Source organism: Pectinatus cerevisiiphilus, assembly GCF_004341685.1.
Taxonomy (GTDB): domain Bacteria; phylum Bacillota; class Negativicutes; order Selenomonadales; family Selenomonadaceae; genus Pectinatus; species Pectinatus cerevisiiphilus.
Window position 1 is genome coordinate 57,672 of sequence record NZ_SMAA01000008.1, and the last position, 51,792, is coordinate 109,463.

Genomic DNA, 51,792 nt, shown 5'->3' on the forward strand with positions numbered 1-51,792 from the left:
GGGCTGCATGGCGTTATTCAGCATGTCGATGCGGATGTTCTGCGTGATATGGGGAAGATCGTGGCTAAAGGGATTCCCAGTTTTAAGATATATATGACATATGATTTTGCGCTTACTGATGCCGAAATTTTACGTGTCTTAAAAAGGGGCAGAGAACTTCATGCAGTGGTTGCGGTGCATTGCGAAAACGATTCAATCATAAATTATTTGCGCAGTAAATTTGTTGCAGAAAATAAGAAAACTCCATATTACCATGCTTTAAGCAGACCTGCCGAATGTGAAGCAGAAGCTGTTGCCCGTGTATTACGTCTTGCCCATATGGCAGGTGATGCGCCTATTTATATAGTGCATTTATCTACTGCCAGAGGATTGGCTGCGGTTAGAGCTGCACGGGCAGAAGGACAAAAGAATATTTATGCGGAAACTTGTCCGCAATATCTGCTTTTAGATGAGAAGTGTTATAACAAAAATGATGGCATAAAATACATTATGTCACCACCCTTGCGCAGCGCAGCAGATCAGACAGCTTTGTGGGCAGGGTTAGCTGACGGCAGCATCAATACTGTGGCAACGGATCATTGCCCATTTAGTACGGCTGATAAACTGCATGGCAAAGATGATTTTTCTCAATGTCCTAATGGTGCACCAGGTATTGAAGAAAGAGTTATGGCTATGTTTTCGGCTGGTGTTGTAGAAAAGAAAATGACATTAAACAAATTTGTAGAAACGTTATGCACAAGCCCAGCCTGCATTTATGGGTTATATCCGCGCAAAGGGGTACTGTTGCCTGGCAGTGATGCCGATATAATGATTATTGATGGAGCAGGCGAAGAATACTTTCATATAGATAATTTACATGGGTTGGCCGATTATTCCCTTTATGAAGGAAAAAAGGTAAAGGGCAGGATGGATACTGTCATAAGACGCGGTGAAATAGTATATACAGACGGTAAGTTTCTGGGACGGAAGGGAACAGGGTTATTTATTGAAAGAAGGATAGGCCTATGATAACGATATTGACAAATCTCAAAATTTTCGATGGCAGTGGTACAAAGCCATTTTATGGAAATATTCTTATAGAAAATGATAAGATAGAAAAAGTAGGCAGCTTTCTTGCCAAAAATGCTGATGAAGTAATAGATGGGACGGGTTTATGTGCTGCTCCTGGTTTTATAGATACGCATAGCCATAGTGATTTAAACGTGCTGACAAAGCCGCAGTTGCTGCCTAAAATAATGCAGGGGATAACAACCGAAGTGTTGGGACAGGACGGTGTATCCATGGCGCCTTTACCACTAAAATACATAGATCCATGGCGAAAAAACCTGGCAGGACTTGATGGTGACAGCAATGAAGTAGACTGGCAGTATGAAACCACGGCAAATTATTTAAAGATGATAGAAAAAGCCCAACCTTCTATTAATGAATGTTATCTTGTACCACATGGCAATGTGCGCATGGAAGCGATGGGGCTTGTCAATAAAGCTGCTGACGCTGAAGAAATGCAAAAGATGAAAAGTGTTTTACGGCGTGAACTTGAAGCCGGTGCGTATGGTATGTCTACTGGTTTGATTTATATGCCGTGTGCTTATGCACCAACTGAAGAATTGATTGAGCTTTGTAAGGTAGTCGCCGAATATGACGGTGTTTTTGTCGTCCATCAGCGAAGTGAAGCAGATACTATCATAGATTCAATGAAAGAAATAATAGAAGTAGGCAGAAAGTCTAAGGTAAAAGTCCATTTTTCCCATTTTAAGGTATGTGGCAAGAAAAACTGGCATTATATAGATGCGATGGTGGATTTGTTGGATAAAGCAGAAGCCGAAGGCATAAGAGTTTCTTTTGACCAGTATCCGTATGTAGCCGGAAGTACTATGCTGGGAGTTATTTTGCCACCGTGGGTACATGACGGTGGGACAAATAAAGTGTTGGAACGTTTGCAGGATAAGTCGGCACGGCAGAGAATGATTCATGATATAGAAAAAGGTATAGATGGTTGGGATAATTTCGTTGATTTTGCTGGCATGGATAATATCTATATTACAAGTGTCAAATCAGATAAAAATAAAGATGCTGTAGGACTATCTTTGACTAAGTTAGCAAAATTGCGGCATAAAAATGTTTATGATGCGGTTTTTGATCTTTTATATGAAGAAGAAAATGCTGTCGGTATGGTAGATTTTTATGGTACAGAAGATCATGTAAAATTGTTTATGCAGCGGCCTGAAATGAATGTGTGCACTGATGGTCTCTTAGGTGGTAAACCGCATCCACGGGTATTTGGCGCTTTTCCGCGCGTGTTGGGAAAATATGCGCGCGAAGAAAAAGTTTTATCAATGGAGCAGGCAGTATATAAAATGACAAAAAAACCGGCTGCTGCTTTGGGCATAAAAAACAGGGGCGAACTTAAAGGCGGCTTTTTTGCCGATATTGTTATCTTCGATGAAGACCATATTATTGATAAGGGGACATTTATCGAACCTGCACAATACCCGGCAGGTATCAAATATGTCTTTGTAAACGGACAAAAAATGCTCGAAAAAGGGAAATACATCATGGAACAGGAACGCTGCGGCAAAGTATTGTATAAGTAATCTATACCTGTTTGGTGTGTTATGGTGAGGCTTATGAAATATCATAAATATATAGAAAAAGGACCCATGCCTTCACGTCAGTCAATGCGTGAATTATTGCGAAAGGCAGTCAGCTTTAACTGCTCAATAGAAGAAGTAGATTTACTGGATTCGTTGGACAGGGTTACTGCACAAGACATAAAGACTAAACGGGAATTGCCGAACCTGCCAACGGGGAAAATGGACGGGATAGGCGTCAAGGCAAAAGATTTTGCAGCAGGTATACCTGATACCCATTCATGGCGGGAAGGCTGCGAATATGTCTTTGTTAATACAGGTTGTAGCATCATACCACCATATGATACCTTGATAATGATTGAAGATGTTGACTTTTCTAAAGGTCATTTGATTATAAAAAAATTGCCGAAGGCTGGACAGCTGGTAGACCTTCCGGGCAGTACCATTCGACGGGATGAGATACTGCTGCCGCGTTGTACACGCATAACACCGCCCTTGATGGGGCTTTTGGCTGCCGGCGGTATAAAAAAAATACCAGTGTTTGTTAAGCCTAAGGTCGCCTTTATACCTACCGGAGATGAGTTGTCTCCATGGCAGGAGGAGACGCTGCCGCCTGGTAAAAATGCTGAATCAAACAGTGTAATGGTATATGGATTTTTACAGAAATATCAAGCAAAGCCGTTAATACTGCCGATCGTTTCTGATGATAGGGAAGCTTTAAAAAAAGCTTTGCAGACAGCGGCGCAGAAAGCTGATATTATTATTATTAATGCGGGTTCATCAAAGGGAACAAAAGATTTTACGCTGGAAATTTTGGAAGATGAAGGCAATATACTTGTTTATGAATTGGGTTGCCGTCCCGGTAAGCATTCCAGTTTTTCTTTTTTTCGGGGAAAACCAGTTTTAGGTATGGCTGGGCCGCCTAATGGCGCTGAACTTGCTGCAAGGTTTTATCTGAGTGAATTAATTGACATCTACTATGGACAGAAAGAAAAAATTGTAGCAAGTATCACGGTCAATGCTGATTTTTCTTTTCAGCCGACAGGAAAGGCCGATTTTTGTATACAGGCGCATGTCTATAAAAAAAATAATGAGTATTATGCTGAATTGCTAAATGCCAAAACAGTAACACGTCCGTATTTGTTGCAGAAGTGCAATTCTTTTATATATTTACCGGCAGGGCAAAGAATAGACGCAGGTGAAAAAGTAGAGGCTGAATTGTTGGAGGGCAGAGAAACAATTGACTGGCGATGACTTTTGGTAAAGGATGTTTTATATGCTGGATAAATGGGGACGCAGTATAGATTATCTGCGTGTTTCCTTAACAAATAAATGTAATATGCGCTGCCTGTATTGCCGACCGGCAAGTGGGGATAAAACAGTATTGCAGACAGCAAAGCCCGAGGAGCTTTTGTACCTGCTTTCCATTTTTATCGAAGCTGGCATAAAAAAAATTAGACTGACAGGCGGAGAACCGCTCCTTTTTCCTGGAATAATTGATTTCATAAAACATATCGCTATTTTGCCGAAGCTTGAAAAGATTGCCATGACGACAAACGGTATTTTATTGCAGCAATATAGTGAATCCCTTATAAAAAGTGGTTTGGGTAGTATCAATGTGAGTATAGATGCGCTGACGCCAAGTGTTTTTGCAGCAATAACACGCGGTGCTGATATTAATAAAGTCATTGCGGGAATTAATTCCGTATGTAAATACATTCCTGTAAAAGTAAATAGTGTTATCATAAAAGGACTTAATGAACAGGAAATAATTCCGTTGGTTGACTTTTCGCGTGAATATAATATAGCAGTGCGTTTTATTGAATTGATGCCATTTTCCCAGACAAAAACTTATGAGGGGATTTCTGAAGCGCAGATAAAGGCAGTCATATCATCCAAATATGGTAAGCTGTATGCTGAAAAAGATGATGCAAGTACAGCCCATTACTATAGTTTTGCCGATAAGCGTGGTAAAGTCGGTTTTATATCAGCGATGTCGCATAAATTTTGCAGCAGTTGCAACCGTATTCGCCTTATGGCAGACGGAAGTCTGCGGCCGTGCCTATATTCTGATGCAGAATATAATTTAAAAGATATGCTGGAAAAAAATTATCCTAGAGAGAAAATAGCGGCAGCAGTTAAAGAAATTATTTACGAAAAACCTGCGCAGCATGCAATGCAAAAGAAAATCTTTTTTAATGTTAAACATAAATTTATGTCGGAAATTGGCGGCTAACAGGGGTGTTTTTAGTAAAAGGGAAATTTCCCTGTGGTTGGCGGTTTAGGAGGGCGTTGAATAAATTTTGTGTGTAATTTATTTTACAGATTGACAATTGTCTCAAAATGAGCTATGATATGTCTCATAATATATAAAAAATAGGCAATGGAGCCTGCGGACAGCTTTATTTAAGCTTGTCTGCAGGCTCTTTTTGTTTGAGTTTGAGAATTATTTGGTCTATGCATTAATTTGGAGGGAATAGAAATGGAAAAATCTTTACATCCTGTGGATCAGAAACTACCGTTAGGACAAACTTTTTTGTACGGTTTGCAGCATGTTTTGGCAATGTATGCAGGGGCAGTAGCAGTGCCGCTGATTCTTGCCAGCGCTTTAGGACTTGATACAGAACATCTCATATATTTGATAAATGCGGATTTATTTACTTGCGGAATAGCAACGCTGATTCAGACGTTAGGCCCGTGTAAAATAGGCAGCAAACTGCCTATCATCCAAGGTGTTACTTTTGCGGCTGTGACGCCGATGATCATGATTGGCAAAAACGGCGGTTTGACAGATATATATGGAGCCGTAATAGTTTCTGGTTTGGTAGTATTTTTAATCGCACCATATTTCAGTAATTTAATAAGATTTTTTCCTCCTGTTGTGACAGGATCAGTTATCACCATTATTGGTATATCATTGCTGCCTGTAGCAGTTAGATGGGCGGGCGGTGGTAATCCTGCCGCTACTGATTTTGGTAATATACCGTCACTCCTTTTGGCATTGTTGGTATTGGCGATAGTAATAGTTTTTTACCGCTGCTTCACAGGTTTTTGGCGCAATATATCCGTATTATTGGGACTGGTTGCGGGAACGATTATTGCAGCATTTTTAGGACAAACTGATTTTTCGGCGATTGGTAACGCAGCATTAATTGGTATTACAACACCGTTTTCTTTTGGGCTGCCGACCTTTGATGCCTCGGCTATAGCTGCCATGATTTTAGTAATGCTGGTTGTTATGACAGAAACAACGGGTGATTTTATAGCTGTTGGAGAAATAGTGGGCAAAGAGATAGATAAGCAAACGCTGACACGTGGTCTTAGGGCAGATGGTTTTTCTACTTTTCTTGGCGGTATATTTAATGCCTTCCCTTATACGGCATTTGCGCAAAATATAGGATTGATCAGTTTGACCAATGTAAAAAGCCGTTTCGTTGTCGCCGCCTCAGGTGTGATTTTGATTGCGCTGGGACTTTTTCCTAAATTGGCGGCATTGATCGCTTCGATACCGGCACCGGTGCTTGGTGGAGCAGGACTCGCCATGTTTGGGATGGTAGCGGCTAATGGCATAAAGACTTTGAGTAAGGTTGATTTTAACGGCAATTATAATGTATTGATAATAGGCGTAAGTTTGGCAATGGGATTGATTCCTATGGCAATGCCTAATATTTATTCACATCTTACAGGAACTATGCAGGTTATTTTCGACAGCGGTATTACTGTGGGAAGTTTAACAGCGATAATATTGAACGCTATTTTAAATAAAGGCATAGAGAAAGAACCAATGCAGGAAAAGATAGGGCAGACCGATAGGATATAAAAGAAGATGAAGGATGGAAAAATGTTTATTATAGGAAACGGCACCGTGATAACACATGACGAAAATGATACGGTTTTACAAGACGGTGCTGTTGTGACGGCGGGAGATTCTATTCTTGATTATGGAACCCTCGATAAAATGCGTGACATATATAGTGATGCCTCCTTTATCAATGCTGAAGGAGGTTTAATTTTACCCGGTTTTATTGATGCGCATGAACATATATACAGTATGATGGCTCGTGGTATGGCGGTCGATTTACCCAAACATGCTGATTTGAATATGATATTGCAGAATTTGTGGTGGAAATTGGACGCGGCGCTTACCAATGAATTGGTTTATGAAAGCGCAATGGCAGCATATATGGAATTGGTCAAGAACGGGGTGACTACAGTTATTGACCATCATGCCGCTTATGGTGAAATAGCTGATAGCCTGTCCGCTGTTGCCAGTGCGGCTAAGGTGTTTTCTGTAAAGTCCTGTCTTTGCTATGAAGTATCTGACCGTGCCGGTAAAGCTAAAATGCAGCAAGCTGTTCTGGAAAATGAGCGTTTCATAAAGGAAACGGCAGAGTCAAAACTTCTGGCAGGTCTTATGGGTTTGCATGCTTCATTTACATTGTCTGATGAAACATTACAATACTGTGCTGAACATTGTGCAGGCGCAGGTTATCATGTGCATGTTGCCGAGGGGACTGTTGACCAAGAAGACTGTCTTAATAAATATGGTCTGCGTGTTGTTGAACGGTTTAAGAAATTTGGCATATTGGGAGAAAAGACAATAGCGGCACATTGTATTCATATCAATGACGCTGAAATGCAGTTGCTGCAAAGCACTAATACAGCAGTAATCCATAATGCCCAGTCTAATATGAACAATGCGGCAGGCTGCCCACGAGTGTTAGAAATGCTGAAAAAAGGTGTATTGGTCGGTCTCGGTACAGATGGATATACACACGATATGTTGGCATCATGGAAAACAGCGGTGCTTTTGCATAAACATGTTTTGCAGGATGCTACCGCTGGGGATGGGGAATTGTACCAAGCAATGTTTTTTAATAACAGGAAGATTGCCCAGCGTTATTTTGCGCGGGAAATGGGAATAATTAAAAAAGGGGCGGTGGCAGATATTGTAGTTGCCGATTATAGACCGCCTACACCGCTAAATGCCCAAAATGTCAGTGGACATCTTCTTTTTGGCGTCAGTGGCAAGGACATTTCCTTTACGATGGCGCAAGGTAAAATCGTGATGCAGGACAGGCATTTAGCAACATTGGATGAAGAAAAAATAATTGAAAACTGTAGACAGGGAGCAGCGAAGCTTTGGCAAAAACTTCGCTGAGAGAAATATGGGCGACAAAATGATACCAGTGGATTTTACTGTGCTGCTGCAAAATATCAGGGCAGAATACAAAGACAAAAGAACTGTTTATGGTGTACCAGTAAAATTTATTGACAAAAAGAAATCATATAAAAATGAATATATGGATATTGAATTGCCTTTTGGGCCGGCAGCAGGGCCGCATACGCAGATGGCGCAAAACATAGCAGCAGCCTATGCGGGCGGAGCGCGTTTTTTTGAGTTGAAAACAGTACAGATACTCGACGGAGAATCAATGCATATAAATAAACCGTGCATTAGTGTACCTGATGAATGCTACAATATCGAATGGTCTACTGAACTTACAATAGAACAGGCTTTTGCCGAATATGTAAAAGCGTATTTCCTTTTGAAATTTATGGCTGTTGAATTTGGGATGGGACGTATTGACGGCTTTAGTTTTAATATGAGCGTAGGGTACGATTTGCAGGGAATAAAAAGTGATAAAGTAAACAGATTCATTGACAATATGAAAGATGCTGGACGGACTGAAACTTATAAATATTGTTATGCGCAGTTAAAAAATGAATTAAGCACTTGCGAGTTGTTTTCTGCTGCTAATTTAGCTGATATAGATACTAATATAGCTGATTCCATAACTGTATCCACCATGCATGGCTGTCCTGCCGGAGAGATAGAGAAGATAGCAGGTTATTTACTGACAGAAAAAGAATTGCCCGTTTATATAAAGCTGAATCCAACCTTGAATGGATTGGCTGAAACACAAAAATTACTTACTAATAAAGGCTATGGTTATATAAAACTTATTGAAGGTAATTTTAGGGACGATTTAAAATTGCCTGAAGCTGTGGATATGCTGGCAAATTTATTGGCACAAGCAGAAAAATTAGGCCGTTTTTTCGGGGTAAAGCTGACTAATACATTACCGGTATTGGTAGACAGAAAACAACTGCCGGATGAGCAGATGTATCTTTCAGGCAAACCACTCTTCTTGCTTTCTTTAGCTGTGGCAGATAAATTGGCAAATATATTCGGGGAAAGGCTGCCAATATCATTTTCTGGAGGCTTGGACGGGCACAATATTGCACCTATGTTGGAAGCAGGAATTTATCCACTGACCATGGCAACCGTTTTATTGCAAGGAAAAGGTTATGGTTACTTTACCGAGTATGCTGACATAATAGGCAAGGTACAGAAAAATGCCAATAGGCCGCAAAAAAATAAAATAAATATTTTATTAAAGAATTCACTGGCTGATACCTATTATGAGAAAAAACGCAGCGGGCATAAAAAAAATGATATAGGTCTGCCGATGCTCAACTGCAAAAACTGCCAGCTTTGCATAAAGGTTTGTCCAAATAGAGCAAATATTATGCTGGAAGCAGGAGAAAAGCGGCAGATTATCCATATTGATGCTTTTTGCAATGAATGTGGTAATTGTGCGACATTTTGCCCTTATGCTGGTAAGCCATACCGTGCAAAATTTACGATATACAATTCTCCAGCAGCATTTGCAACAAGTGAAAACAGCGGCATGGTATGGCTGAATGGTGAATGTAAAATAAGATTGAATACGACAATCAGGCATGAGGATGACATTGCTTACAAAAATTTACTTGCAGCGGTGCAGGCTAAATACATGGCTGTAAAGGTCTATGAGTAGGGATTAATAATAAGGCAGGATTATCTGTCTTATGGTTATAAATATTTAAGGAAGGTCGTTTTTTTATGATAGCTTGTGATATTGGTAAACCTGTCAGAAAGGTCGACAATGACATAAAATTATCAGGGCAGGCACAGTATATTGCTGATTTTCATGTTGATGGTATACTTTATGCAAAAACCATCAGGTCATCTTGTCCGCGCGGCAAAATAAAGAAAATAGATATGCCTGTTTTACCAAATGGTTATTTTGCTGTCACGGCTGATGATATTCCAGGGAAAAACAGTATAAAATTTTTAATTGATGATTGGCCGTTTTTGGCGAAAGATAAAGTGAATTACTTTGGTGAGGCCATTCTTCTGCTGGTCGGGCCGGATCGCGCAAAATTATTGGAACTGGCTGATAAAGTACACATAGGATATGAGAAAATACCAGCGATCTTAACTATTGAGGATGCTTTGAGCGGTAATTTTGTACCAATATTCGGACAGAATAATAAATTTGCTGTTTATGATTATGAAAAAGGCAATGTGGATGAGGCTTTTTCTAAAGCAGTAAAAATTATCAGGGAAAAATATGCTACAGGATACCAAAAACAGGCTTATTTGGAAAATCAGGGCATGATAGCTGTACCAGAAAAAGATGGAAAAGTTTCTGTTTATGGTTCAATGCAGTGTCCCTATTATATAAAAAATGCTCTGGTACAGGCTCTTGCTGTTGATGAAAAAAAAGTTCGTATAGTACAGGCCTTTACCGGTGGGGGATTCGGTGGCAAAGAAGATTATCCGTCTTTATTGGCTGGGCATGCGGCTTTTGCTGCCTTAAAAACACAACATCCTGTAGCTGTGCTTTATGAACGGGAAGAAGACACGGCTTATACAACACGGCGCCATCCCGCAGAGATAACGTTGGAAACGGCACTGGATGGTGAAGGTAGAATATTGGGGATGAAAGCTGATATAAACTTGAACGGTGGAGCTTACGCAGGAATATCAGAAGTCGTTTTGCAACGCAGTATTTATAATATATGCGGAGTCTATAATATTAAAAATCTGCGGGTGACAGGGGCGGCAGTGGCTACCAATACTGTACCCAATGGTGCTTTTCGTGGTTTTGGGGCTCCGCAGGTTATTTTCGCCATTGAAATGCATATGGAAAGTCTGGCAAAAGCTTTTTCCATTGATGTGCTCACTTATAAAAAGATGCATATAGTTAAGCAGGGAGACAGAACGGCAACAAATGGAATATTTTATGATGAAGTTAAGCTGCCGGCAATGATAGAAAAAGCACAGCGTATGTCTGGTTATACGGCTAAGCGAAAGACTTATCAGGCCAAACCAAAATTGCATAAGGGAATAGGCATGTCCCTTTTTCTGCATGGCTGTGGTTTTACCGGCAGCGGTGAAAGAGATATAATCAAAGCCCAATTAAAGTTGTGCAAACAGAAAAATTCGTCAAAAGTGGAAATTTTTGCGGCAAATGTCGATATGGGACAGGGATTGCAAACTTCTTTTCGTAAAATAGCAGCAAAGGCATTGGAAATACCTATTACAGATGTGCTTTTCGCATATCCAGATACAGAACGAGTGCCGGATTCAGGCCCGACAGTGGCTTCGCGCTCAATAATGATAGTAGGAAAACTGTTACAAAAAGCTGCTGAAAAGTTAAAGAAAAGATGGCAGGAAGATAATGATATAGAAATAATACAGAACTATGAGGCACCGCAGCGGATAAAATGGATGGGAGAAAAATCTGAGGGGGATGCTTATCCTGCCTATTCGTGGGGCGTTAATGTAGTGGAAGTAAAGGTTGACCCTTTGACCTATGAGGTATCCGTGCTGGGGACATGGTCTGTTTTTGATGTCGGCCAGGCTATTGATGAAAGAATCGTGGAAGGGCAGGCACAGGGCGGAATATTTCAAGGATTGGGTTATGCTGCGATGGAAGTTATGACAAATGACGACAATGGGAGATCACGGCAAAATAATCTGACCAATTATACGATACCAACGTCTATGGATTTTGCGCCGGTAGAGAATCATTTGTTAAAAACGTATTATGAAGATGGACCTTTCGGCGCTAAAGGTGTAGGTGAGCTCACTTTACTGGGAGCGGCTCCAGCATACGCTTCTGCTGTTGCGCAGGCCATGAATATCCATGTGGCAAAATTACCTGTGACTCCCGAGTATATAATGAGGGAGGCAGAACAAAATGAGTAAAATAAAATTTATTTTAAATGGCAATGCGGTAGAACTCGACGTTGTGCCGACGATGCGCCTGCTGGATGTTTTGCGCAATAATCTCGGCTTGACCGGACCCAAGGAAGGGTGTGGAGAGGGAGAATGCGGGGCATGTTCAGTGCTTGTTGACCATCAATTAGTAAATAGCTGTATAATGCCGGCAGGAAATGTGGCAGGCCATGAAGTAATAACTATTGAGGGTTTTAACAAACAAAGTCGTTATAAAAAACTGGCGGATACTTTTGCCAGAGCTGGTGCTGTCCAATGCGGTTTTTGTACACCAGGTATGATTTTAGCTGCTGAGGCCTTATTGAATGAGGTACCACATCCAGATGAACAGCAGATACGGCAGGCGATATCCGGTAATTTATGCCGTTGTACAGGTTATAGTATGATTGTAAAAGCAATAAAAATGGCAGCAGAAGAAGGTGGGGGATTATGGTAAAATCATTTTTCCCTGTAAATTTGGCAGAAGCCATGGCTTTTTGCAAACAAAAAAATATTTGCCCTATTGCTGGCGGGACGGATCTTATGGTGCGCAACCACCGGGGTACAGGTATTTTACCGGCTTTTTCCGCAAATATGCTTTTTACAAAAAATATAGCTGAAATGAATGTCCTGCGCAGAGAAGATACGCAGTTATTTATAGGGGCAAATACTACTTTGGCGCAACTGATAAAGTGGCAATACACACCGCGGCTTTTGCGCATGGCGTTATTGGAAATGGCTGCTCCGGCAGTACGGAATGTAGGTACGCTTGCCGGTAATATTTGCAATGCTTCTCCAGCGGGTGATACTTTACCGCCTTTATATGCAATGGATGCAGTTGTTTGCTTACAGGCACCGGCGGGAAAACGTGAATTACCAATTAAGGATTTTATTACAGGGCCGGGAAAGACAGTATTGCATGAAGATGAATTGTTGGTAGGTGTTAAGCTGCCGTTTTTGGTGCTTGACAATGAACTGGTGTTTTATAAAAAAGTCGCTATGCGCAAGGCAGCAGCAATAAGCAAGGTATCACTGGCGATGCGCGCCATCAAAAAGAACGGATATATTGAATCGGTAGCTGTGGCTATAGGTGCTGTAGGGCCTGTTATTGTCAGGCTACCAGCAGTTGAAGTCTTGGCAGCGGGAAAGAAAGCGTTGACACAGGAACTGTTGAAAAATATTTACAGTGAATATGATAAGGCTATCCGGCCGATAGATGATGTCAGATCTACAGCAGCTTACCGTAAGCGTGTAGCCATGAATTTATTACAGCACGTGTATGAGCACTGTATAAAATAGGGTAAAAGGAGAATATGATGTTTTCTCTAAGGGTTAATGGAAATAATGAAACATGTAAATACGATAAAAAGCTTATAGATTTTTTGCGCGATGATCTGCATATAACTTCTGTAAAAAATGGTTGTGGGTCAGGTATATGCGGAACATGTACTGTTTTAGTAAATGGTAAAAAAATAAAATCATGTGTTTTAAAGCTTTCGCAGTTGAAAGATGCGGATATAGTGACTGTTGAGGGATTAACACAGCGTGAGAAAGAGATATATGCTTACTCTTTTGCGCAATGTGGTGCAGTGCAGTGTGGTTTCTGCATTCCCGGAATGGTCATATCGGCAAAAAGCTTACTTGATAAAAATTTAACGCCTACGGTGACAGAAATTAAAAAGGCGATTAACGGTAATTTATGTAGGTGTACCGGTTACATAAAAATTGAAAAGGCAATAATGCTGGCTGCTGAATTTTTTCGCGAAAAAAAACAATTGCCGGCACCGCAAAAAGAAGCTTTTCTTAATACCAACTTTCAGCGGGTGGATGCGTATCAAAAAGTGCTGGGTGAAGGAAAATTTACCGATGATGTAGTTTTACCGGGAATGATTTATGCAAAGGCACTGCGTTCTGCATATCCGCGCGCAAGAGTTAATAAAATAGATATATCAAAAGCACTCAGGCATAAAAAATGTGTAAGGATACTTACGGCGACGGATGTTCCCAACAATAAAATTGGTCATATCGTGCAGGACTGGGATGTCATGATACCAGAAGGCGGGATTACGAGATATGTCGGTGATGCACTGGCTTTGGTCGCTGCTGAATCGAAGGAGGCATTGGATGAAATAATCGACTTGATAGATGTTGATTATACTGTACTGAAACCGGTAACATCAGCGCAGGATGCCTTAAAAGCGGATGCCCCGCTTATTCATTCAACAGGCAACGTAATGAGCAGGGAACATTTGAAGCGTGGTGATGTCAGTAAAGCACTGCGAGAATCAAAATATGTAATAACCAAAAAGTACCATACACCGTTTAATGACCATGCTTTCATGGAACCAGAGTGTGCCATTGCCATGCCGGAAGGTGATGACGGCCTTTTGCTTTATACGGGTGGGCAGTCAGTATATGATGAACAGCGGGAAATATCAAACATGCTTCGCATATCGCCTGAAAAAGTACATTGCCACTCTATGCTGGTAGGGGGAGGCTTTGGCGGTAAAGAAGATATGAGCGTCCAGCATCATGCCGCATTGATGGCATGGTATACAAAAAGACCGGTAAAAATAAAATTTTCCAGACAGGAAAGTTTGGATTATCATACAAAACGTCATGCCATGGACATGGAGTTTACATTGGCTTGTGATGAAAATGGGATATTTACGGCCATGCGGGCTTCTATCATAGCAGACACAGGCGCATATGCTTCACTGGGTGGACCAGTTTTGCAAAGAGCTTGTACACATGCCGGCGGGCCGTATAATTATCAAAATCTCGATGTATTGGGCATGTCAGTGTATACCAATAATGTAGTGGCTGGTGCTTACCGTGGCTTTGGTGTTACGCAAAGCTGTTTTGCCATTGAAAATAACATAAATCTTTTGGCTGAAAAAGTTGGACTGTCAGCATGGGAGATACGTTGGCGCAATGCCATAAAACCAGGGCAAATTCTTCCAAACGGGCAGATTGCTGATGAAAATTGCGCTATGCGTGAATGCCTTGAAGCTGTTCGGAAAATATATGAAGATAATCCCTATGCAGGTATTGCCTGCGCTTTTAAAAACAGCGGCACAGGTGTCGGCCTTAAAGATATTGGCAGATGTATTTTATCTGTTGAAAAAGGTGTCGTGCATATACGCACTTCAGCAGCTTGTATGGGACAGGGAATCGCCACCATGTGCGTACAAATGGTATACCAAACAACGGGAATTGACCCGTCACTTTTATTGCACGAAGACCCGGATACAGTAAGAACACCAAATTCGGGAACAAGTACGGCTTCCAGACAGACTGTAGTTACCGGCGAAGCTGTGCGCAGGGCGGCAGAAAAGTTAAAGATTGCACTTACAGATAAGACACTGGCTGATTTGGAAGGAAAAGAATTTTATGGTGAATTTTCGGCAAAGACAGATCCTATGGGTTCTACAAAACCTTTTCCGGTCAGCCATATAAGTTATAGCTATGCAGCACAAGTAGTAGTACTCGATGCTGCTGGTAAACTGCAACAAGTTGAGGCCGCTTACGATGTAGGGACACCAGTAAATGTTCCTTCCGTTGAAGGACAGATTGAAGGCGGTATAGTCATGGGACTAGGATTTGCCCTGACTGAAGATTTTATAGTAGAAGATGGGTATCCGAAAATGAATATGGCTTCTCTTAATTTAATGCGGGCAACGGCTGTACCACCGATAGATGTGAAGTTAGTCCAGGCTAAGGGTAAAAAATCACCTTATGCGTATGGTGCCAAAGGTGTAGGTGAACTTTGCCTGATACCAACTTCGCCGGCTTGTTCACATGCCTATTATCGGTTGGATAAAAAATTTAGGACAGCGCTTCCCTTGCGGCAGACATATTATAAGAAATAGGTGGAAAAATGATAGGTGCAGTGATTGCAGCGGCCGGTTTATCAAGCCGTATGGGAGATTTTAAACCACTGCTTCCATACAGAGGAAAAACAATTCTGGCAGCAACTGTGGAAAAATTGCAGGCTGTTGGTGTAGCCGAAATAGTTGTCGTAGTAGGATATCGCCATCATGAAATAGAAAAATATTTTGCAGAAAATACAGCTTTGCATTTCGTATATAATCCATATTACAGGGAAAAAGACATGCTTTATTCGCTGCAATGTGGCATAAAAAAATTAGGAAAAGCAGATGCAGCCTTTGTCATGCCGGCAGATATGCCGGCTATTTCATTACGGACTTTTTCCCTGTTAATTGATGCTTGGCAGTTTAAAAAAGGGAAAGTTATTATCCCTGTCCAAAACGGGCGTTGGAAACATCCTCCCTTAATAGGCAAAAAATATTTTTCTGATATTGTATCCTTTACGGGAGAAAATGGTATGCGTGGTATTTTACAAGGCCTGGCAAAAAAAGCGTTTTTGGTGGAAACAGTGGATGATGGCTTGAATATTGATGTCGATACACCTGAAGAATATAAAAATTTGTTGGCTAAAGAAACATCTTTAAAAAATGGATAGCGGAGATTTTTATGAAAGAAATTTATAAAAAAATTTTAGATTTATATAAACAGAAAAAAACTTTTTATATAGTGACAGCACTTACACCTAAAATAGATGAGAAATTTTTGGCGGAATATGCGGATGTAAAAAAAATGGGCGTTGATCCCGATCGGGAAAAACTGCCCAAAGTAATTGTTAAGGACGAAAAAAAATATTTTATAGAAAGTATAAATAACACACCAACAGTGGTTATTGCGGGCGGAGGCCATGTAGCTTTAGCTATTGCAAAACTGGCAAAGTTTCTTGAATTTGATGTAGTAGTAATAGATGATAGGGCTGAATTTGTGACACAGGAACGGTTCCCTTATGCGCAAAGATATGCAGAAGATGTTGAAACTGCATTGCAGCGTGACTTTGGTGCCGACGCTTATTATGTAATAGTGACAAGAGGCCATAAAGACGATTTTCGCGCCTTGAATGCTGTCTTAGCTAAAAAATATTATCGCTATGTAGGGATGATAGGCAGTAAGCAAAAAGTGGGAATTACAATGAAGAAATTAGAGGCAAAAGGTTATCCGCAACAGACATTAGAGCAAATACATGCACCGATAGGACTGTCAATAGGAGCGATCACACCAGAGGAGATAGCAGTGAGCATTCTGGCAGAAATTATTGAAGTGAAGAGTGCTTTTGTTGGTGATAGGTCGCAGCATAATGTATTTACGGCATTAGAAAAAATAAGTACCAGCCAGTTAAAACAAAATGCAGCTATCGCAACTATAATAGAAAAACATGGCTCATCACCACGTGGCGTCGGCAGTAAAATGCTGGTTACCGAAAAGGGGGAAGTGTTTGGTTCAATAGGTGGTGGTGCTGTTGAATATGCAGCCCAGAAAAAATGCGCGGAAATATCATCTACGAAAACAGCAACGCTCATTGAATATGATTTGGGATTGCAAAACACTAGTAAACTTGGAATGATATGTGGTGGCCGGATAAAAGTTTTGATTGAACCGATTAATTGAAACCTAATACAAATATAGTAGAAAAAAGTCTGTAGTAATGAGTTTCATCATCACTACAGACTTTTTTTATCAGTGCATCGTTCATTTGTGGGCACATTCGCCGTCTAATCCGGTCATTATTTTTAAACCATGTTCTAATGAGGGAAGAATATAGCTGAGACATTCCTTTACAGCCTTAGGACTGCCAGGAAGATTAATTATGAGCGTCTGTTTCCGTATTCCTGCTACAGCTCTGCTCAACATACCGGCTGGGGTTATTTTTAGACTGTAAGCACGCATCGCCTCCGGTATACCGGGCACTTCTTTTTCAATAACTGCCCGTGTAGCCTCAGGCATATTGTCCCGTGGCGAGAATCCGGTTCCACCAGTAGTTAAAATAAGGGTAATATCACTGTCGCATAATTCTTTTAATCGCTTTATCAAGGGTAATTTGTCATCAGATAAGATTTCATAACTGACCACATCATAAATAGTATTTTTAAGTAATTGATTTATTGTAGGCCCGCTTAGATCTTTGCGGATTCCCTTATAGCCTTTATCACTGGCGGTTATTATAGCTGTTTTGAACATATAAATCGGCTCCTTCATAGGATCTGCTTGCCATCGCTATACAAGATAGTAAAAGCTGCTGTAAAATATCAGGCGGGGAGTACGGTGATTATATCACCAGGCTGCACTGTGCCGCCGTTTAGCACTCTGGCAAATATACCTTCATGTGGCATTATACATTTTCCGGTACGTTTTTGGATATCACAACCCAAATGACAGGTCTTGCCAATCTGGGTTACTTCGAGTAAGATGTCAGCGGAGCATTTTAATTTTGTACCGATCGGAAGATGTTTCAAGTCTATTCCTTCAACGAGTAGATTTTCACCAAATGCACCGGCAGCAAGGTTTAGTTTGTATTCATTGGAAAATGCTCTGACAGCTTCATTGGCAAGAAGGCTTATCTGGCGATGCCATGTGCCCGCATGGGCATCGTTTTCCAAACCGAAATTAGGTATTATCTTAGCTTGGGCAACAGCATTTTTTACAGTGCCGCGATGCGGACTTATGCATACAGCTATTATTTTTCCCATATTATTTTTCTCCTGTAGTATAAATGCCGGTTTTGCCGCCATCTTTATAAGTAAGATGAATATCAGAAATTGTCATACCATGGTCTAGTGCCTTGCACATGTCATAGATGGTCAGTAAAGAGACAGAAACAGCGTGGAGCACTTCCATTTCAATACCTGTCTGGCCTGTTGTTTTTGCTTCAGCTTTGGCATATACGGACAAGGTATCTGCTTCTAAAGTAAAATCAATGGCTATTTTACTTATTGGAATAGGGTGGCACAGCGGGATAATATCACTGGTCTTTTTGGCGGCCATTATACCGGCTAGACGGGCTGTTCCCAAGACGTCACCTTTTTTGGCTGTTCCATTTTTTATGGCATTAAAAATCTCTTGGTTTACACAGATTCGTCCGGTCGCAATTGCTGTACGCTTAGTAAGGGGTTTATCACTTACATCAACCATGGTTGCTTGGCCATTTTTATCGAAATGAGAAAGTTTATTCATTAAATTCACCACTTGTTTTGATAAGATTATCTATTTGAGACAGAAACAACTAAATAATAACATTTTTGGTGATTGTTGTAAATTTAGAAAAGCATGGTGATCTGATAGTATAAAAAAAGTAAAGCAGAGAGATTATTAATTGACAATCTTAAAAACATGTGTTATACTGCAAAAGTATTAAACATGTGCTAATTGAACTCACATATTTTTGTAAGTTATTGTTTGTACAATGATTTACAAAAATGTGTGAGATTTTTTTATGCAAGTATATATTATAATAGGAGGTACTTTATATGAATAAAGGTACAGTAAAATGGTTTAACGCTGATAAGGGTTTTGGATTTATTACAAGAGAAGATGGCGAAGGTGATGTATTCGTACATTTTTCAGCTATACAGTCAGACGGTTTCAAATCTCTTGATGAAAATCAAAACGTAACCTTTGATATCGAAAAGGATAATAGAGATCCGAAAAAACTGAGAGCAATTAATGTTCAGGTGATCTGATATAAATCAGATAGGAGACCAGTTATTAATTTAAATGGTTAACCTTTTGCCACCATACATACCGTTTTGGTATACGGCGGTCTGATACTTAGCAGAAGGAAGAACCAGTTATGCGTGTTTAACGTGTAGCTGGTTCTTTTTAGTTTGCTTAAGTTGTTGTTTTATATTACAAGGCTTGATATAATTAACATATTTCAATTATACTCTAAAGATTCCTTTAGAAAATTTTGTTATATATGCTAGAAAAAATTAAAGCCAAGTTTCTTTAAAGCAAAATTTTTTATTGTGGTTAAATTTTGTGATTGAAGGTGAAGTTATGATTTATTTCCCATTAAATGAATGTGATGTTCCGGAAATCCGTTAAACAGCGGATAATTTCCGCTGATAGTTTCAAAATTGAATTTTTAAGGCGGAGGAATAAATGAATTCAAAAAAATTTTTAGGGGCCGTTTTTCTTAGCACATCTGCCAGTATTTGGGGTGGAATGTTTGTTGTCGTCAAAATTGTTGTTGAGTATATACCACCTATTGAGTTAGTTTGGTTGCGATATTTAATTGCATTATTTTTTTTGACTTGTTTTGGATTGGCAAGAAAAATAAAGTGGCGTATTGCACGTAAGGATCTATTTTTAGTTTTTTTAGTTGGATTAATCGGCAACACGATTTCTATAGTTACACAGGAAACTGGAACATGGCTGTCTTCAGCGCAACTAGGTGCAGTTATTACATCAGCAACGCCCACGTTTATGATCATTTTTGCATGGTTGTTATTAAAAGAACGAATTACTCTAATAAAAGTAGTTTCAATTATTATGGCTACAGCAGGTGTTGTCATGATTGTCGGGATTCACGTAACAGGTGCTCAAAGTGTATTGGGAGTTTTGTCATTGGTTGTTGCCGCATTAACTTGGGCGATAATGTCGGTACTCATAAAAAAGATACCAAGAAAGTATGATCCACTTCAAATTACAATTTATACTACTTTGGTTGCGATTCTTTGCCTAACACCATTTGTACTGAGAAATTTTTCTGTATTTCATAATATTTGTTTTACTGATTTTAGGATAGCGTTTAGTTTGCTTTATTTAGGTCTTATTTCTACCGCGTTTGCTTTTGTAATGTGGAATAAAGGTCTTCAATTAATGAATGCGAGCAGTTCAGGGTTATTTTTTCTTTTGCAGCCGATTGTAGGAACATTGTTGAGCTGGCTGGTTCTCAATGAAGGTGTTTCATGGGGATTTTTTGGAGGAACAGCATTAATACTTAGTAGTGTTTGGCTTGCAATACGATTTGCTGATTGAGGATAGACAATTAATAGCGGGTAGAACGATTTTTTATGGATTTAGTTTTGTTTTATAATTGAATATTATTAAAAATACCGTAATAACATATAATTTATTATTACGGTATTTTTATGAGCAAATTTTTTGCATAACTGGTGAGTTAGTTTTCTGATGGGTTTTTATAGAAGTAAGGTTTTGCTTCTGAGGCTATCTCTTTCATGTCTTTTTTGAAGGCACTACGTTTTGCCCGCAGGTCGCTGGTGGCGGAGTTATCTTCTTTTGATACGTCTACTGTTTTTATAATAGAGTTTTCATCCGCTAGATATGCCTTTACTTCAATAGCAGCGCGGCTTACTGTTTCTTCTCCCCATAAGAGGCCTAATCCCCGTTCTGCTTTATCGACAACTGGGTCCTTGATGAGAATAAATAAAACTTTGTCATAGTCACTATATTTCACAAAGTCTAGCGCTGCATCTTTGGTCAATGGTTGTTCATCAAGGAAACTTTTATCAGCCCAGTATTTTTGGTATTTACCCTGCACCTCTGTACCAGAAATGAGTACATATTTTTTTTCTTCTGCCTTACTGGGAGATAACGTGTCTGTGATAGCATCAAGAAAATCAGGCGTTTTCACATCAGCACTGCCGATTATTACCACACCAATTTTTTGTACCGGTTTATGTAATAAACTAGGTAAAGTTGAGTTATCAGCAGCAAAAGCTACCTGCGATAATAACAATACGCACAATAGTGAAGTTAATAATAGAACCTTTTTCAAAATAATCATTCCTTTCTTTTGTATAATAGTAGGTATAAATATATCATGTTCTATCAATTAATGCTATAGTAATATTTTAAAAAATATTTTCTTACAATTTCTGTGTTTATTATAAATTTAATTTATGTAAAATTTATTTTTGGTGAAAATTTGATACATATAGTAAAAATATCTGTAACCTACAAAAAGTTACGGCTTTTTTATTTTACTGTAAATTATGTTATACTAACTTGTATTTAAAAAATATTCTAAAGCAGTACAGATGGATATAAATGGATAATGTGTATGGAGGAAAGACAATAATTGGAATTCTATACTTATAAATTTATTGAAAATCAAGCACAGATAAATCACGTTTTTGAGTATGTAATATCATTTTTTGTTTTAAGTGGATTTTTTTTTGCAGGCGTTAAATATATGCGTGATCGCTTAAAAACGAAAAATAGGGATTTATTTATCATATTTGTATTACTAATTATTTTGGTAATTGGTTTTCGTTTTACTGATTATAAGCAGAGCCAGACAGATGCTGAACAAACATCTCAGATGATAGCATTCCTTAAAAGTGTGGCGGAAGAAAACCATGTTTCTAAAGATATAATAAGTGCTGATTCACCACGAATAAAAAATGAAATGATTATTTGTATAGGAGATTCTTTTTATCAAGTAAATTTTTTCTCAAATTATAGTGCATATGAATTGAAAAGTATTTCTATAATAAATTCTAATATACGGTTTATTGATAAATAGATATATGGAATAATTAATGTAGTTGTGTTGGGGAAAAGAATTATCTGCCAAATAAAATTTAAAGAAGGGATTATGGTATTTTTAGTATAAATACCATTCAAAAATATGCTTATATATTATCCTATAATTATGAAGCTGACATTAGGTTTGTTATGCTTAATATTGCAAATTAATATACTGGGAAAGGGAAATCTTGCGCCAACCTCAGCATTGGATCAAGTCCAAAATTATGTTTTAGGTGGTATTATTGGTGGCGTTATTTATAATGATGATATAAGTGTAGTACAGTTTATTTTGATTTTATTGATATGGACATTGTTAGTGTTAATATTAAAATATATAAAATCTAATAACCATTTAACAAAAGTATTGATTGATGGGCGTCCGGTATTATTAATTCTAAATGGTAAAATTCTTGTAAAACAATGTATGCTATATGGCGTTTCTGCTTATGACCTTATTTTAAAACTTAGAAGCTCTGGTGTATATCATATAAAGAATGTTAAAAGAGCTGTCATGGAGCAAAATGGGCAACTGACGATAATACAGTACGGAGAAAAAGATGTCCACTACCCAGTTATTCTTGATGGGCAAATTGATGAAACTATTTTAGAGTTAATCAATCATGATAAACTTTGGCTCTTAATTGAGGTACAAAAAGCAGGCTATAATATTGATGAAATTTATCTTGCGGAATATATTGCTGGTGAGTTGTACATATATTCATATTGATGCATAGATGGATATTAAATTTTGGTACTCAATTAAATTGCATATGAATAAAATAATTTGTCTGTATATTCTACATAATGTAGAGGTTTTTTCTTATCAATCACGAAGTATAAAAATTAAATGAGGATAATTTAAAATATTTCTTTTATTTAACGAGGTGAAAATATTGTTTGCTGACAAGGCTAAAGACGCATTTATGGAAGAAATTATAATGAACTTAAAAAAATGTCTAAACACAGAAGATGTTTTTTTATTTCTAAGCGATCTGCATGAAGGAATCGGCAGTGGATGTTTTGTCAATTTTCAAGCTGATGAATTTGCCTTGAGCAGATTTATCATGAAAGATTTTAGTAAAGATAAAATACAGGCATTAAATGATGCTATTAGGACAAAATTTTTGAATAATAGTGCAGATAAATCTAAGCAGTTCATAGTTAGGCCGTTAAAATACAAAGATGAACTGACAGGTATTATAATATCTTGTTACACTATAAAGGATAAGAATTTAAAAAGACAATTAGAGAATTTATGGAGGATTCATTCTCCTTTTCTGGCGATACTTATTGATCAGTACAAAAAATACATATTCGCGCAAGAGAAAATAGCCAAACAAAAATTATTATTAGCTATCAATGAGCACAAACTTATGACTACTGCCCGATTAGCCAATCTCGGTCTCTGGGAGTATGATGTAAAGACTGAAACTTTTGAGTTTAATGAGAACTTTTACTATATATACGGGACAAGCGTAGCTAGGGAAGGACGTTTCATGTCATTTGATAAATATGTCAATGAATTTGTCTATCCAGAGGATGCATGGATACTGGACGGGGAAAAAAGTTATTTGTCATTGAAAAGGAATAAAGGCTATTGTGATGCTCAACACCGTATTATTCGTAGAGACGGTAAAATTAGGACCATATTGGTTCGCAGGATATTCTGGGAGGGCGAAAATGACGGTAGTATTAAAATATATGGAACCAACCAGGACATATCTGAACGTATCGCAATGGAAAAAGATAAACGAAGACAGGCCGCAACAATACAAAATTTGGCATACATAGATTCGTTGACGGGATTAGCAAATAGGCATAGCTTGGGTAAATATTTAGCCGAAGATTTAAAAAAAGTTTATATAAAAGAAGTTTATAATAAAGCATATAAAGGCGTGCTTTTTTTCATGGACTTGGATGATCTTAAAATGATTAATAACACTTACGGACATTCCTATGGAGATGAAATTATCCGTGCTGTGGCAAAAAAGATATCCCAAATTTCTGGCAAAGACGCTTTTGTGTCCAGGGTTAGTGGTGATGAATTTGCTGTAATCCTAAAAGATGTAGATGATATAAAAACGATAAAGTTGTTTGCACGCAAACTGCTCAGTAAAATAAGTGAGAAACAGACTATTTTAAGAGTGGATTTTCACATAACTGCCAGTATGGGAATCGTTATGTATCCTAAAGATGGGGATACTGTGGACGAATTGTTAAAAAATGCTGATAATGCAATGTATGCCGCAAAAACAAGTGGTAAAAACAAATGGCAGTTCTATACAGTAAAGATGCAGCAGGATGCTTATAAAAAAATACGTTTGACCAATAGCTTACGCTATGCTTTGGACAATAAAGAGCTTTATTTGGTATATCAGCCGCAAATCTCTACACAGCAGAGAAAATTGATCGGGTTTGAAGCACTTTTACGCTGGAACAGCAGTGAATATGGTACTGTGTCCCCTGCGCATTTTATTCCGCTGGCGGAACAATCCGATCTTATCCAAGAAATTGGTAATTGGGTGCTATATAAAACTTGTTTTTTCATCAAAGATTTACTTAATGAAGGTTGGCACGGCATACATATCGCGGTTAATATATCTTCAAGACAGATTGCTGATGAAAATTTTGTCGCAATGATCGGTGATGCGATAGAAAGTACAGGCATACGTCCTGAAAACCTTGAAATAGAAGTTACGGAAAGTTTATGCATGGCGTCGCTAGATGATGCCCAAAAGAAATTAAGTGCGTTACGGCAAATGGGCGTTCACTTATCTATGGATGACTTTGGTACTGGTTTTTCTTCTTTGACTTATTTAAGAAAATTACCGTTTAAATCTCTTAAAATAGACAAATCCTTTATTGATATAATTGAAACAGACGTAAATGGGGCGAAAATTATAGATTCAATAATTAAAATGGCACATACGATGGATATGAATGTCGTTGCTGAAGGGGTAGAAACACAAGGTCAGTTAGAATATCTTACAGCTAATAAATGTGATTTTATTCAAGGCTATATTTTCAGTAAACCGCTGTCAGAATACAATGCAAGGGAAATGTTAAACACTCGTATATACGGGTGAAAAGGGTAAATACTAATGTCACCGTGGCCAATACATTATTATAAGAACACCTACCAAGGCTATGACGGCCCCTATAAGATCAAAGCGATCGGGAGCCGTATTATCTATGAACCAGCCCCATAATATGGATAAAATGATGAATATACCACCATAAGCTGCATATACTCTGCCAAAATTAGCAGTTTGCAATGTAGGAATAATCCCATAGATGATGAGAGCTAGAGCACCTAATAACATATAGATAATTCCCTTATCGTTTTTAAAATACTGCCAAACGAGATAGCCTCCGCCTATTTCAAAAATACCAGCAATCACGAAATATATAATTGATTTTAAAATTTCCATGGTATCCTCTTCCTAAATAAATTTATTGATGTTATTATTATATTATTTAATGTATCATTTTGTTTTTAGGTCGTAGATTAATACCAAAAAGAAAAAGACCTTACACCAAGAAGGTGTAAGGCTGAGTAAGATATTAATTAGTTCGTGATTATTATAATGCGGTTATGTATAATTTGCAATAGATATTACAAATATATTTTTGTATATTGCAGCATCCGATTGAATCATATATTAATCTGCGTTCAATATTCAATTAAGGGATGATAAAAATGATTTTTGTTTATTTGCTGGAACATACGATGCTGCCTATTTTTAGTTTAATATTAATCGGTTTTTTACTTGATAGGAAATTTAAAATAGATATAAATACCTTGGCAAAGTTGATGTTTTATTTAATCGTGCCAAGTTTTATTTTTGAAAATATCTACGAAACAGAATTTCCGGCGGCAAGTTATAATATTCTTATTTCTGCTTTTGCACTTATGCTTCTTATGTTTATGATTGCGACTATTGTTAGTAAAATTAAAAACTATGATGGCTGTATGCTCGAATCATTGCGTAATGCTACCATGTTTAATAATTCGGGGAACCTTGGCGTTGCACTTGTGGCGCTGGTTTTTTCGCATCCTCCCTTTTTAGTGGATGGTGAAACACCATATTTGGGGGAAGCCATGGTAGTGCAAATCTTATTGCTAATTGTACAAAATGTGACATTGAACACCATTGGTTTGTATCAGGCAGGCCGAGGAAAAATGTCAGCTCAGGCGGCCATCAGCGTCATTATGCATATGCCTATTGTCTATGTATTTCCTCTTGTGATCCTTGTAAAATATTTTAACTTGGATGCTACTCAATTCTTTTTATGGCCCGTGATACAACATTCAAGCGAAATGTTGCTGCCTGTTGCCATGGTCAGTATGGGTGTCCAACTTTCACGCACCAAGATTCAATGGCTTAATGCGGATGTATGGTTGGCATCCTTTTTGAAACTTGTTGTTGCGCCTATCCTCGGTTTAGGAATCATCCTTCTGAGTGATCATCTGACTAGTGGTGGTTTTTCAGCTGTTGCTGCTTTGGTTTTTCTAATTTATTGTGCTGTTCCCTCTCCAGTAAATTCAGCAATATTTGCAATAGAATTCAATAATTGTCCAGAATACGCAACGCAGGTTGTTATGAATACTACAGTCCTAAGCGGGATAACAATACCTTTATTCATATTTTTAGGGCATATTTTATTTTCTATATGATTTATTGAGAATAGCATAAAGCTAATGAATTTGATGTGCGATTTACAATTAAGTTTATTAAGGCTTTTTATGGGGGTAAAGGATACTGTCTTTAAATATTCCATCACCCCAAATTTCACTTTCCGATAAGGTGGTTTCTATTAATTCGATCAATTGATTATTAATTAGTACCATCGCACAATAATAGCCTGCAAATGGTTTATAAAGCGGCATAATTATTTCTTTATTTTGTAAGGCGGTTTTAATATCGCTCACCTTAAAGGCAATGTGTGTTTCCTGCTGAATCCTGCTGTCCAAAGGGCAATTCTTACCAAAGGCATGTAGTTCAATGGGAATAGATAGGTCATTTTTCATATCTAAGGAATACATATCAAATAAGCTGCTGTATTTTGTGTTCTTGTTATTTTTTATACTTCTTAGTGGAACAGGTTTTCCGATGTGATGGAATGTCATTTGAAAATTGGTTGCCATATTAACAGCTCCTTTTTTCTAATTATATATTAGGTGGAGGGCAAATAACAGAGTATGGTTTATATATCTTCTTTAGTGCTATACTGCAAATAATCATCAAAGTTATTTCGCTATATCTTTTTCATTTGATTTGTGTTATAATAAAGAAACTAATAAAGAAGGGAGTTATGCCTATGCATCAAAGATACCAAAAAGAAACTGGAGAAATGTTGACAGCATTATACCAAACAGGCTTTAATAAACAGAATTGTCCTGTTTGTGATTGCGATTATATATTAGCTACTAAGATTGGCAGTGATCTGAAGCTCACATGTAAAAAATGTGGCGATGTGCGATTGTTTAATACGTATATGATGTCCAGCAAATAAGAGTTTATGAAAGCAACACCCCCTAAAGGGTGCTTTTTTTATGCTTATTTTTAATAATATATTATGTAAAATACCCCTGTATTATAGTGGTGATGCGCATTGAAAGCATCACAGCCATATAATACAGGGGTATTTAAGAAAAATTTATATTTTTATATCATCCAGAAATTATCATTGAACAAGATATGGCGCCACTTGGTGCAGTCAAGCCATTTGTTCCAGAAGGAAGCATGGTTTTTCCCTTCAGTATATTCTGCCCGGAATTTATCCAATTCAGTTTGGTCATGGATATTGATAAAGAAGCCACGCGTATCAGCCAATGGTGCATTATACTGCGTATCAAAGCTATACTGTGACAATGGCAGGATTTCAGCTATTTTTCCATGCCGTACACGGATAGCCGCATTTTCTGCAAAGGCAATGATGTCTATTTCTTGTGGATAATTATAAGTGTCACCTTTTAGCGGTAATGTATCACCTACAGTAAAAGCCTTATAATTTCCCTGCGCCGTGTCTATTTTCATATCACTCATATTATAATAGTATTCATCAAAAAGAGTTGCGGAAATTTTGATGTTATCACTGACAAAACTATAATCATCATCAGTAAGCTGCTGGACATTTCTTATAACACCACATGCAGATGTCATGTTACTCAACCTGTCTATTAATATAAAGCTTCCCAAAACAGGATATGCTGTAAATTCAGCAGCCGTTATTTTATCAGCTAATGAGATGGTACAGTTGGCAATTTCATTTTTCCGTAAAACAGAAGCAGGTAGTTTATCTCCGCTATTGACATCAGTTTTGTAATTTATTTGCTTAACAACAGCTACCGTACTGCTTGAACCAAGCTGTAGGATATATTCATGTTGGAGCAGTAATGGATTGTCATCCATCCAAAGAATATCGGAAGTTATTGATTTAGTTATATTTGCCTTTATATCTTTGGTAATTACACAACCGCGTGATACGTCGATTTCCTTGGATAATTCAATTGTTAGTGCCTGGCCGGCAAAAGCGGTATCTGTTTTTGCACCAGCATTATAAATGCTTTTGACATCAGCTGTTTCTCCACTGGGAAGGACTGTTACTGTATCACCAACATGCAGCTGTCCGCTCTCACATTGTCCCTGAAAGCCGCGGAAAGTTCTATCTGGACGGCATACACGCTGTACTGGTAAATAAAAACCGTCCCCGGCAGCAGTATTTTCCACATTTATATTTTCTAGCACAGAAAGAAGGGTATCACCTTTATACCATGGCATATTTGCTGATTTCTTAGTGACGTTGTCACCTTCAGTTGCTGACAATGGTATAATTGTGACATTTTCCAATCCAATTTGCTTGACTAATACGTCGATCTGTTTTGTAATTTCTTGGAAACGCTTTTCGTCATAATCGATGATATCCATTTTATTAACAGCGAAAATAAAATATTTTATTCCCATTAAATGGCAAATGCGTGCATGACGGCGTGTTTGCACAAGAACACCTTTAGATGCATCCGTTAAAATGACAGCAAGGTCAGCAAAAGATGCGCCGACTGCCATATTACGGGTGTATTCTTCATGTCCCGGAGTATCTGCGACGATAAAGCTTCTTTTTTCAGTAGTAAAATATCTGTAGGCAACGTCGATAGTTATTCCCTGTTCGTGTTCGGCCATAAGGCCATCTAATAGTAAAGAGTAATCTAATTTACCACCACGGCTGCCCGCCTTGCTTTCAAGTTCCAGTGCCTTTTCCTGGTCCGCATATAAGAGTTTTGAATCATATAGTATATGACCAATAAGTGTTGACTTTCCGTCATCAACACTGCCGCAGGTTATAAATTTTAATAGTCCGCTCATCAAAAATACCCCTCTCTTTTACGCCGTTCCATACTGCCAATAGAATCTTTATCTATAGCTCGGCTGGCTCTTTCCGAGGTGACTGCCTGCAAAGTTTCTTCGATTATTTTATCAAGTGTATCTGCTTCAGAGACAAAACCACCGGTCAATGGATAGCAGCCAAGTGTGCGGAAACGGACTTTTTCGTTAGTGATTTTTTCACCTGGACGAAGTTTTAAGCGATCATCATCAACCATAATAATCATTCCGTCACGTCTTATGATAGGGCGTACTTTGGCAAAATAAAGTGGTACTATTTCTATATTTTCCCGTTTGATATATTGCCATATATCTTTTTCTGTCCAGTTGGAGATAGGGAAAACACGCATGCTTTCTCCTTTTTTAATACGGGGATTGTATAGTTTCCACATTTCTGGGCGTTGGTTCTTCGGGTCCCATACCTGTGCTTCATTTCGGAAAGAAAATATTCTTTCTTTCGCACGTGATTTTTCTTCATCACGTCTGCCGCCACCAAATGCTGCGGTAAAACCATATTTTTTTAGTGCCTGTTTCAAGGCCTGCGTCTTCATAATGTCAGTATAAGCTGCTCCGTGGTCAAAAGGATTTATGCCTCTAGCAACACCATCTTGGTTGGTATATTTAAGCATCGTAATACCATGTTCTTTAGCAATTCTATCACGGAAAGCAATCATGTCGTGAAATTTCCATGTCGTATCTATATGTAAAAATGGAAACGGTGGTTTTTCCGGGTAAAATGCCTTTAAAGCAAGATGCAGCATTACTGAGCTGTCCTTACCTATTGAATAAAGCATTACCGGTTTTTCACAGACCGCAGCTACTTCACGTATGATATATATTGCTTCCGCTTCAAGTTTATCTAAATGTGAAAGCATAAAAATCCTCCTTATAATAATTAAAGTTGTCTTCAATTAGCAATATTTCCTGAAATGCAGTTAAACTGCATCAGTATTTATTCGCAGCCCGGCTGTCTGTTTCTAAAACTGTCTGCGTACCATCTGGTTTTGTAATAATCCATTGGGTTATGCTGCCATTCCTTTTCGTGTACATTACTGCGCCGCGCCCACCTATATCAGGCCCAAGGAAAAAGCGGACAGCACCTACCGGACATTCCTTCAGGCATGAAGCACACCCCCAACAATCGCGCGGATAAAGAATAGCGGCCTTATGTTGTGCAGTCATCTCTATAAGTGTACCAGGGCACACTTCACTGCAGCGTCCACAGCCAATGCATTGTTCTTCATTGATAGTTATGCTCATAATGGCTCCCTCTTTTGATGATTGGTCGACAAATAATTTTTATTTGCCCGTTTTGTAGGCGGGAATTGATATATTCTTCAAAGGCGTTGTCCTTGTCAGGATAATCAGCATTCTCTGCAAAACTGTGCCAGCGTGTTTCTTTGCGGGCTTTTAAATGTTCTATAAGAAAAAGGCAGATTAATAGCCTATCCTTAAGCTCATGTATGAAAGTCAGCTCATGCATATCATGCGCTGTAAGTTCATCGCTCAGGATAGATAATTTTTCGATCTCTCTTTTTGCTATGCTAAGACCGGCTTCGTTATATTTATAACCTGTTTTTATGCCGCCGGCATATTCGTCCATTATTTTCTGCATGGCTTCTTCAAGATCTTGTACCAGAAATTGTTTAAGGGATGTATGGAAAAAATGTTCTTCCTGTTCCTTATATAATTCGGCAATTCCCTGGTAGTCGATTCCCTTTTTAGCAGGTGATAATGCGTCAAGATATTTTATTATTGCTTCTGCAGCAATGTCTGCTTCTGCTATAGCCCCTGTTACATATTTTTGGGGACAACCGCCAGCTGTATCTCCTGCGGCGAAGAGTCCCTTTATGGTGGTCTGCCGCTCGGTGGATATCCAAAAGCCGGCAGCAGCGTGTCCACCGACAAGATAAGGCTCTGTGCCTTCTATTTCAACATTTTGTTCCCGTGGAGACCCTTGTTCAATCCACTTTAAAGTCTGCGACGGAGCCATGTTCAAATATGCCTTTTTTAAATCTATTTCCTGCTCAGCACTGATGCCAGCAGTTCTTAAAAAACATGGACCATTGCCTGCTGCATTTTCCATCACTGTACCATAAAGGCGGTTTGGTGTCGATAAACCATATTTTGTTTCATATATTTCGTTACGGGAGTTTATCTGTTTTGCACCAACACCTTGTGCAATGGTACCTGTGGGGGCTATTGTATCCTTGCAGCGCAGCGCAATAAAACGCATTTCCAATGTTGTCATTTCGGCACCACTGCGCATGCCGGCAGCCATACCAGCACCGGTGTTAAAAGGAGGATACCACATTTTATGACGTGAAAATCCGGGGTTATTAGGCCTATATAATCCTGCTGTACCGCCTGTAGCACAGAGCACAGCAGACGCTTTGATTATGTAAAGAACAGGCTTCTGGACGTCAATGGCTGCGGCACCATAAATTTTGTTGTCCTTTACTATGAAATCGATGATATTCATATGGTTGTGAACCTTCACAGAAGGCAGCTTATATACAGCGGCTGCCAGGATAGGTTTTATATTTTCACCGTTGATTTTTATGTTGCGTGTGCCACGTTCGGCATAACTGCCATCACTGTTTTTTAAAATTACTAAACCCAATTTTTCCAATTCCGCAGTACATTTATTAAGCCTTTCAGACATGGTTAAAAGAAGGTCTCCTCTAGCAATTCCTTCAGCATCGTGCTCAGCATAATCCACATAAAAATCAGGCGTACGCCCTTTTGTTATATAAGCATTGAGGGCATTGACACCGGCAGCCAGACATCCGCTGCGCTTAATATTTGCTTTTTCGGCAATCATGATATGTTGCCTTGTTTTCCCAGCAAGTTTTAAGGCTGCATAACAACCGGCTGTACCACCTCCGGCGATAAGAATGTCAGTATCAATGTATTCAATTTTTAGTTTTTCCATTCTATACCTCTTTAGATTATTACCGAATTATCTGCAATAAGTGCTTCGTTTTCAACTTCTCTTATATTTGCACTATCAACCAGGTACATTTTTTTAATAAGCACTCCCACCTTTTCATTAGGATGCAAAATTTCTCGGTCTGTAGGCCATACAGTTTTTAATTCCGTATCATGTAAATCGACAATTACTTCAAGATAAGAGCCGCGGAAGGTGACGGTTTTGACAATACCAGGTTCGGTAGTGTATGCGTTTTTATATTCCTCATTTTCCTTGAATATAGAAATAAATTCAGGACGAATTACAGCTGTAGAAAAGCCTTCCTGCCTGTAAAAGCCCTTAAATATATCGTAATTGTTAATCAGTGAGTTTTCGCCGATGAACTGGGCAACGAAGGGGGTAGTTGGTTTTTTATAAACTGCTAAAGGAGAACCGCTTTGTTCTACACGGCCTTTATTGATTATGAGAATTTCATCAGCAACTTCACTGGCCTCGTCTTGATCATGTGTGACAAAGATACTTGTTATATTTAATTTTTTTATTGTCGTTTTAAGCCATTGCCGCAATTCTTTCCGTATTTTAGCATCGATTGCAGCGAACGGCTCATCAAGCAGCAAAACTTTAGGTTCCGGTGCGATGGCACGAGCAAAAGCGACACGCTGTTTTTGTCCACCGGAAAGCTGTACGGGATATCTGTTTTCCAAGCCCTTTAGACCAATAAGTTCTGTCAGTTCCTCTACCCGTTTTTTAATTTTGTTTGCGGGTACTTTTTTTATTTTCATACCAAAAGCAATGTTTTCAAAAACATTCATATATCTAAAAAGGGCATAATTTTGGAAGACAAAACCAATTCCCCGTTTGGCTGGGGCAATATCATTGACGCGCTGTCCGTCAATAAAGATGTCGCCGCTGTCAGGTGTTTCTAGTCCAGCAATAATGCGTAAAATTGTTGTTTTGCCGCTGCCGGATGGACCTAAAAAAGCAGAAAGGGAACCAGCCGGCAAAGCAAAACTGACATTATTTGAGGCTTTATAGGCACCAAAGTTTTTATTGATATTTTTTAACTCTATATACATTGTATTACTCCTTCGCGCTGTGCCATTTGTATTCGACAACATTTTTCAAAATAAGCAATATCAACGCAAGCAGGACGAGGATGGTGGAAACAGCAAAAGCATCAGCCATTTTGAAATCATTATACAGGATTTCTACCAGCAATGGTAGTGTATCCGTCTTACCTCGCAAATGTCCTGATACAACTGAAACGGCACCGAATTCTCCCATCGCCCGTGCGGTACAAAGGATAATGCCATATAACAATGCCCATTTAATATGGGGAAAAGTTATTTTTCGAAAAATAGTAAAACCACCTGCTCCCATCAAAGCCGCCGCTTCCTCTTCTTCTGTGCCGCGCGCATGTAGAACAGGCATTACGCTTCTAGCTATAAATGGTAAAGTGACAAAAATAGTTACCAAGACAATACCAGTTACAGCAAACACTATTTTTATGTGGAAAATGTTTAATATAGGCTGCGCCCAGCCGATGCGCCCAAAGGTTAAAGAAAAAATCAAGCCGGCGATAACAGGCGATATAGCAAATGGAATATCGATAAGAGTAGTCAAAAATTTACTACGTTTATAGTAAAATCTGGTAAGCGCCCATGCAGCGAATAAACCAAAAATGGTATTACATACTACTGACACAAAAGTAGCAAAAAGGGTTAGCCGTAAGGCATGTAATGTAAAGGCGTCACTTAAGACGTCAGCATAAGCACTAATGCCATTTTTAAAAGCTTCGCTCAGTATAACCATAAGCGGCATGATGAGCATAACAAAGATAAAAATACTACTGAGCGTGATCAGTAAATACTTGGTAAATGATCCTTTGCCCATTTATTTCGTTCCTCCTTGTACTATTTTTTGCTGATAAGCTTGTAATGAATTTATAGCAAACATAATAAAAAAGGAAAACAGCAGCATGACGATAGCTATTGAAGTGGCTTCACCATAATTGAACTGTTGGAGCTTGACCATTATTAATAATGGTACGATTTCACTTTTGAAAGGCATATTACCGGCAATAAAAATAACGCTGCCGTATTCGCCAATAGCGCGGGCAAAAGCCAACCCACCGCCGAGCAGCAATGCCGGTATAAGTTCAGGAAGAATTATCCGCCGAAATATTGTAAATCTGCTAGCACCCAGTGTGTAGGCTGCTTCTTCAAAAACAGGATCTATGTTTTTAAGCACAGGTTCAACCGTACGCACTACAAAAGGAATCGTGACAAAAATCAATGCTATAGTAATACCAATCTGTGAATAGGCGATTTTTATACCGAAGGGAGCAAAAAGCTGCCCGATAAAACCAGTGGGGGAATAAAGCGAAGCAAGTGAAATACCAGCTACAGCTGTGGGAATTGCAAAGGGAAGCTCAATCAACCCGTCTATGATCCCCTTGCCAGGAAATTCATAGCGTACGAGCACCCATGCAAGCATAGTGCCAAAAAAACAATTGATAACGGCAGCAATGAATGAACAGAAAAAACTCACCTCATATCCAGCAATGATTCGGCTGTCAAGAACCGTATCTAAAAAATTCTGCCATGTTATGCCGCTGGTAACTATTACTATGGATATGAGTGGCAGCAGAATAATAAAACTTATATAGAAAATAGTTATCCCCATGGACAAATTAAATCCGGGAATGATACTGTTCGACTTTGTTCTGCCCATCATCCTGCCTCATTTCTTTAATGTTGTGATATAAAAATTAATTACCAAGTACAATTACGGCTAAAGCTTATTTACTATAAATCTGGTCAAAGATGCCACCGTCTGTAAAATGGGTTTCCTGTACCTTGTCCCAGCCGCCAAACAATGGATCATTAATGTTAACTAATTTCATATTTAAGTCGAATTTGTCAGCATAATCTTTTAAAATATTTTCATCTGTAGGACGGTAGAAGTTTTCTGCAGCCACCTTTTGTGCTTCTGGTGAATAGAGATAATTCAAATATTCTTCTGCTAGCTGACTTGTTCCTCTTTCTTCAGCAATTTTATCGACAACAGCAACAGAAGGCTGTGCTAAAACGCTTATCGAAGGAGAAACTATTTCAAATTCTCCCGGATGTTCTTTTAAGGATAAATATGCTTCATTTTCCCAAGCAAGTAAAACATCGCCTTGACCATTTTCTACAAAAGTTGTTGTTGCACCACGGGCACCGGAATCAAGGACAAGCACATTTGCAAATAATTTTTTCATATAGTCTTTCATCTGTGTGTCGTCACCCTGATATTTTTCGTTGGCATATGCCCATGCAGCAAGGTAGTTCCAGCGTGCACCACCGGATGTCTTAGGATTTGGTGTGATAATTCCTACACCGGGTTTTATCAAATCATCCCAGTCCTTGATATTTTTAGGATTTCCTTTGCGGACAAGAAATACTATAGTTGAAGTGTAGGGGGCACTGTCATGTGGAAACTTATTTTGCCAGCCTTTACTTATAAGTCCTGCTTTTTCAATGGCTGTTACGTCATATTCAAGAGCCAGTGTTACTACATCAGCATCATTTCCTTCAATAACGGAACGAGCCTGCGCACCGGAACCGCCATGTGATTGGGTAACTGTCACATCCTGTCCGGTTTTTTCTTTCCAATGTTTAATGAAAAGTTCATTATAATCTTGATAAAGTTCGCGGGTCGGGTCATAAGATACATTTACAAGTTGAGTGGATGATGCCGATTCACTGTCACTTTTGCAACCTGCCATTACCGCCAGAGCAACAAGTAAAACAGCAAATAAAATAATCCTTTTTTTCATAATTAGTCCTCCTTTTTAAAAATAAAAAGGCCAGAGAGACAAATGTACAATCCATTTATCTCTCTGACCTTTAGTTTTCTAATTGGCCAGCAAATATATCAAAATATTTTCTGTATGTCTGTATTAATATTATAAGAGCTATAATAACATATTGAATTTATATCGTCAACAAATAAAATAAAAAAGGAAATATCTTTTTCACTGCGAAGAAGATATCTATAAACAATAGCGTCATAGTGTTGACAAGCAGTAGGAGGTATATATGAATATAGAAAATTTTGAACAAGAACTCAATGAATTAATTTTAAAAAGAGGAGAAAAATATTATAAGGAAGGCCGTGTGCGGTCATTAATGGAAAAAAGACCTGGTTATTATACTGCCAATGTAGCAGGTACAAACAGCTATAGAGTACATATTCACATGAAAAATTCGACAGATATAGAAAGCATGGAATGCGACTGCCCATATACATATAGACCATATTGTAAGCATATGGCAGCAGTTTTATATGCATTACGCGGCCGGTTGCAGGCTATACCGGATGTTGTCGCTGACAATACTGTCCCTTCTGTAAAAAAAGCACCGGAAAAAGATTCACTTAGTGAACTTTTAAATAAACAGCCTAAGGCTGCCCTTGTAGAGGTACTGCTTGCGGCAGCAAGGGAAAACGATATATTAAGAGCTCATATGGAAGCTATATTCAGTAATCCCGCTGATGAAAAAAATTCATGGTTAAAATTGATGCGTAACTGTATAAATAGTTTTAAGGGACGGGATAACTTTATACGTTGGAATGAATGCGATAAGGCACTTCAGGGGACATATAAAGTGCTTGAACATATCCAAATAGCGATTGACTGTAAAGAATTTCTCATGGCGACAGAGCTCATTTTGGCGGTAATGCGCGAAATGTTAAAAATGACACAGTTTGCGGATGATTCGGATGGTGGAATAAGCTATGTACTGGATAGCGTAAAATCTTTGCTGGCGAGTGAGGTTATTGCTATAACGGATAAAGAACAACGTGAGATATTGTTTACGAAAATTTTGACAGAATCCAAAAATAAAATATATGGGGGTTGGCTTGAAGAACGCGTATCACTTATCACCGCATGCATCAGTTTAGCTGATTCACTTAAGCAAAAGCGACGGCTTGACAGTTATTTTGAAAAATACATGGTGGATAATGATGCTTCATATGCATTTAATAATTATACGCAGGAAAAAATTGCCATATTAAAATATCAATTACTAAAAAAATTCGATAAAGAAAAGGTTGACGCTTTTCTCTCAGAAAATAGAGCTTTTGCTGAAATTAGAGAAATCTTGTTAAAAAAAACAATAACTGGGCAAAAATATCTTGAAGCAGAAAAATTATCTTTAGAAGGAGAAAAAAATGATGCTGAACTTCCGGGATTAGTAAAAAAATGGAAACAGATTCGTTTCCAAATCTATGAATTAGAAAACAAAACTACTGAAATGCGTTCGCTTGCATGTGAGCTGTTGATAAAATATACTTGCTTTGATTATTATACAAAACTGAAAAAATTGTATGATGAAAAAGAGTGGCAGAAAATTTATATACAAATTCTTGATAGATTGGAAAAACAAAAATATGTATCGCGTATTTATTGCCAAATAGTCATTGCGGAAAAAGACTGGCATAGTTTGCTTAAATATACGAAATATTTTCCTGAAGAAATACTAAGGTATTATAAATACTTATGGGAGATTTATCCACAAGAAGTATTTGCTGTATTTAAAGAATTCATTATGCAGTTTGCGGAAACATGTACAGAAAGACGGCATTATAAAACCCTTTGTTCTTATCTGCGGATACTTTGTAAGATAGGCGGAAAAGAAACCACAAGTGACATTAAAGAAAAATTATCAGCTAAATATCCGAGACGGCGGTCACTTTTAGAAGAACTTGCGAAAGTGGATTAGAAATAAAAAAAGGATAGCTGCACACTGCACATTGTTCAAAAATGTGATGTACGACTATCCCTTTTCAATTCCTAGTATAAAAATTATTCGCCGTGAACGGAAATTCTTTGTTGGATATGATTTCCTTTTACTGCTTCATCAATCATTGCAATGGCATAATCTGCATAGCTTATTATGCTTTCTCCCTTAGCATTTACGGTAAATTCTTCACCAGCAAGAACATATTTACCAGTCCGTGCTCCATCAGCCTTAAAAGCTGCTGCAGGACTTATATAAGTCCATTTAACGTCATCACGTTTACGAAGTTCATCGAGTGACTTACTCATGTTACCAGCTGTAGGTTTAAAAGCATCAGGGAAATCTGGCGCATCAATAACTTTTTTAGTATGTTCAGGATTGGTATAAAGGCTGCCTGCTCCGCCAATAATCAATAAACGATTATTTTTACCGCTCAAAATATCGCAAAGATGCATTAAAGAAGTAATATGCTGAGGCGCATTTGCCGGGCTGGTACCAAAAGCATTAATTATAACATCAAAGTCTTTTAAATCTTCGTATTTAAGAGAAAAAAGATCTTTTTGCAGGGATTTTGCAGCATCACTCTTATTTTCGCTGCGGGTAATGGCTGTGACATCCAGATTCCTGGACAATGCTTCCTTCACGATCAGGCGCCCTGCTTTTCCGTTTGCACCAATAACTGCTATTTTCATAAAACTACCTCCACCTAAATATAAATTAGTTTGTAAATTTTTATCTCTAGGTATATAATACGCCTATAGGAGAGATTAGTGAAGTAAGCACATTAAAGTTTTATAGTTACTTGTATGAAACCTTTTTTGAGTTTAAAGGAGTGACAATAAATAATTATGGAAAAAGTATTACCAGACTGCCCAGTAGAAACAACTTTGATGTTAATCAGCGATAAGTGGAAGATATTAATAATACGTGATCTTCTAACGGGTAAAAAAAGGTTTGGTGAATTAAAAAAATCAGTTGGCAAAATATCACAGAAAGTTTTAACAGCTGACCTGCGTTCAATGGAAAAGGCGGGGTTGTTGACTAGAAAGGTTTTTGCTGAAATACCACCGCATGTCGAATATGCTTTGACCCCAGCAGGCTATACATTAAAATCTGTACTCGAAGCAATGAGTAAATGGGGCGAGTATTATAAAGAAAATGTTTATTATAAAGAGAATGATTATGCTCTTGAAGCAGGGAATAGGCAATAGGCAATAGGCAATAGATTACTTGATCTGTCCATTTTCCCATAAACCATTACTCAAATCATCAGCAATTCTCTTATATTTATGATCTGATAATCCATAAAAGACGCCTATTATAGCCGCTGCTATGCCTAATGCTATACCGGGATATAAAGTCATAGCGGCTTTAATTCCCGTTAAAGTTTCTTCAGTTTGGATATTGTTGGCTACATAGCCTGTCATTACAAGCATACCAGAACTTACTATCGCAGCGAGTGCTTGCGCTATTTTACGGGAAAAATTAAAAGCGGCATAGGTTATTCCTTCTTTTCTTATACCATTATGCCATTCACCATAATCGATGACATCAGAAACAAAAGCCCATGTAATTCCATTTGGTATTGCTAAAGCAACGTACCCTATGGTTACTAAAAGAATAAAAGTATAAATATTTGTTGCAATTACAAAATTCATAATATTAGCAATAAAACCTATCATAAGACCGACTACGGCAGTTTTCTTTTTACCAAACATCTTTACTAACTTAGGAATTAAGAGAATCCCCAAGACGGAGCAGCCCATCATTATTCCGTTTACTAAAGGTTGCAGCCCCATATTGCCCAAGTTATATTGGCAAAAGAAAATCATCATTTGATTATTTGTGTTCATTGCTGAAATAGTAAATAGGGTCATTAAAATTATACAAAGCAATGGCTTATTTGTAAAAACCACCTTAAGATATTCTTTGAAACCTGCTTTTTTTTCTGCTTGAGTATTGCGCATGACAGGTACACTTTCACGAGTGTTTCTATAACAAATATAAAAACCAATTACACCAATAACGGCCATAATAGCAGCAGCAACAAAAAAGCCGTAATGCGGGTTGTCAAAAATGAGCACTATTGGTACGAAACCAATACCTGTGATAAGTTGTGCTCCTATTGAACCAGCTTGTCTTGTAGTAGCCAGCTGGCTTCGTTCATTTACATCACGAGTCATAACGCTGGCTAATGATCCGTAAGGAATATTTGTAAAAGAATAAACAAGTCCCCATGCCATATAAGCTACATAAGCAAATAATATTTTTCCTGACAATGATAGTTCCGGCATTGTAAAAGTGACTATTGTAAGTAAAGCCAGTAAAATACTAGAAATCATCATTATAGGTCGAAATTTCCCTCGTTTACCGATATTTTTCCGCCTATCAATCAGAGAACCAGCTATAGGATCCATAAATGCATCAAAAATTTTTGTAAAAGCAAATATGCCTGCTACGGCAGCTGCTGGTATGGCGCAGATATCTATCCAGTATTTTGTTAAATAGGACTGGCCAAGATCAAACATAAAGCCATTACCGAAATCACCAAATCCATAAGAAATTTTTTCTTTCCATGATAATTTTTGGAAATGAACAATTTGTTTATTCAGACTTTGCGTACCATTTGATTTCTCAGTTGCGGTATTTATTGGGTGGTTGCTGTATTCTTGCATGAATTATCGCTCCCTTATAAATAATGTATTCTTGTGAAAAAAATAATTATATAATGAATACACTGATTATTTAGAAAATAATTATTTGTAATAATGCTGACTAGCAAATTACTGCAGTACAGATATAACAAAGTAAGTACTGCAGCATTTATATATAATTTTATTGTATATCAACTATAGAGGAATACTTTAAATAGGAAATTTAAAGTATTCTTTTGCGTTATTATAAGATATATTTTGTACTAATTTGCCCAAATATTTGATGTCAGACGGATATTCTCCGTTTTCAACTAGATCACCCATAAAATTACAGAGAATACGGCGATAATATTCATGCCGTGGATAGGAAAGGAAGGATCTAGAATCCGTTACCATCCCCAAGATATTACCAAGCACAGAAAGATTGGCAATATTAGTCAACTGATTGGTTATTCCTGCTTTACTATCATTAAACCACCATGCACAGCCTTGCTGTATCTTACCAAAAGCTTCCGTTCCCTGAAAAGAACCGATAATAGAACCAAGTAATATATTATCTGCTGGGTTAAGCGAATATAAAATCGTTTTTGGTAATATATCAGCAGAATTTAAAGCGTCTAAAAATGCTGTAATACCTTCAGCACAATTATATGTGGCTAAACAATCAAAACCGGTATCAGGACCGAGTTTATTATACATTTTAGTATTATTATTACGCAATGCTGAATAATGGATCTGCATTGCCCAGTCACGTTTGCTGTATTCTCCTGCCAAGAAAAATAAAATTGCAGTTTTATATTCTTCTATTTCCTGTACAGTTAAAGATTCTTTCTGCAAGGCTTTATGGATTGTCTTATTTATTTTTGTATCATCAGCCGGACGGTAAAAAATATATTCCAAAGCATGGTCGGTTACGCGACATCCCATTTTTTCAAAAAAGTCCATTCTTTTATGAAGTGCTTGTCTAATATCGTCAATTGTTTTTATTTCCAGAGAGGTACTTTGCCCCAATTTGACGAGATAATCTTTATAGCCGATGGCATCGATGCGCATTATTGCATCTGGGCGCATTGCTGGAACTACTTTAGCTGTACAAGAGGCATCTTTTTCTATTTTTTGATGCCATTCAAGAGAATCAGCAGGGTCATCAGTGGTACAAATTACTTTAACATTAGATTGTTTGATAATTCCCTGTACACTCATTTCTGGTTGATGCAGTTTGGGGTTACATATATTCCATATTTCTTCGGCAGTATCTTCACTTAATGTTAAATTACAATTAAAAAAGCGTTTTAACTCCAAGTGGGTCCAATGATAAAGTGGATTGCCAATTGCTTTTGGAAGCACTTTCGCAAATTCTTGAAATTTTTCCCAATCAGAGGAAGTCGTTCCCGTTATTTTATCTTCAGGAGTTCCGTTAGAACGAATCAGTCGCCATTTATAATGGTCGCCGCCAAGCCATACCTGTGTTAGATTTTCAAATGTTTTATTTTCAGCTATTTCTTTAGGCTGTATGTGGCAATGGTAGTCTATTATAGGCATCTTTTGAGCATAGTCATGAAATAATATTTCCGCTGTTTTGGATTTAAGTAAAAAATTGTCATCCATAAATTCTTTCATTTCTGTTCTCCTTTTTACTATAATATTTTATGTAAGCACTTACAATTCTCAAGAATAAAATACCACGTTTATGGATCTTTGTCAATATATATTTATTTTTCAATAAATTCAATTAATTTACTTTTACTAAAATAAGATACAATGATTTTTTTGGAAACTCAATATGTTATAATATGATATTAGCTTCAATATAAGACGGCATATAAAGCACGGAGGCATTGATAACTTATGACAATATACGATATCGCGAAAAAATGTGATGTATCAATTGCTACTGTTTCGCGTGTATTGAACGGCAGTGATAAAGTCAGCGCTAAGACCAAAGAAAAAATACTGGCAGTGATGAAAGAACAAAATTACCAGCCTAATCCTTTTGCCCGTGGTTTAGGTCTTAACAGTATGAAAATGATCGGTGTTTTATGTGAAGATGTTTCTGATTCTTTTTATGCGAAAGCCATATCATTGATTGAAAGCCATTTGCGAAAACTTGACTGGAATGTAATTCTTAGCTGCACTGGCAGAGAACATGAACCAAAAGCTAAATACCTTCAGTTTTTAATAGAAAAACATGTAGATGCCATTATAACTATAGGAACACCTTTTAATCAGGCTAAGGATATAACATATCTTAAATGCGTAGCAAATAAAAATCCAATTATAATGGTAAACAGTTATATTAAACATGACAACATCTACAGCGTGATTTGCAATGAAGAAGCTGGGATAGAAGACATAGTTGGTAAATTGGCTGCTAAGGGTTGCCAAAGCATCCTTTATCTATATGATTCACTTACATATAGTGGTAAGCAAAAACTAGCCGGTTATAAGAAAGGCTTAGTAAAATATAATCTGGATGCAAATCCCTTGCTGCAAAATAAAATTAATCGTTCATTAGATGATGTAGAGAAAATCGTAAAAACTCTTATTGATGAAGAAATATATTTTGACGCTATTATCACCTCAGAGGATTTATTGGCTGTAGGTGCTCAGCGGGCTGTACGGCAAATGGAACGACATATGCCAATCGTTGGTTGTAATAATTCCATATTGTCACAGTGTGCCACACCGATGCTTACAAGCTTAGATAATCAGTTGGGTACGCTTTGCAAAGAAGCGGTCAATTTACTTACTAAACTTATGAATAACGAAGAAGTTCCTTCAAAAATTATTTTTCCAGCTAAATTAATACAAAAAGAGAGTTTCGTATATCTTTAAGCATGGTGCTCACTGAGCTGAGTCATTTCAGTTAAATATGGCCAATATTTTTCTGGCATAAAAGAACGGCGTAGATTGGGATTTTCTCTTTCTTGTATGGAAATGTGTCTATAATACTGGCACCATATACTGCTGAAAAGTTTTTCTGATTTACTATATTTTATATTTGTTTCTTGTTCTGTGACATCGGTAGTAATAATACGCTTTTTATCATAATAAACAGCGAGGTGTCGTCCCAAGTCATGAATAGCCCATTCTTCTCCGCTCAGCCGTTGCGCAAAGTGACCAGCCATAAGCGGTGCAATATTATATTTAGGGCGTATCGCTGCATATAACATACCTTCTGCAAGTTCACGGAAACGCAAAAGGCCAAGCATACGGTAGCGTTCATTACTTGTTTGCAAAGCCCAGTTTTCGACCTGGCCTATCCAAGGATCCGTTTTACTGTAGGATAACATATGTGAATTGCGAAAGGCCGCACAAATAAAATAAAAAAGCAGCATTTCCCGTTCTGGCCGCTCCGCCATAAAAGCAAAATAAAGTGTCTGCGCAACGCGCGCCCCACATTTACGATATAGGCCATTTAATACTTTATCAGCTTTTGTCAGATTAGCATCGACCTTTTTTTCTTTTTCAAAAATATTTGTTCCTGCACAAATATTTTCTATTCCTTCCACATGGCTCGTTCCATCGTGGTATGCCTCATAAATCACAGAAAGAAAACCAGAAAAAGATCCATCATACTGATAATACATATTTTATACCTGCCCCTCAAAAAGACTGATCTGCTGGAATAATTTTCGACAATTTTGGGAAACAAGAATGTTTTTTATGAGTACAGGGTCATCCAGACCCAGCCCGTAATAACGACCACCACAAGTAATGAAATGGCGGGCTCTTTTAAAAACAATACCGATATGTTTAAGGTTGTCATATGACAGCGGCGTTAGGCGGCGCATGGCAACTATCCTAGCAGCTGAACGGATGCCAATCCCCGGTATCCGCAAGATCATCTCATATGCAGCTGTATTTATTTCTATGGGGAAAAGCTGCCAATTTCGTAATGCCCAGTTTGTTTTTGGATCAACAGCTAAATCAAAATTCGGTTGTTGGTCTGTTAAAATTTCATCAGCGGAAAAATGGTAATAGCGAAGCAGCCAATCCGCTTGGTAGAGTCTGTTTTCCCTAAGAAGAGGCGGTTGTTTTACGGCGGGAAGGTTTTTCCCTGTCATTATAGGTACGTATGCAGAATAATAAACTCTTTTTAATGACATTTTTTTATAAAGGGCTTCACTTAATTTTAAAATATGACGGTCATTTTCACCGCTTGCACCAACTATCATTTGAGTCGTTTGGCCTGCGGGAATAAAAGGCTGCATATATTTTGCAAGATGTTTTTCACTATGTCGTTCAACAAATTGTTCATGAATAAATTTCATTGGTTGGATGATAGCGGAACGGGTTTTCTGCGGGGCGAGCAATTGTAACGCGTGTTCTGAGGGTAATTCCATATTAATACTAAGACGGTCTACATAATGGCCCAGTTCTTGTAATAATTTTGTATTTGTACCAGGAATCCCTTTCATATGAATATAGCCGTTAAAATTTTCTCGCAAGCGCAATAGTTTTGCTATTTTAAGTAAAAGCTCTGTTGTATAATCAGGTGAACTTATTATACCGGAACTTAAAAAAAGTCCTTCAATATAATTCCGGCGATAAAATTGGATAGTTAAAGAAACGATTTCTTCGGGTGATAAAAAAACTCTTTTTGTATCATTACTGCGACGATTAACACAGTATTCACAATCATAAATACAGCTGTTGGTCATAAGTATTTTAAGCAGGGATATACAACGTCCATCGGCAGACCAACTATGACAAATACCACTTCTAGCGCCATTGCCAATTCCCCCAGGTCTATTCATTCTGCTGGAACCGCTTGAAGAACACGATACATCATATTTTGCGGCGTCAGCGAGTATACTTATTTTTCCTTTTAAATCCATTTATATTCACCACACGAATAACTTCTATAATCAGAAAAAACTGCATTATATTTTAGTAGTTTTCTCTAAATCGAACCTGAATAGAGTATATCATTTCAATTAAGAAATGTAAATATTGCGGTTCAGATTATCGAATAACATGCACTTTTTCCATAAATAATATATTATTTATAGAGATAGAATATATAAATGGTACTGTAGAATATGGGGGCAGTTTTATGAATGTTTTAAAGGTAGTTTTGCATATTGATGAAATAAATAAATGGCAGATGGTACTTAACAATGCGCAAAATCTGATCAATGGTGCCGCTAATAAAAAATATGACATAAAAATCATAGTAAATGGAAATGCCGTGAATTTGTTTGGGCAAGAAAGTGACAGCAATATTTTAAAACAGGTAGATGCACTGACCAAACAAAAAACAGAAGTTTTTCTTTGTCGTAACGCATTGCAGGGGAATGGTATAAATGAAGTTGAATTACCTTCTAACGTAAGTGTCGTTCCTGCTGGTATAATAAAATTGGTTGAATTAGAAATGACAGGTTATGCCTATATAAAGCCATAACTGTAATTTATGAAATTATAGTTAAATATTGACAACTTTAACATGGTATGTAATACTATCATTACGGCAAGATAAATTAATATTTGAGACAGGTGTTTTAACTTAAAAGAGAAGCCGGTATAAGCCGGCACGGTCCCGCCACTGTAAGGGGAGTTGTTTATAATTATGTCACTGAATATATTTATATTCGGGAAGGCTTAAACAATGATGAACCTAAGTCAGGAGAACTGCCTGTTTAACAATCACCGTTTTACCTACGAACGATAGGGAGGCGATTTGCAATGCATTTTTTGCAATCAGCCTCCTTTTCTATTTTGAAAAGGAGGTTTTGTTATGTATAAAAAAACATAACTGCGTTTGTGTAGATAAAAAGCCCAAAATTTTTTTAATACAGGAACGGAGTGTTAATTTTTATGCATAAAAAGACTAGTGTAATTTCCACAATGCTTATGTGTACGGTTATCCAAATAGTGAATGTTCCTATAGGTTCTGCAGCAAAGGATGATAGCTCAAATGATGTAGACTATGCTTATTCGTTAGAGGATAAAACTATTTATGCCCAAAGGTCACCAATTATTGATAATCCTTATTTAACAGGTGGTGATGTTGATATTATAAGCAGGCAGGATATTGAAAAACATCATTATAATGATATAATTGCTGCTTTAAAAACGATTCCAGGAGTACAAGTATCAACACCAGGATATAAGGGCGGTGAATACGGTTACAGTAGTTATAATACAGAATTAAGTATAAATGGTGAGAATAGCATAGTTATTTTAGTTGATGGTCGTCGCGTAGATAATGATGCGAATTCTTATGGTGGTGATAAATCACGTGTTAATCTCAGTACATTACCAGGTATTGATAATGTAGAACAAATAAATGTGATAAAAGGACCTGGTTCTGCTATTTACGGAGCAGACGCAGCGGGTGGAGTAATAGACATTATCACGCGAAAGGGATCAGCAAAACCTAAAACAACACTTGATATTGCTACAGGTTCTTGGCAAAGACACAACTATTCATTAACGCATACTGGATCTTCAAAAGATGGTACTCTAAAATATGCTGTTTCTTTAAGCCGGCAACTTAGCGGTAATGCAAAATATAAAAATGATTATACAGACCGAACCGAAACTTTTGATAATACGGGATATCGTGATGAAAATGCCGCAATAAATGTTACGAAAGATTTTGACAAAAACCATAGTCTTGATTTCACTTATAACCATTCCTACGAGAAGGCATATTATCCTATAACGGCTCCAGATTTGCAATATATAGATTCATTTTACAAGGGAACTATGGCACCGATAGATCCTGTAACGCATAGATACATTAATTTAAATAGTTTAGTAAAAGGGTATCGTAATATTTTCCTCTATGATGCGTGGTTAGGATCTTATGATGAAACACAAACAAATAATGTAGACATAAAATATGTTTTTAATAGAACAGACGAAAATGCAGAAAGTTTTATTAGAATTTATAAAAATTATACACGCTATAATATGAAAGATTATTCAGACATATGGAATGTACCTTATACATATTTGAATGAATTCTGGGATACGGCTAAAGACTCGTCTAACACACATACTGATATAGAAAAAGTTACGGGTACGACAATACAGTTTGCCAAGCATATAAAAAATCAAAGTTTAACAACTGGCTTTAATTATAAAAAAAGTGATTACACTGGATGGGATAGTTATGACAGTTATAGTTCAAAACGGCATTCTTACAATATGTATTTACAGGATAAGATTAAGGTAAGCAATAAATTTACAATAACTCCTGGACTGAATTATACATATTACAGTGATGGCGATTATAATGGGATGAATTTTGATTCTGCGAGCAGACTTACTTTTTCCAACTACAGTAATTATAAGTTTGATGATAAAACAAATGCGTATTTTTCTATAAGCCAAATATTCAAACCAGTTACTGGCCTCGATTATTCTCGTGCTTTTAGCAGTGATCCACTAAAAAATGAAAAAGGATATAATTATAACCTAGGTATTGATAGAAAAATAACTGCTAAAGATGATTTAAATGTTAATTATGCAAACACTTATATGGATAATACTATTGGTCGTTACAGTATATTGAACTCGACCAAGGGTGATTGGGAAACCAAAGCAGTTAATGCTAAAAGGAAAAAGCAAGCGTTGAATATAGCTTATACACATACATTTGACAATGTATGGCAATTATCTTCTTCATATAGTTGGGTTAAGGAAAATTTTCATGCGAAGAATGTCTTTATTAATCCTGATGGAACCACTCCAGACAGTCTTATAAATGCTTTTCGGCCACGCAATATTTATAGAACAAATTTGACTTATGAAAAAAATAATTGGTTTGGCGATCTTTCTTATACGATTTATTCAGGAAATGATAGAAACTATTTTACAGACAGCCATTTTGGTGTACTGGATTTTGTTTTGAGTCGCAAACTAAATGATTCAATGCAGATATATTTTAATGTTAACAATATCCTAAACAAAGCATATCAAACTCGTGCGTTATCTTCGTATGATGTTGGTGCATTTCCCGAAAACGGTCGCAATTTTATGATAGGGATAAAATATAGCTTTTAAAATTTAGCTAATTTTAATACAAGAGGTGTGACAAAATAAAATATGCATTAGCAGGGCTAATAATAATCTTTGCTTTTTTAGAAATCACGAGATCATCAATAATACCGAGTAAAGAAGAAACAACAGAATTACCATTTGCTCAAATAGTAAATTATGATACAGAGTTGAATCCTATACAGTTAATTTTTAAAGAACCACCTCAGCGGGTAGTCACTTTTTGGCAGAATTCAACTGAAACATTGTTGGCTTTAGGTTTAGAAGATAAGATAATAGCTTCTGTAGGTGTTCCTTCTGTTGATTGTATAAAGGAAGAGTATCGCCCAGCATACGAGAGTATTCCGATACGGCAAATGCAGTCTATTGATAAAGAAAACTTATTATTGCTCAAGCCAGATTTTATATTGGGGTGGAAATCGACTTTTACGCAAAATTATACGGGTACAACTGAATTTTGGCATAATCGAGGTGTAAATACTTATATGGCACCATCTACTATATATAATACGAAAAACAAAACAATAGAAAGTGAATACCAATATATAATGGAATTGGGCACTATATTTGGGCGTAAAGAAAGGGCTCAATACTTGGTAGAGCAAATGAAGGGAGAAATATCATTTGTTGCCAATAATACTATTGGGCGTCGGAAACCAAGAGCTATCATCATAGAGAAACAAAACGATATATTAAGCGTATATGGGAAAAATACTCTGGCTGGAGATATTTTAAAAAAAGTAAATGGAGATATTATTGACCCTGGTAAATCTATAAGTTATGAGACACTAATAGATGAAAATCCAGAGGTAATATTTTTGATCGTAAGTGAAGATAATTATGCTAATGCAGAACATATCGCCCAGCAGTTTTATGACAACCCTGCTTTACAGGATATCAATGCGGTGCAACAGCACCGCATCTATACCCTGCCCTTGTTTATGGTATATAGCAGTGCAGTACGTACTTATGATGGGATAAAGCAAATGGCACAAGATCTTTATCCCGATTTACATGAAGGAGTACCACAAAATTGAAAAAAATATCTGTCAAATGGTGGATAGGCATATTAGTGATAACACTCATTCTAGAAATCTTTTTTGCATTAAGTATAGGTTCAGTAAAATTAAATAACGAAGATATTTTGGCAACTCTACTGCAAGGAATAAATAGTGATATACCTATAACAGCGCCTCATCAAGGTCCTCTTTTCGATATTATATGGTTACTTCGCTTTCCTCGGATTTTGTTGGCCGGTGCTACTGGCGCGGGACTTGCTGTTTGCGGTGTAGTAATGCAGTCAATTACGAAAAATCCACTAGCTGATCCATATATTCTAGGTATTTCTTCTGGTGCTTCTTTAGGAGCAGTAATTTCTATCTTTCTTGGTATCGGAACATTTTTCGGCAATGACTTCATAGGTATATGTTCTTTTATCGGTGCTTTTTCCATATCTTTACTGGTTCTTATTATTTCACAAATTGGTGGGAAAGCGAATTCGGTAAAGCTGTTACTTACTGGTATGGCATTGAATATTGCATGTTCGTCACTATCAAGTTTCATAATATATTTTGCTAATGATAAGGAAGGTATCCAAACTGTGCTGTTCTGGCTGATGGGAAGTTTTGCTGGTGCAAAATGGAGTATTCTGCAAATTGTACTTCCAATTGTATTTCTGGGCATAATATTTTTTTGGACACAGAATCGTATTTTAGATATGATGCTGCTTGGTGATTATACTGCTGTTACACTTGGTACCGATCTGGAAAAGTATCGACAAACATATTTATTAATAAGTGCGTTTATTATTGGCTTTCTTGTATATGCTTCGGGTATGATAGGCTTTATTGGACTTGTAATACCACATATTGTGAGGATATTTACAGGTATTGGACATAGGTACCTATTACCTTTAGCTGCAATAACAGGTGCGATTTTTTTAATTTTGGCAGATGTTTTTAGTAGAACATTGATAGCAAATACAGAAATTCCTGTGGGAATAATAGTTTCTATTGTAGGTGCACCAGGATTTATTTTTCTTATTGCAAAAAGAACTTATTCTTTTGGAGGGGAAGATTAATGGAAATATCAATAAAAAATATATCCTTTTTAATAAAAAATAAAAAAATACTGTCTGATATTTCAGCATCAATACCTTCTAGAGAATGCATAGGTATAGTTGGGCCAAATGGTAGCGGCAAATCGACTTTATTAAAATGTATATATAGGGTTTTACAACCAGCCGCTGGGGAGATTTTTTTCGATGGACATAATATAAAGGATATGACACTCAAAGAATCATCACTTGTTGTGAGTGTTATGGCACAGGATAATGGCTATGCTTTTGATTTCCTTGTAGAGGATATTGTGCTTTTAGGGAGAGCCCCACATAAAAAATTGCTTGAATTTAATAATGCAAATGATTATAAAATTATGAAAAATGTCTTAAAAACAGTTGGATTGGCAGGTTTTGAAAAAAGAAAATTTTCTACAATGTCGGGAGGAGAACGGCAGAGAGTTATTTTGGCGAGGGCGTTGGCGCAAAATACACCGTGCCTTATATTGGATGAACCTACAAACCATTTAGATATAAAATACCAAATGCAAATGATGGAGATTGTTAAAAGACATCAGCTGACTATTATCATAGCAATTCATGATCTTAATATTGCGGCACTGTACTGCGATAAAATAATAGCATTAAAAAATGGGCAGATAGTCGGCTATGGTATCCCTAAAAAACTATTTACACCAGAATTTATACGTTATCTATATGATGTAGATGCGGAAGTCTGCATAAATAAAACAACTGGGAAACCCAGTATTACATATATACCACCACAATAATAACTTGCAGTCATATAATTTAATTAAAAAACTATTAATTATGCTTCATCTGGCCAATTAAAAGTAAGCGATCAATCAAATAGTGTATAGCAATAATGCCGCTAATCCTGTATTGTAGTTACAAGGGTTAGCGGCATTTCATATATGTTTGCACATTA

General features: G+C 37.4%; 47 protein-coding genes and 1 riboswitch (1 of these 48 cut by a window edge). Of the genes, 28 read left to right on the forward strand and 19 right to left on the reverse strand.

Annotation, left to right across the window (positions count from 1 at the left end):
* The 13 genes from hydA to EDC37_RS06830 form a co-directional block, all read left to right on the forward strand.
* Positions 1–1,008, forward strand: partial view of a dihydropyrimidinase gene (gene hydA / locus EDC37_RS06770; RefSeq protein WP_132549529.1) — the 3' portion only. 363 nt of this gene lie to the left of the window's left edge; only the last 1,008 of its 1,371 coding nucleotides appear in the window; its start codon lies beyond the left edge, outside the window; the stop codon is at positions 1,006–1,008.
* The gene (locus EDC37_RS06775; RefSeq protein ID WP_132549383.1) at positions 1,005–2,594 is read left to right on the forward strand and encodes an N-acyl-D-amino-acid deacylase family protein; all 1,590 of its coding nucleotides are present in this window, start codon (positions 1,005–1,007) and stop codon (positions 2,592–2,594) included. Before hydA ends, EDC37_RS06775 begins: the two co-directional genes overlap by 4 nt.
* Positions 2,595–2,627: 33 nt before the next feature.
* Positions 2,628–3,845 (forward strand): molybdopterin molybdotransferase MoeA, encoded by a 1,218-nt coding sequence (locus EDC37_RS06780; protein ID WP_132549386.1) that lies wholly within the window; start codon positions 2,628–2,630, stop codon positions 3,843–3,845.
* A gap of 22 nt (positions 3,846–3,867) precedes the next feature.
* Complete coding sequence (gene moaA, locus EDC37_RS06785; protein WP_165874475.1) at positions 3,868–4,827, forward strand: GTP 3',8-cyclase MoaA; 960 nt, start codon at positions 3,868–3,870, stop codon at positions 4,825–4,827.
* Positions 4,828–5,073: 246 nt separating this feature from the next.
* The gene (locus tag EDC37_RS06790) at positions 5,074–6,411 is read left to right on the forward strand and encodes a nucleobase:cation symporter-2 family protein (protein WP_132549392.1); all 1,338 of its coding nucleotides are present in this window, start codon (positions 5,074–5,076) and stop codon (positions 6,409–6,411) included.
* A 21-nt stretch (positions 6,412–6,432) separates the two neighbouring features.
* Positions 6,433–7,752, forward strand: coding sequence for a putative aminohydrolase SsnA (gene ssnA, locus EDC37_RS06795; protein ID WP_132549395.1), 1,320 nt, complete (start codon positions 6,433–6,435; stop codon positions 7,750–7,752).
* Entirely contained in the window at positions 7,703–9,415 is a 1,713-nt protein-coding gene (locus tag EDC37_RS06800) for a selenate reductase (RefSeq protein ID WP_132549398.1), read from the forward strand. The genes ssnA and EDC37_RS06800 overlap by 50 nt, the downstream gene beginning before the upstream one ends.
* 65 nt (positions 9,416–9,480) lie before the next feature.
* Positions 9,481–11,634, forward strand: a complete 2,154-nt coding sequence (locus EDC37_RS06805; RefSeq protein WP_132549401.1) for a xanthine dehydrogenase family protein molybdopterin-binding subunit — start codon at positions 9,481–9,483, stop codon at positions 11,632–11,634.
* On the forward strand, positions 11,627–12,100 hold the full coding sequence (locus EDC37_RS06810) for a (2Fe-2S)-binding protein (RefSeq protein ID WP_132549404.1): 474 nt from the start codon (positions 11,627–11,629) through the stop codon (positions 12,098–12,100). Before EDC37_RS06805 ends, EDC37_RS06810 begins: the two co-directional genes overlap by 8 nt.
* Positions 12,094–12,942 carry an FAD binding domain-containing protein gene (locus EDC37_RS06815; protein WP_132549409.1) on the forward strand — a complete coding sequence of 283 codons (849 nt, stop codon included), beginning with the start codon at positions 12,094–12,096 and terminating at the stop codon, positions 12,940–12,942. The genes EDC37_RS06810 and EDC37_RS06815 overlap by 7 nt, the downstream gene beginning before the upstream one ends.
* 14 nt (positions 12,943–12,956) lie before the next feature.
* Complete coding sequence (gene xdh / locus EDC37_RS06820; RefSeq protein ID WP_231040074.1) at positions 12,957–15,515, forward strand: selenium-dependent xanthine dehydrogenase; 2,559 nt, start codon at positions 12,957–12,959, stop codon at positions 15,513–15,515.
* A gap of 8 nt (positions 15,516–15,523) precedes the next feature.
* On the forward strand, positions 15,524–16,129 hold the full coding sequence (locus EDC37_RS06825; protein ID WP_132549412.1) for a nucleotidyltransferase family protein: 606 nt from the start codon (positions 15,524–15,526) through the stop codon (positions 16,127–16,129).
* 11 nt (positions 16,130–16,140) lie between these two features.
* Positions 16,141–17,136, forward strand: coding sequence for an XdhC family protein (locus EDC37_RS06830; protein ID WP_132549415.1), 996 nt, complete (start codon positions 16,141–16,143; stop codon positions 17,134–17,136).
* 81 nt (positions 17,137–17,217) lie between these two features.
* Here EDC37_RS06830 and EDC37_RS06835 read toward each other — a convergent pair whose 3' ends face one another.
* The 3 genes from EDC37_RS06835 to moaC form a co-directional block, all read right to left on the reverse strand.
* Complete coding sequence (locus EDC37_RS06835) at positions 17,218–17,706, reverse strand: MogA/MoaB family molybdenum cofactor biosynthesis protein (protein ID WP_132549418.1); 489 nt, start codon at positions 17,704–17,706, stop codon at positions 17,218–17,220.
* Positions 17,707–17,774: 68 nt separating this feature from the next.
* The gene (locus EDC37_RS06840) at positions 17,775–18,215 is read right to left on the reverse strand and encodes an MOSC domain-containing protein (RefSeq protein ID WP_132549421.1); all 441 of its coding nucleotides are present in this window, start codon (positions 18,213–18,215) and stop codon (positions 17,775–17,777) included.
* A gap of 1 nt (position 18,216) precedes the next feature.
* On the reverse strand, positions 18,217–18,699 hold the full coding sequence (gene moaC, locus EDC37_RS06845) for a cyclic pyranopterin monophosphate synthase MoaC (protein ID WP_132549424.1): 483 nt from the start codon (positions 18,697–18,699) through the stop codon (positions 18,217–18,219).
* 293 nt (positions 18,700–18,992) lie between these two features.
* Here moaC and EDC37_RS06850 point away from each other — a divergent pair, with 293 nt between their 5' ends.
* Together EDC37_RS06850 and EDC37_RS06855 are read left to right on the forward strand one after the other, a co-directional pair.
* Positions 18,993–19,205: a cold-shock protein gene (locus EDC37_RS06850; protein WP_132549427.1), complete on the forward strand. Its 213-nt coding sequence runs from the start codon at positions 18,993–18,995 to the stop codon at positions 19,203–19,205.
* Between the two features lie 421 nt (positions 19,206–19,626).
* On the forward strand, positions 19,627–20,505 hold the full coding sequence (locus tag EDC37_RS06855; RefSeq protein WP_132549430.1) for a DMT family transporter: 879 nt from the start codon (positions 19,627–19,629) through the stop codon (positions 20,503–20,505).
* 142 nt (positions 20,506–20,647) lie between these two features.
* On the opposite strand, the gene EDC37_RS06860 is transcribed toward EDC37_RS06855, so the two are convergent.
* Positions 20,648–21,265 (reverse strand): hypothetical protein, encoded by a 618-nt coding sequence (locus tag EDC37_RS06860; protein WP_132549433.1) that lies wholly within the window; start codon positions 21,263–21,265, stop codon positions 20,648–20,650.
* A gap of 303 nt (positions 21,266–21,568) precedes the next feature.
* Between EDC37_RS06860 and EDC37_RS06865 the strand changes: the two genes are divergently transcribed.
* The 3 genes from EDC37_RS06865 to EDC37_RS06875 all read left to right on the forward strand — a co-directional run bounded on the left by EDC37_RS06865 (position 21,569) and on the right by EDC37_RS06875 (position 25,106).
* Positions 21,569–22,015 (forward strand): DUF3290 domain-containing protein, encoded by a 447-nt coding sequence (locus tag EDC37_RS06865; RefSeq protein ID WP_132549436.1) that lies wholly within the window; start codon positions 21,569–21,571, stop codon positions 22,013–22,015.
* A 105-nt stretch (positions 22,016–22,120) separates the two neighbouring features.
* Positions 22,121–22,747: a DUF421 domain-containing protein gene (locus EDC37_RS06870; RefSeq protein WP_132549439.1), complete on the forward strand. Its 627-nt coding sequence runs from the start codon at positions 22,121–22,123 to the stop codon at positions 22,745–22,747.
* 166 nt (positions 22,748–22,913) lie between these two features.
* A complete protein-coding gene (locus EDC37_RS06875) occupies positions 22,914–25,106 on the forward strand; it encodes a putative bifunctional diguanylate cyclase/phosphodiesterase (protein WP_132549442.1) in 2,193 nt (730 codons plus the stop codon).
* A gap of 18 nt (positions 25,107–25,124) precedes the next feature.
* Here EDC37_RS06875 and EDC37_RS06880 read toward each other — a convergent pair whose 3' ends face one another.
* Entirely contained in the window at positions 25,125–25,451 is a 327-nt protein-coding gene (locus EDC37_RS06880) for a YnfA family protein (RefSeq protein WP_132549445.1), read from the reverse strand.
* Between the two features lie 269 nt (positions 25,452–25,720).
* On the opposite strand from EDC37_RS06880, the gene EDC37_RS06885 reads away from it, so the two are divergent.
* Positions 25,721–26,698 carry an AEC family transporter gene (locus EDC37_RS06885; RefSeq protein ID WP_132549448.1) on the forward strand — a complete coding sequence of 326 codons (978 nt, stop codon included), beginning with the start codon at positions 25,721–25,723 and terminating at the stop codon, positions 26,696–26,698.
* 57 nt (positions 26,699–26,755) lie between these two features.
* Here EDC37_RS06885 and EDC37_RS06890 read toward each other — a convergent pair whose 3' ends face one another.
* A complete protein-coding gene (locus EDC37_RS06890) occupies positions 26,756–27,169 on the reverse strand; it encodes a hypothetical protein (RefSeq protein ID WP_132549451.1) in 414 nt (137 codons plus the stop codon).
* A gap of 173 nt (positions 27,170–27,342) precedes the next feature.
* On the opposite strand from EDC37_RS06890, the gene EDC37_RS06895 reads away from it, so the two are divergent.
* A complete protein-coding gene (locus EDC37_RS06895) occupies positions 27,343–27,537 on the forward strand; it encodes a hypothetical protein (RefSeq protein WP_132549454.1) in 195 nt (64 codons plus the stop codon).
* Between the two features lie 152 nt (positions 27,538–27,689).
* On the opposite strand, the gene EDC37_RS06900 is transcribed toward EDC37_RS06895, so the two are convergent.
* The 8 genes from EDC37_RS06900 to EDC37_RS06935 all read right to left on the reverse strand — a co-directional run bounded on the left by EDC37_RS06900 (position 27,690) and on the right by EDC37_RS06935 (position 36,157).
* The gene (locus tag EDC37_RS06900) at positions 27,690–29,387 is read right to left on the reverse strand and encodes a sulfate adenylyltransferase subunit 1 (RefSeq protein ID WP_132549457.1); all 1,698 of its coding nucleotides are present in this window, start codon (positions 29,385–29,387) and stop codon (positions 27,690–27,692) included.
* Entirely contained in the window at positions 29,387–30,280 is an 894-nt protein-coding gene (cysD, locus tag EDC37_RS06905; protein ID WP_196589886.1) for a sulfate adenylyltransferase subunit CysD, read from the reverse strand. Before cysD ends, EDC37_RS06900 begins: the two co-directional genes overlap by 1 nt.
* A 70-nt stretch (positions 30,281–30,350) precedes the next feature.
* Positions 30,351–30,665, reverse strand: a complete 315-nt coding sequence (locus EDC37_RS06910; RefSeq protein ID WP_132549460.1) for a 4Fe-4S dicluster domain-containing protein — start codon at positions 30,663–30,665, stop codon at positions 30,351–30,353.
* A complete protein-coding gene (locus EDC37_RS06915) occupies positions 30,646–32,340 on the reverse strand; it encodes an adenylyl-sulfate reductase subunit alpha (protein WP_132549463.1) in 1,695 nt (564 codons plus the stop codon). Before EDC37_RS06915 ends, EDC37_RS06910 begins: the two co-directional genes overlap by 20 nt.
* Positions 32,341–32,351: 11 nt before the next feature.
* Positions 32,352–33,413: a sulfate/molybdate ABC transporter ATP-binding protein gene (locus tag EDC37_RS06920; protein WP_132549466.1), complete on the reverse strand. Its 1,062-nt coding sequence runs from the start codon at positions 33,411–33,413 to the stop codon at positions 32,352–32,354.
* A 4-nt stretch (positions 33,414–33,417) separates the two neighbouring features.
* Positions 33,418–34,230 (reverse strand): sulfate ABC transporter permease subunit CysW, encoded by an 813-nt coding sequence (cysW, locus tag EDC37_RS06925; RefSeq protein WP_132549470.1) that lies wholly within the window; start codon positions 34,228–34,230, stop codon positions 33,418–33,420.
* Entirely contained in the window at positions 34,231–35,073 is an 843-nt protein-coding gene (gene cysT, locus EDC37_RS06930; RefSeq protein ID WP_132549473.1) for a sulfate ABC transporter permease subunit CysT, read from the reverse strand.
* 64 nt (positions 35,074–35,137) lie between these two features.
* A complete protein-coding gene (locus EDC37_RS06935; protein WP_132549476.1) occupies positions 35,138–36,157 on the reverse strand; it encodes a sulfate ABC transporter substrate-binding protein in 1,020 nt (339 codons plus the stop codon).
* A gap of 262 nt (positions 36,158–36,419) precedes the next feature.
* Here EDC37_RS06935 and EDC37_RS06940 point away from each other — a divergent pair, with 262 nt between their 5' ends.
* Positions 36,420–38,105: an SWIM zinc finger family protein gene (locus tag EDC37_RS06940; RefSeq protein WP_132549479.1), complete on the forward strand. Its 1,686-nt coding sequence runs from the start codon at positions 36,420–36,422 to the stop codon at positions 38,103–38,105.
* An 83-nt stretch (positions 38,106–38,188) separates the two neighbouring features.
* Here EDC37_RS06940 and EDC37_RS06945 read toward each other — a convergent pair whose 3' ends face one another.
* Entirely contained in the window at positions 38,189–38,815 is a 627-nt protein-coding gene (locus EDC37_RS06945) for an NAD(P)-dependent oxidoreductase (protein WP_132549482.1), read from the reverse strand.
* Between the two features lie 156 nt (positions 38,816–38,971).
* Here EDC37_RS06945 and EDC37_RS06950 point away from each other — a divergent pair, with 156 nt between their 5' ends.
* Positions 38,972–39,334, forward strand: coding sequence for a winged helix-turn-helix transcriptional regulator (locus tag EDC37_RS06950; protein ID WP_132549485.1), 363 nt, complete (start codon positions 38,972–38,974; stop codon positions 39,332–39,334).
* A 15-nt stretch (positions 39,335–39,349) separates the two neighbouring features.
* Here EDC37_RS06950 and EDC37_RS06955 read toward each other — a convergent pair whose 3' ends face one another.
* Positions 39,350–40,798: a glycoside-pentoside-hexuronide (GPH):cation symporter gene (locus EDC37_RS06955; RefSeq protein WP_132549489.1), complete on the reverse strand. Its 1,449-nt coding sequence runs from the start codon at positions 40,796–40,798 to the stop codon at positions 39,350–39,352.
* Between the two features lie 189 nt (positions 40,799–40,987).
* Positions 40,988–42,397, reverse strand: a complete 1,410-nt coding sequence (gene uxaC / locus EDC37_RS06960; protein ID WP_132549492.1) for a glucuronate isomerase — start codon at positions 42,395–42,397, stop codon at positions 40,988–40,990.
* A gap of 228 nt (positions 42,398–42,625) precedes the next feature.
* Here uxaC and EDC37_RS06965 point away from each other — a divergent pair, with 228 nt between their 5' ends.
* The gene (locus EDC37_RS06965; RefSeq protein ID WP_132549495.1) at positions 42,626–43,612 is read left to right on the forward strand and encodes a LacI family DNA-binding transcriptional regulator; all 987 of its coding nucleotides are present in this window, start codon (positions 42,626–42,628) and stop codon (positions 43,610–43,612) included.
* On the opposite strand, the gene EDC37_RS06970 is transcribed toward EDC37_RS06965, so the two are convergent.
* Positions 43,609–44,367, reverse strand: coding sequence for a TIGR03915 family putative DNA repair protein (locus EDC37_RS06970; protein ID WP_132549498.1), 759 nt, complete (start codon positions 44,365–44,367; stop codon positions 43,609–43,611). The genes EDC37_RS06965 and EDC37_RS06970 overlap by 4 nt on opposite strands.
* A 3-nt stretch (positions 44,368–44,370) precedes the next feature.
* On the reverse strand, positions 44,371–45,618 hold the full coding sequence (locus tag EDC37_RS06975; protein ID WP_132549501.1) for a putative DNA modification/repair radical SAM protein: 1,248 nt from the start codon (positions 45,616–45,618) through the stop codon (positions 44,371–44,373).
* A 218-nt stretch (positions 45,619–45,836) separates the two neighbouring features.
* Between EDC37_RS06975 and EDC37_RS06980 the strand changes: the two genes are divergently transcribed.
* From EDC37_RS06980 to EDC37_RS07000, 5 genes are all read left to right on the forward strand, one after another.
* Positions 45,837–46,184, forward strand: coding sequence for a DsrE family protein (locus EDC37_RS06980; protein ID WP_132549504.1), 348 nt, complete (start codon positions 45,837–45,839; stop codon positions 46,182–46,184).
* A 73-nt stretch (positions 46,185–46,257) separates the two neighbouring features.
* Positions 46,258–46,433: riboswitch (cobalamin riboswitch) on the forward strand.
* A 164-nt stretch (positions 46,434–46,597) separates the two neighbouring features.
* Positions 46,598–48,793, forward strand: a complete 2,196-nt coding sequence (locus tag EDC37_RS06985; RefSeq protein WP_132549507.1) for a TonB-dependent receptor plug domain-containing protein — start codon at positions 46,598–46,600, stop codon at positions 48,791–48,793.
* 164 nt (positions 48,794–48,957) lie between these two features.
* Positions 48,958–49,824, forward strand: coding sequence for an ABC transporter substrate-binding protein (locus tag EDC37_RS06990; RefSeq protein WP_165874476.1), 867 nt, complete (start codon positions 48,958–48,960; stop codon positions 49,822–49,824).
* The gene (locus tag EDC37_RS06995; RefSeq protein WP_132549513.1) at positions 49,821–50,867 is read left to right on the forward strand and encodes a FecCD family ABC transporter permease; all 1,047 of its coding nucleotides are present in this window, start codon (positions 49,821–49,823) and stop codon (positions 50,865–50,867) included. Before EDC37_RS06990 ends, EDC37_RS06995 begins: the two co-directional genes overlap by 4 nt.
* Complete coding sequence (locus EDC37_RS07000) at positions 50,867–51,634, forward strand: ABC transporter ATP-binding protein (RefSeq protein WP_132549516.1); 768 nt, start codon at positions 50,867–50,869, stop codon at positions 51,632–51,634. Before EDC37_RS06995 ends, EDC37_RS07000 begins: the two co-directional genes overlap by 1 nt.
* Positions 51,635–51,792: the final 158 nt, after the last annotated feature.

Excerpts from the sequence above, each read along its gene's own strand:
- EDC37_RS06840 (WP_132549421.1), bottom strand. The coding sequence starts at position 18,215 with ATGGGAAAAATAATAGCTGTATGCATAAGTCCGCATCGCGGCACTGTA.
- EDC37_RS06890 (WP_132549451.1), bottom strand. The coding sequence starts at position 27,169 with ATGGCAACCAATTTTCAAATGACATTCCATCACATCGGAAAACCTGTT.
- ssnA (WP_132549395.1), top strand. The coding sequence starts at position 6,433 with ATGTTTATTATAGGAAACGGCACCGTGATAACACATGACGAAAATGAT.
- EDC37_RS06815 (WP_132549409.1), top strand. The coding sequence starts at position 12,094 with ATGGTAAAATCATTTTTCCCTGTAAATTTGGCAGAAGCCATGGCTTTT.
- EDC37_RS06780 (WP_132549386.1), top strand. The coding sequence starts at position 2,628 with ATGAAATATCATAAATATATAGAAAAAGGACCCATGCCTTCACGTCAG.
- EDC37_RS06920 (WP_132549466.1), bottom strand. The coding sequence starts at position 33,413 with ATGTATATAGAGTTAAAAAATATCAATAAAAACTTTGGTGCCTATAAA.
- EDC37_RS06955 (WP_132549489.1), bottom strand. The coding sequence starts at position 40,798 with ATGCAAGAATACAGCAACCACCCAATAAATACCGCAACTGAGAAATCA.
- EDC37_RS06940 (WP_132549479.1), top strand. The coding sequence starts at position 36,420 with ATGAATATAGAAAATTTTGAACAAGAACTCAATGAATTAATTTTAAAA.
- cysW (WP_132549470.1), bottom strand. The coding sequence starts at position 34,230 with ATGGGCAAAGGATCATTTACCAAGTATTTACTGATCACGCTCAGTAGT.
- EDC37_RS06895 (WP_132549454.1), top strand. The coding sequence starts at position 27,343 with ATGCATCAAAGATACCAAAAAGAAACTGGAGAAATGTTGACAGCATTA.
- cysD (WP_196589886.1), bottom strand. The coding sequence starts at position 30,280 with ATGCTTTCACATTTAGATAAACTTGAAGCGGAAGCAATATATATCATA.
- EDC37_RS06810 (WP_132549404.1), top strand. The coding sequence starts at position 11,627 with ATGAGTAAAATAAAATTTATTTTAAATGGCAATGCGGTAGAACTCGAC.
- EDC37_RS06775 (WP_132549383.1), top strand. The coding sequence starts at position 1,005 with ATGATAACGATATTGACAAATCTCAAAATTTTCGATGGCAGTGGTACA.
- EDC37_RS06880 (WP_132549445.1), bottom strand. The coding sequence starts at position 25,451 with ATGGAAATTTTAAAATCAATTATATATTTCGTGATTGCTGGTATTTTT.
- EDC37_RS07000 (WP_132549516.1), top strand. The coding sequence starts at position 50,867 with ATGGAAATATCAATAAAAAATATATCCTTTTTAATAAAAAATAAAAAA.
- EDC37_RS06910 (WP_132549460.1), bottom strand. The coding sequence starts at position 30,665 with ATGAGCATAACTATCAATGAAGAACAATGCATTGGCTGTGGACGCTGC.
- EDC37_RS06900 (WP_132549457.1), bottom strand. The coding sequence starts at position 29,387 with ATGAGCGGACTATTAAAATTTATAACCTGCGGCAGTGTTGATGACGGA.
- moaA (WP_165874475.1), top strand. The coding sequence starts at position 3,868 with ATGCTGGATAAATGGGGACGCAGTATAGATTATCTGCGTGTTTCCTTA.
- EDC37_RS06970 (WP_132549498.1), bottom strand. The coding sequence starts at position 44,367 with ATGTATTATCAGTATGATGGATCTTTTTCTGGTTTTCTTTCTGTGATT.
- EDC37_RS06870 (WP_132549439.1), top strand. The coding sequence starts at position 22,121 with ATGCTTATATATTATCCTATAATTATGAAGCTGACATTAGGTTTGTTA.
- EDC37_RS06835 (WP_132549418.1), bottom strand. The coding sequence starts at position 17,706 with ATGTTCAAAACAGCTATAATAACCGCCAGTGATAAAGGCTATAAGGGA.
- EDC37_RS06935 (WP_132549476.1), bottom strand. The coding sequence starts at position 36,157 with ATGAAAAAAAGGATTATTTTATTTGCTGTTTTACTTGTTGCTCTGGCG.
- moaC (WP_132549424.1), bottom strand. The coding sequence starts at position 18,699 with ATGAATAAACTTTCTCATTTCGATAAAAATGGCCAAGCAACCATGGTT.
- EDC37_RS06850 (WP_132549427.1), top strand. The coding sequence starts at position 18,993 with ATGAATAAAGGTACAGTAAAATGGTTTAACGCTGATAAGGGTTTTGGA.
- EDC37_RS06790 (WP_132549392.1), top strand. The coding sequence starts at position 5,074 with ATGGAAAAATCTTTACATCCTGTGGATCAGAAACTACCGTTAGGACAA.
- EDC37_RS06980 (WP_132549504.1), top strand. The coding sequence starts at position 45,837 with ATGAATGTTTTAAAGGTAGTTTTGCATATTGATGAAATAAATAAATGG.
- EDC37_RS06825 (WP_132549412.1), top strand. The coding sequence starts at position 15,524 with ATGATAGGTGCAGTGATTGCAGCGGCCGGTTTATCAAGCCGTATGGGA.
- cysT (WP_132549473.1), bottom strand. The coding sequence starts at position 35,073 with ATGATGGGCAGAACAAAGTCGAACAGTATCATTCCCGGATTTAATTTG.
- EDC37_RS06975 (WP_132549501.1), bottom strand. The coding sequence starts at position 45,618 with ATGGATTTAAAAGGAAAAATAAGTATACTCGCTGACGCCGCAAAATAT.
- xdh (WP_231040074.1), top strand. The coding sequence starts at position 12,957 with ATGATGTTTTCTCTAAGGGTTAATGGAAATAATGAAACATGTAAATAC.
- EDC37_RS06830 (WP_132549415.1), top strand. The coding sequence starts at position 16,141 with ATGAAAGAAATTTATAAAAAAATTTTAGATTTATATAAACAGAAAAAA.
- EDC37_RS06945 (WP_132549482.1), bottom strand. The coding sequence starts at position 38,815 with ATGAAAATAGCAGTTATTGGTGCAAACGGAAAAGCAGGGCGCCTGATC.
- EDC37_RS06985 (WP_132549507.1), top strand. The coding sequence starts at position 46,598 with ATGCATAAAAAGACTAGTGTAATTTCCACAATGCTTATGTGTACGGTT.
- EDC37_RS06805 (WP_132549401.1), top strand. The coding sequence starts at position 9,481 with ATGATAGCTTGTGATATTGGTAAACCTGTCAGAAAGGTCGACAATGAC.
- EDC37_RS06965 (WP_132549495.1), top strand. The coding sequence starts at position 42,626 with ATGACAATATACGATATCGCGAAAAAATGTGATGTATCAATTGCTACT.
- EDC37_RS06885 (WP_132549448.1), top strand. The coding sequence starts at position 25,721 with ATGATTTTTGTTTATTTGCTGGAACATACGATGCTGCCTATTTTTAGT.
- uxaC (WP_132549492.1), bottom strand. The coding sequence starts at position 42,397 with ATGAAAGAATTTATGGATGACAATTTTTTACTTAAATCCAAAACAGCG.
- EDC37_RS06855 (WP_132549430.1), top strand. The coding sequence starts at position 19,627 with ATGAATTCAAAAAAATTTTTAGGGGCCGTTTTTCTTAGCACATCTGCC.
- EDC37_RS06950 (WP_132549485.1), top strand. The coding sequence starts at position 38,972 with ATGGAAAAAGTATTACCAGACTGCCCAGTAGAAACAACTTTGATGTTA.
- EDC37_RS06915 (WP_132549463.1), bottom strand. The coding sequence starts at position 32,340 with ATGGAAAAACTAAAAATTGAATACATTGATACTGACATTCTTATCGCC.